Here is a 47,861-nt window from a genome sequence, read left to right on the forward strand (position 1 = left end):
CCGCCCACACGACGACCATCCGCCTCGCCACGCAGGTCCTGGTGCTCGGCTATCACCACCCCCTCGAGATCGCCAAGCGCTACGGCACGCTCGACGTCGTCAGCGGCGGCCGGCTCGTACTGGGGCTGGGCGTGGGCAGCCTGCGCGAGGAATTCGACCTGCTCGGCGCGCCTTTCGACGACCGGGGTGCCCGCGCCGACGACGCCCTCGCCGCACTGCGCGCGTCCCTGTCGCAATCCCGGCCCGAGTACCACGGCCCGTTCTACGACTTCGACGGCGTCGTCGTCGAACCGCACGCCGTCCAGCCGCGAGTCCCGCTGTGGATCGGGGGACGCACACTGCGGTCCCTGCGCCGCGCGACGACGCTCGGCGACGGCTGGGTGCCGTTCGGTCTGTCGCTCGACGAATTGTGCGCACTGCTCGCGCGGGTCGACGTCCCCGAGAATTTCGAGGTGGTCCTCAGCGCAGGCGCCCCGCTCGATCCGATCGGCTCCCCCGACACCGTGGCCCGCTCCCTCGAAAAACGTCGCGAGGCCGGCACCACCGTCGTCAGCGCCACCCTCGCGTCCACCAGCGCTACCCACTACTGCGAGCAACTGGAGGCCCTCCGGCAGCTGGGCGACACCCTCGGCCTCTCCTTCCGCACCACGACCGAAGACAGGATCCGCCCATGACCGGCACCGAAGAACTCCTCCGCACACTCGCCGAACGCGTCACCGCCCTCGAGGACAAACTCGCCATCCTCGAGCTGATGACCGCCTACGGCCCCGCCATCGACAGCGGGTCGGCCGACGCCGTCGCGCGTCTGTGGACCGAGGACGGCGTGTACGACGTGGACACCGGGGTAATGCGCGGGCATGCGGCCATCACGGCGATGGTGCAGTCGCAGGCGCATCAGGGCTGGATCGGCGGTGGCTGCGCGCACATGCTCGAGCCCGGGCACGTGCGCGTCGACGGCGACATCGCGGTGGCGACGTGCAAGTCGCAGTTGATCATTCACGATGACGCCGGGTTCCGGGTTCACCGGATCACCGCAAACCGGTGGGAGCTCGCCAAGATCGACGGCGAGTGGAAGGTGACCCGCCGCGTCAATCGGCTTCTCGACGGCCGTGAGGAGGCGCGCACCCTGCTGGCCGCGGGGGTGCGCCACTGAGCACGGCTTCGGCTGCACGGAAACGAGGCCCGCAGGTGCTGCGGGCCTCGTCCTCGTGCGGCAGGCGACGGTCAGGCGACCATCTCCGACGTGGCCACGGCCGTGTCGGCCGGGCGCTCGATCTTGCTGCGGGTGAGGAGAAGTCCCATCACCGCGGCCAGCAGTCCGGAGACCGCCAGCGTGAAGAAGGCGTAGACGAATCCCTTCTCGGAGTATTGCGCGGCGCGGCCCACCAGCACGACACCGGGGATCGCGACGATGGCGATCATCATCTGGCTGCCGATCGCACTGCCCAGCGAACCGGACAGGTTCAGCATCCCGCCGGCGATCCCCTGCGTCTGCGCGGGCACGGTGCGCATGATGAGGTTCGGCAACGTCGCCGACGCGGAACCGAGCCCGAGGCCGATCACCAACTGCCCGAACATCATCTGTGCGGTCGAGTCGTGGAGGGTGGCGAGCAGGACCGACCCGAGCGACAGGGCGGCGCCGCCGAACACCAGAACCGGCGCGGGGCCGATGCGCCGGGTGAAGTATCCGCCGACGGGACCGGCGATCATCGACATGATGCCGGTGGGGACGGTGTAGACGGCGACGGCGAGGGCGGTGACACCGAATCCGTAGCCGAGACCGAGCCCGGGATCGGTCATCACGAACATCGGGATGAGCATCGAATGGCTGACCAGGACGAACTGGACGAAACCGCTGGCCGCCAGGGTTTTCGCGACGGGGCCGTGCCGGAGCATCTGCAGGTCGACGAGCGGCTCCTTCGGCGTGCGTTCGTAGACCAGCCATCCGGCGAGAACGGCGAGACCGCCGCCCACGCACAGAAGTGTCTGCGGGTCCGTGTATCCCCAGGTGGCGGCCTTGCCGATGCCGAACAGCAGCACGAAGGCGCCGAGTCCGAGGATGACCGCACCGAGCACGTCGAGCTTCGACTTCGTGCGGAGGGTGGTCTCGGGCACGAAGACCGCGACCGCGATGCCGACGACCGCCACGTGGGCAAGTTGCGCCCAGAACACGCCGGTGTAGCCGAAGTGGTCGATGAGATAGCCGCCGATGATCGGGCCGAGGATGGTGCTCGCCCCCATACCCGTGGCGACGAATCCCACCGCCACGGGAATCATCGACGGCGGCAGGATGTCGCGGATCAGCCCGTAGGCGAGCACGAGGATCGCCATGCCGGCACCCTGGAGGCCGCGGCCCACGAGGAACAGTTCGAACGTGGGGGCCAGCGCTGCGAGGAGCGATCCGGCGCCGAATACCGCGGCCGACACGAGCATCATCCGCTTCTTGCCGTAGATGTCGCCGAGTTTGCCGACCAGCGGAGTCGAGGCGGCGAGCATAAGCGTGACGATCGTGATCACCCAGCCGACGTTCGCGGTGCCGAAGTGTTTCGCGATCTCCGGCAGCGCCGGGGTGACGAAGTTGTAGGCGAGTGGGATGACCTCGACCAGGAGGATGATCAGGGCCAGGAGGGCGAACGACTTCCCGCGTGAGAGCGGTGCGCGCTCCGCCTCACCTGGGGACAGGGGCATGTTATGCATATGTGGCTCCGGGGGATTCGAGTGGATCAGCACGCCCAACCTGGCATGGCGCCCAGTGACGCCGACCACAGTTCCCACTCACCGAGACCTGCCCGCAGCCGGTGCACGGTGACGCAAAGCGGCGACAATAGTAGAAAACATTCCTGCACAATATTTCGCCTACATAGTGACTGATCAGTAGTTCATGCGATACAACTAGAATGAAATCTAGTTTTCTCTTCGCGGATCAGGAGTTCCCATGACGGAATCACTCAGCCTCACCGGACGCACCGCCGTCGTCACCGGCGCCGGCGCAGGCCTCGGCCGGGCCGAAGCCCTCGCACTCGCCGCCGCCGGAGCCGCGGTCGTCGTCAACGACATGGGCGACGGTGCGCACGAAGTCGCCTCGGAGATCACTGCGGCCGGCGGCCGGGCCGTCGCCGTCACCGGTGACGTCTCCGACTGGGCGCTCGGCGCACGCCTCGTCGACGAGGCCGTCAGCGCGTTCGGATCGATGGACATCCTCGTCAACAACGCCGGAATCCTGCGCGACAAGATGATTTTCAACCTCACCGAATCCGACTGGGACGACGTCATCCGCGTCCACCTCAAGGGCCACGCCGCCACGTCCCGCGCCGCGGCCGTGCACTGGCGCGCGGCGAGCAAGGCCGCCGGCCGCCCGGTGTACGGGCGGGTCGTCAACACGTCGTCGGAGGCGTTCCTGTTCGGATCGGCGGGACAGCCGAACTACTCGGCCGCGAAGGCCGGAATCACAGCGCTCACACTGTCGACGGCACAAGGACTGTCCCGTTACGGGGTGCGGGCCAATGCGATCTGCCCGCGCGCCAGGACGGCCATGACCGCCGACGCGTTCGGCGAGAACCCGGGCGAGACGGGCCTCGACCCCCTGTCCCCCGAACGGGTCGCCACCCTCGTCCACTACCTGGCCTCCCCCGCCGCCGACGAGATCACCGGGCAGGTGTTCGTCGTCTACGGCAAGATGGTCGCACTCATGGAGGCACCGAAGGTCGAGAACCGCTTCGACGCAGCAGGTTCCGCGTTCTCAGCCGAGGAGCTCGACGGCCTCCTCACACCGTACTTCGCCGGTCGCGGACCGTACGAGAACTACGCGGCGTTCAGCGTCGCCGAACTGGAGAAGGCCGCGCTCGCGACCGGCGACCTCGCCGGTGCCTGAGCCGCGATCACAGAAGGAGCACACGATGAGGCTGCACGGTAAGACGGCGATCGTGACCGGCGGCGCCGGCGGCATCGGACGGGCCGTCACGACGGTGTTCGTCCGCGAGGGCGCGAACGTCCTGTTCGTCGATATCGACGACGAACGCGGCCGGGAACTCGAGCAGGAACTGGGACCGGCCACCCGTTTCCTGAACGCCGACATCTCCCGGCGCGAGTCCGCCGAGCAGATCCGGGACGCCGCGGTCGCAGCGTTCGGATCGGTGGACGTGCTGGTCAACAACGCCCACGCGTCGCGGCAGGCGTTGCTGATCGACCACACCCAGGAGATGTTCGACCTCTCGTTCCGGACCGGGTTCTATCCCGTGGTGCACCTGATGCAGGCCTGTTACGAGCAGTTGAAGGCGGCGAACGGTTCGGTGATCAACTTCGCGTCCGGGTCCGGACTCGACGGGATGCCGACCCAGACGTCGTACGCCGCCGCGAAAGAAGCGATTCGCGGGGTGAGCCGGGTGGCGGCCAACGAATGGGCGGCCGATCAGATCCGGGTCAACGTGATCTGCCCGTTCGCCGCGACCGAGGGCGTCCTCGCCTGGCAGGAACGGTTCCCCGACCGCGCCGCCGCGTCCGTCGCGAAGGTTCCGCTGCAGCGCATCGGCGACCCCGAGACCGACATTGCACCCGTCGCAGTGTTCCTCGCGTCCGACGATTCCCGATACATGACCGGCCAGACACTGATGGCGGACGGCGGCAGCATCAAGCTGCGCTGATCCGCCCGGACAGGAGAGAAGACGATGAACGAATTCCAGGGCCGAGTCGCCCTGATCACCGGCGGTGCCCGCGGCCAGGGACGCAGCCACGCGGTCGCACTGGCGGAACGCGGCGCAGACATCGTGCTGTGCGACCGCTGCGAGGACAGCCCGGCGGTGAACTACCCCCTCGCCACCGCCGCCGACCTCGACGAGACCGCCGAACTCGTGCGCGCCGCCGGCCGCCGATGCCTCACCACCAAGGCGGACACCGCCGACCGCGCCGCGATGGACGCACTCGTCGCGGAGGCGGAGTCCGAGTTCGGGCGAATCGACATCGCGGTCGCGAATGCCGGCGTCTCCGTGGCCGCCCCCGTGCAGTCGCTCACGCAGGAACAGTGGTCGGAGGCGATCGGTTCCAACCTCACCGGCGTCTTCAACACCGTAGGGGCGGTGGCACCCGGCATGATCCGGCGGGGATACGGCCGGATCGTCACCATCTCGTCGATGCTGGGCCGCGCCGGCAGCACCAACATGGCGGCGTACGCGGCGTCGAAGTGGGGCGTCATCGGACTCACCAAGAGCGCCGCGCTCGATCTCGCCCCGCACGGCATCACCGTGAATGCGATTGCGCCGGGCAATATCTCGACACCGATGATCCACAACGACGCCCTCTACCGGATGATGCGTCCCGATCTGGAGGCACCCGCCGCGGAGGATGTGGAACCGGTGTTCCGCAGCCTGCACGCCCAGCCCGTGCCGTGGCTGGACGCCGCCGAGATCACCCGCGTCGTGCTGTTCCTCGGCGCCGAGGCCAGCGCGCACATCAGCGGCATCGTCCTGCCCGTCGACGCGGGTACTGCCGCCCGCGGCCTGTGAGTACTTATTAACGTCGGGCGGTTAACAAGTACTCACGGGTGCAGGTTGATCAATACTTTGATTAGCTTGTATCGGCCGCTAACCTGGGTTCATGCCCGAGGAGACGACCGACCAGAGCGCTTTGGACTTCCTGTCCTTCATGGACTTCGCGGTGGGCAAAACCGTGGACGAGTTGCCCGAGGTCGATCCGGTGTCGATGCGACTGGTGCTCGCGCTGCACCGGGTGACGAGCGCCCTCGTCTACGACCTCGAGGCGACGGTCCACCGGCCGAGCGGGTGGAGCTGGCCGGGGTTCCGGGTGCTGTTCGTGTTGTGGCTCGCCGGACCGTGCGAGGCCAAGCGGGTGGCGTCGCTGTCCGGGATGAGCAGGTCTGCGGTGTCGGCCCTGGTGAACACGCTCGAGCGCGACGGGCTCGTGACCCGGCGACCGTCGGCCGGCGACCGCCGGGCGGTCGACCTCGAGCTGACGGACGCCGGGCGCGAGGCCATCGTCAGCACGTACACGGCGCACAACAAGCGCGAGCAGACGTGGACCGAGACGCTGACACCGTCGGAGCGGGTCGTCCTGATCGGGTTGCTGGAGAAGATGGCGTCGGGCACCGCCGCCCGCGAAGCCGTCAAACGCAGCTAGCCGTGGCGAGCAGGTGATGGCCGTGAGCAGCCCCGGGGAACAGCGTCTCGTCTCGTTCGACGAGTTCCGCGAGTCGGTGAGCGACGCGTTCGTCCCCCTCGAGATGACGTCGGCGGACCACGACGACTTCCGCGGCGTGGTGCGCGGCGCGACGGTCGGGGCGGTCCGGATCAGCGAGGTCACGGCCGCCCCGCACGTCATTCGGCGCACGCCGCGGACGATCCGCGCCGCCAACCCCGACTACTTCAAACTCGGATTGCAGGTGGGCGGCTGCTGCGTCCTCACCCAGGACGGCCGGGAAGCCGCGCTCACCCCGGGCGACTTCGCGATCTACGACACGACCCGTCCGTATCAGCTGTCGTTCGACGACCGGTTCCGGATGCTGGTCGTGATGTTCCCCCGGCATCTCCTGCGCGTGCCGTCCGACGGCATCGCCCAGCTCACCGCGCGCCGGGTGTCGGGCAGGCGGGGACTCGGCGCCGTCGTCACGCCCCTGTTGCGCGGGCTCGGCGAGCAGATCGCCGACGCCTCCCCCACCGTCGCGCTGCATCTCGGCGACGCCGTCCTCGACCTCGTCGCGGCGGCGTTCGCGGAGCAACTCCACCTCGCCGACGGGCTGATTCCGCGGTCGCGCGGGGACGAACTGCAAGCCCGGGTCACCGCGTTCATCGACGAGCGGCTCGCCGACCGGGAACTGGATCTGCAGTCGATTGCCGCCGCCCATCACATCTCGGTGCGGCACCTGCAGAAGATGTTCGAGGCCGAGGGCGACACGGTGAGCGGATGGATTCGGCGCCGCCGCCTCGAGCAGTGCCGTCGAGATCTCGCCGACCCCCGGTACCGCGAGCTGACCGTCTCGGCCATCGGTGCCCGCTGGGGTTTCGCCGACGCCGCCCACTTCTCCCGGCTGTTCAAGGCCACCCACGGATCGACGCCCGGTACCTATCGCGCCGCGGCCGCCCCGCTCACGGAGCCGGAGCCTCGGATTCGATGATCTCCGCGATCTCGTCGACGTGGACGGGTCTGCGCCAACTGTCCCAGCCGACGTGGATCTGCCGCGGATGAACGACCGCGTCCAGTACGGCGGATTGGTGAGTGTGCCCGTGCAGCAACCAGTCTCCCCCGTCCTGCAGGCGGTATTTCACGCCCCGGTCTTCCTCGGTGTGGTCGCCGGTGTACGGGAAATGGGACAGCAGCACCGTCCGGCCGGCGATCTTCCGTCGCGCAAACAGCTGCACCGACGCGAATGTGTCCAGGAAGACCCGCTGCCTGAGGTGGCTGTTGCGATTCGCCATCGGGTGGCACGAGTCGTGATTGCCGGGGATCAGATGCAGCTCGACGTTCCGTTTCCGCGCGAACTCGTGCAGCGCGCGGAGCGCCCAGTCCTCGGCGGCCTTACCTCCGACGGTGACGTCGCCGAGAATCCACAGTTGATCCCCGCTCCCGACGGCGGCACCCATCGCGTCGAGGATGGATTCGTCGTGTGCGTCGATCTCCGCGTCGAAGCCCCGGATCTCCACCAGCCGCGCGTGCCGAAGGTGCAGGTCGGACGTGAACCACACGGTCATGTCAGGAACCGCGACCGCAGCTCCGCGAAGAACGCTGCCGACAGACGTGTGAAGTCGTCGGCGCTCACCCGAATGGGATCGCCGATCTCGAGCTTCAGAACGGACTTGCCGGGAACGTATGCGAGGACGTTGATGCCGCGCAGGACGCCGCCGTTGTTCATCAGCGAGTCGGCAATGATCTCGACTTCGTTGAGCGGGTTCGCGTCCTTACCCGTCACCGCCCGCACCCGGTGGACGAAGTAGCGGTCCAGCGCGAGGATCATGTTGCCGAAGAACAGGGGCTCGAAGTCCTCCAGTGCGGCGAAGACCTTCTTGCCCGTGACCTCGCCCGCGATCGCTCCCGTCAGCGACGTGTACGCGGCGAGTTGCTCCGCGACGGACGCCTCGGCGTGATCGATCTCGTCCTGCGTGTAGTTCTTCCGTCCGAGCACTTCGCCGTCTCCTTCTATCACCGGGTGCCGGATCGACACGCTGAGAACTCCCAGACCAGCAGTGTTCCACCTTTCGCGTCCCAGCGGATCGGGGTTGGAGGTGCGATACTCCCGGGTGGCTCCTGGCTCGTATTCAAAACCGGCAACCGAGCAGTCCGGAAGGATGCACCGATGAAGGTCACGATCGCACGAACCGTAGGAATTGCCGCCGCAGTCACCGGCGTGGGTCTACTCGCCGCCCCCACGGCGTCCGCGGCACCCGAGGACATCACCGTCGCCATCACCGACGACGGGAATGCGGTGGTCATGGAGGTCCGATACGACGTCCCCGGGGCGGTGTTGTGCCTGATGAACGTCCTCCCCGCAGGGGGGACCACGCCCGCCGCCGTCGTGGGCCCGACCGTCGTGATGGGCGGCGACGACGGCGAACTCCGGGCTACCGTCGATCCCGGCGAGTACACGGTGCAATGGTCCTGCTCGAGCATTCCGTCTTTCGAGCAGTGGGGCACCGCTCCGCCGCTGACCAACGGCACCGAGGACCCCACCACGGTCACCGTCACCGACACGTCCGGGCCGGGCGGCGGAGGCTCGTCGGGCAGCCCGTTCGGGAGCTGACGGCCCCCGCATACGTGAGCGGCAAAGCGTGTTCGAGCACTCTTTCGCACTCACGTATGCGGGACCGGCGAACTTCCTGGGGCGGGGGCGTAACGAAACCGGTGCGAGTGGGGATTGACAGTACGGAATCCCGCAACGGACAGGAACCCTCCGCCATGGCTACCGTCACGCACATCGATATCGCTCGCGCCCGCCGCTCCCGTCGGGTTCTCTTCATCGGAAACCCCACCCGGTACAAAGAGGTGTCGCACTGGGCGATGGTCAAGCAGTGGATGGTCGTCCACGGACTCGAGCCCGTCCGGAAGCTGGACGGCCCCGCGCTCTGCGCGATCGTCACCGAGGACGTCCTCGACGGAGTCGGCTCGCCCCAGGACGCGCAGGCCATTCAGAATGCCCGTGAACAGGGCATCACGGTTATCAGCGTGCACGACAGCACCCAGATCTGGCAGGCCACGGCCCGCGTCCGCGCGTCCATCGCGCGCTCCGGGGGCGGCGCGCACTCGAGCCCGCACCACCAGGGAGCCTGAGAAAACCAGAGCCTGTCGTGGTCGATTGGGACGGCGAAGGCTACGCCGATGTCGGCGCACTGCAGCGCGCCGTCGCGGAGCAGTCGATCGCCGGGCTCGACCTCGCCGGCACTGAACGTGTGCTGGACGTGGGGTGCGGCGACGGATTCGTCACACTCCGGATCGCCGAGCGACTCCCCGGCGGTTCGGTGGTCGGAGTGGACGCCTCCCCGCGGATGATCGCGAAGGCCGTGTCCCGGGCGGTGCCGGACGGCGCCCGCGCCGAGTTCCGCATCGCGGACGCTCGCGACCTTCCGTTCGACGGCGAGTTCGACGTCGCGGTGTCGTTCAACGCGCTGCACTGGGTTCCCGACCTGCAGGTGGCGTTGGCCGCGATCGCCCGCAGCGTCGTGGACGGTGGCCGTGTGATCGTCCAGATGGTGTGCGCCGGTCGACGGACCAGCGTCGAAGACGTGATGATGGCCATCTCGGCACGCCCACAGTGGGCGGAGTTCTTCACCGACTTCACGGCGCCGTACGTCCACGTCGATCCCGCGACATTCCGCGGACTCGCGAAGACAGCAGGACTCGACACCACCGACCTCGTCGTGCGGGACGTCGAATGGGACTTCGGTTCCCGGGAAGAATTCGTGCGGTGGTGCACCGTCGGGTCCACCGACTGGACCGCGCACCTCGACGCCGCCGCCGTCCCCGAGTTCATGGACGACGTCGCACGCGAGTACGAGCAGACCTCCGGACGCCCGGGGTTGTTCCTGTTCACCCAGATGCGTGCGGAACTCGTCCGGACGTCCTGACAACCACGCGTCGGCTGTGGTGGGACCGTAGCTTCCTCGGTCAGGGACCGAGCCACGCGCCTATTCGAACCTTTCGTGAGGACTCTCAGCCTGTGCACTTCGGATTGATCTCGGCGAGGCCCGTTCCACTGAATTGGGCACCGGTCAAGTCGGCGCCACTCAGGTCTGCACCGCTAAGGTCCGCTTCGGTCAGATTCGCGTCGCGCAGATCCGCGCCACGAAGATCTGCGTTTTCGAAATCCGCCCCGCGCGCGTAGATTCCCGTGCACTTCGAATTACGAGAATCGCTCGACTCAGCATCCCGTTCTCGAGATCTGGCGTTCGATGACGCACTTCTCACCGCCAGACAGCGCGGTGACGACCTCCTAAAGCCCGGTGTCAACTATGGTGTTGAATGCGCAAATGCGGGGCGACTCCGTCCGAGCCCTCGATGTCCTGCGGTCCAGTAGTAGACCCCACAAGGGGTCGCCTACCCATTTGTTCCGGGCGGGCTTGCTCGAGATCAATACAGGCCTGCAGAGGCTGGCTGATCAGTGCAAACGTCGCATCGAGCCGCGCCAGTGTTTGTGTGGACGACTCGCCAGTTGCCGAACTCTCCCGGAAGCCGGCGAGATACGCCGCTTGCAAAGCGCCGCCGACAGCAGAGGGCACGACGTCGATTGCACGCAAGCCTGTTCTCGCGGCCACATAGCGACTGATTGCCTCCCCCCATGCTTGCCAGTGGGCAGCTTCACCGTCTTTCAACTCCGGCGTGGTGTCGAGTAGCTCGAACCGCCTCATCCAGGTGCCTTCGTCATCAGCTACCCCGCCGGTTGCTTCCATCACGGCCTGACGGATCGCTGCCATCACCGGAAGTTGGAGGTCTGCCGAGTTCAGGGCATCCTCCGTGGCGCGGATGTACTCGTCGAAGACCCACCAGACCAGCTCGGACTTGGACCCGTAATAGCGAAAATAGGTCGTCTTGCTGATGCCGCAAGCGACTGCGATCGCCTCGATGCTGGTACTCGAATAGCCGTCCCGCAGGAACAACTCGATTGCACGCTGCTCAATCTCGAGTCGTGAACTTCGACGGGGACGCCCTCGTGCATTGCCGCGGTTCGTCATGGTGATTCGAGCATACCGACCCGCGTCCAGGAATCAGTTGAGAGCTGGGTCACCAAATCTTTTCGGAACCTGGTACCGTTATTACTGTTCATACGACCATCAGCGCGCCGTGGGTAGGTCACCCAGGCGCCCGACGAAAGGAGTCGAACGCGCCAACGAAGTTGAAGAATGTTTCACTCGCAGGGCCACGCGGACCACGCTCGCGGGCGACCGAATGCATGGGCGGGCGCCCAGCGCGCAGTCAATGGGTCGATGCTTCACAAGCGGACGTGCACTACGTCGCGGATACGGAAGCGCGATCCGGGACGCCAACGCGCTGCGGCAACGATCAGGTTGCTCCTTCGAATCGACTCGCACCCTCTTCGCACTAGGCCCAAAGAGCTAAACATGCTGCGATCCTTGCACTTTCACTCGGCGCGATCCACATTCGACATTGAACATGTCAACAACGCTGCGCTGCAGCCACCTTCGACCGTTCGTCCTCGAAAATTTTCCATCCTTCGAGATGAGTTCGAATCGGGTCCACCTAACTACATCAGGCCCCTGACACTCAGTCGATACTTCGGATCCCTTTCCGCTCGAACGGAATACCTTCTGGCCGACGGCGTTGACAGCCACTCGTTCTCGCCCACAAACGACGGCGGTGCGGGCATCGTTTAGTCAATCTGCTTTCCCAACAATGCCTCTCGTTCCACCTCGTGCCACTACGGGGCACTCCGGTCACCGCCCTTTCATGCCTCATGCAGCGCCCGAACAGTATCGATCATCAACGGGCAGAGGCTAATTCCGACAAAGTCACGCCAATGTCTACGTTGATGTTGACACGTCGCAGAATCTTTGCGACGCTCATCACAGTGCACACGCCATCGCAAGAATCGAGGCCAAAGATGGACTCTCCGACCACCCGTGTTCAGCGGGCAACGTCCGAGCTATACGCGGGACGGCCAGTGGTCCTCACGGGCGCGAACCCGACCGACGACGCACACCTTCTGATTGCGGCCGAGAAGTCGACCGTGGAATCCGTCTCGTTCCTCGTGCGATACGGCTCAGGCCTCGTGTGCGCAGCGCTGACCGGCAGCGAGTGTGACCGCCTCGAACTCGCCCCCATGGTCGGCGCCGACAAGACGGATGCAGATACCGAATACACCGTGAGCATCGACGCCGTCGCACCCGGTACCGGCATTTCCGCAGCCGACAGGGCACGCACCCTGCGGTTACTGGCCGACAGCTCGAGCGCTGCCAACGCATTCACCAGACCAGGACATGTCCTTCCTGCCCGAACAGCCTCTGGGGGTGTGCTCGCCCGTCGAGGCCCGGCAGAAGCGGCCGTTGACCTGGCAGCTGCGGCAGGACTTCATCGAGCCGGCGCATTCACCGCACTCGCCTCCGAGGCCGATCCCATCTTGATCGCCGACACCGCCGAAGCCGAGCGTTTCGCCGACGCGCACGATGTCGCAATTGTCTCGATCGAGGAGCTCGTCGCATACCGGCGCACGACGGAACTACACTTGCAAACACAGTTCGCGGTCATACGGAATTCTGACTACGGACACGTTCACTGTGTCGGCTATCGCAGCGATGTTTCCGATGTCGAGTATGTGACGTATTCGATAGACTCCTCGTCGCCTGCCGCCAATCCCCTGGTGTGTTTCGAGCAAGAGGTTGATCCTGCACCCCACTTGTCGACAGGAGTCGCCACAGCAGCGCTGGCTGCAGTCGCCGAAAATGGCTACGGCACAGTGATTGTAGCGAGACGCAACGAAGGACGTGCGAGCACAGCAGACATCTGCGCCGATCTGGCCGAGATCGTGCGAGACTGCGGCTACCGCTCCCCCTTCTTGCATAACTTCCCCACACCGCAGCGCACCCTGTTGTCGGGCCGAGTCGGTGAAACACATTTTCAGACGGCATGGCCTGCACCAGCGTTGCCACCGAGGCTGACGCTCGCTCAATAGAAGAGGACCATATTTGCCTTTGGAGGCGCCGCACCAGACAGCACGGACCTTTCAATACCACACTGCAAATGCTCACACATCATGGCGAAATACTAGGAGAACAAACATGGAATGCGGAATCTTTCACACCCCCTACATGCGCCCGGGACGCAAGGACAAGGAAACCTTCGATTACTCACTGTTGCTTGCGGCTGCAGCCGACAAGTTCGGCTACCGCGACTTCATGGTCGGGGAGCACGGCATGCAGGCGTGGGAGAACATTCCCAATCCTGAGCTTTTGATCGTCGCTGCTGCGCAGATCACTGAGCGGATGCGTTTCGCCCCTATGGCGCACATCGTGCCGCTACACAACCCGTCAACCCTCGCCGTACAGGTCGGCTATACCTCGCAGTTGCTCGAAGACCGCTACTTCCTCGGCGTCGGTGCCGGCTCGTGGGAGAATGAGGCCGTCCTTCGGGGCCAGCCAGGCGACCTGTCCGAAGCCCATCCGCGACTGATGGAAGGGCTCGAGGTGATGGACAAGGTCTGGCGTCAGGAGCCGTTCGACTTCGAAGGCAAGTACTACAAGGCATCGCGGCTCGACGCCCAGATCGACCCGGGTAGCGTCGCATCGCACGGCTCGTTCAAAACCAGGGAAGGCGAGGAGTACCACCTGACCGCCGACCATTCCCCTCATGGTGGCGCAGATGGCCTCGAGATCGCAGTGACCGGTCTGAGTAAGAACTCACCGTCACATCGACTCGCCGGCGAACGCGGCTGGACCCCAATTTCCTTCTATGGCGGGTCGGAGCTGCTGAGGTCTCAGTGGAAGACGTACTCGGATGCGTGCCAATCCGTCGGTGCCACGGCGCAGGGATCCAAATTCAAGATCGCACGTGATGTGTACGTCGCCAGAACAGACGAAGAGGCGAAAGAAAAGGCAAAGAACGGGGCGATCGGGTATGCCTGGAAGAAGTATATGATGCCGGTGTACCAGAAGTACCGGATTCTGCAGGGATTCATCGACGACGCCGATCAAAAGATCGATATCAATGATGTCGACTTGGACTACCTTGCAGACCATGTCTGGCTCTGCGGAAGCCCCGAAACGGTTATCGCCAAGATCGAGAAGACCTTCGACCTGGCAGGTTTCAGATACGGCCAGATTGCCGTCAACACCCACGACGCCCTGGACGACCCCGCGCCCTGGGTGGAGTCTCTCCGCCTTTTCGCGACGGAAGTTGTTCCGCACATCCCCGTCGAGGGCGCTCACGAAACCGTGGCCGTCAGCTGACGACTGCTCGGCCCGCCCTACCCGCGCGATCGACTGCGAGAACGGGCCTCGAGGGAAGGGCGGCCTCGGGCGCAAGACGGAATCCATGATCGCACAACTCGGGAAATCGCGACCGCCGGTTTCCCGAGTTGTGTATATGTCTGCGCTGCAACGAGCACCGTGGTGATCACAGCCGGCCGCAAGCACATCGACTCCATCTACATGAGTGTGGATTTTATCAACAATGGGGTTGACACAAGCCTGACGGTTCCGGCAAGCTGCAGAGAGGCGACGCATATCACACCCAGGTGGGTCGACGGCAAAGTTGCATCCACATCCTCACAGTCACCGTGTGCGGACGCAGCGTTGACGATCAAAGGACGATTGGAAAGCACGCAATGAACTCGAAGGCTTCGTCGGTCTTGGACGACGACCGTGTGATCGATCCTCGACAGTTCCGCGACATCCTCGGTCACTTCCCTACAGGAGTGGTTGCGGTGACAGCAGCAGACATCGAGGGGCGCCCCGTCGGTATGGCAGTGGGATCGTTCACCTCGGTTTCGCTGAATCCACCTCTGGTGGGCTTTCTTCCGGACAAGTCGTCGTCCACATTTCCGAAAATTCGTGCCGCCAAGCGGTTCTGTGCGAACGTACTGAGAGCGGACCAACAGCATGTGTGCCGCAACCTGTCCCGCAAGGGCGACGACAAGTTCACCGACGTCGACTGGGCTCCGACACCCTCGGGAATGCCCCGAATTCTAGGCTCCCTGGCGTGGATCGACTGCGAGATAACCGACGTGCACGACGCGGGGGATCACCACATCGTCGTCGGCCGCGTGCACCACCTCGAACTCGACACTCCCGAGTCACCGCTCATCTTCTTCCAGGGCCGATACGGCGGCTTCGCCACTGCTGAACCGCTCGAATGAGGTCGTATCCTGTCGCCGATCATGGTGAGGTTGGGCTGCAAATACCGCATCGTTGATCAGCCGCCCACGCCCGCTCGCGGAACTCGAGACCTCACCATGCGCAGCGCGATGTTCCGAGCCGTTTCGGTCACGCTGCGCCGCCACTGCATCATTCTCCGCGAGAAAGCGAGCCCATCATGTCCACCGCCCGAGCGGCTGTCCTCGTCGGCCCCGATAATGTCGAGACCTGGGAAGTCAATGTTCCCGAGCCCGCACCGACAGGGGTGCTGGTCCGTGTTGTGGTCGGCGGAGTGTGCGGCAGCGACGCCCACATCGTTACCGGTGATGCCGGTGTGATGCCATTCCCGATCATCCTCGGCCATGAGGGCGTCGGCAGGATCGAAAAGCTCGGCGCCGACATCACCACGGATTACGCCGGCGTACCGGTTGAAGCGGGTGATGTGGTGTACTGGGCGCCGATCGCTCTGTGCCACAGATGTTATTCGTGCACGATCCTCGACAACACTCCGTGCGAGAATTCTCGGTTCTTCGAGAAGGCAGACCTACCCAACTGGGGCAGTTACGCAGACTTCGCCTGGCTGCCGCCCGGGATGGCCTTCTTTCGTGTACCCAATCATGTCGAACCGGAAGCCCTGGCCGCTTTGGGTTGCGCATTGCCGACAGCGCTGCGCGGGTTCGAGCAGGCAGGTGGGTTGCGGTACAACCAATCCGTGATCATTCAGGGCGCAGGCCCGGTGGGGCTGTCGGCGGTGTTGGTCGCATCATTGTCCGGGGCCGGCGAAATCATCGTGATCGACGGAAACGAAAAGCGTCTGGAGACTGCACGAGGCCTCGGCGCGACAGCGACAGTTTCTCTTACGGAGTCGTCCGCCGAGCAACGCATCGAAGACATCTATGCCCTGACCGGGCCGTCCGGGCCCGATGTAGTCGTCGAGGCGGCGGGAATCCTCGATGCCTTCCCCGAAGGTATCGACCTCGTCGGGCAACACGGCCGTTACATCGTCCTCGGGCTCTGGGGTGCGATGGGAACGATCCCCGTGTCGCCTCGACTGCTCACCACAAAGAATGTCCAGATCAATGGGGCAACATTCCCGAAACCCAAGCACTACTACAGCACCGTGCAGCTGGTCGCACGGTGTCAGGACACCGTGCCGTTGTCGAGCCTGGTCACCCACCGATTCTCCATCGACGATGCAGGCGCGGCGTTGGACGCGATCCGCACCGGAACGGTCATCAAGGCAGTCATCGACCCATCCCTCTGACGCTACGGTCGACACCTACCGAGCAGTCGATCGATCGACTCCGTCCGACGCATTACCCACCGAGGAGTAAAAATGCTGCCCACCGGAATTGCTACTGAGGGGCACCCGCGGGCAGCGCCACCACCGCGAGCCGAGGGCTCGATTCGGCGCACAACGAGCATCGATGTCCTCCATGTTCAAGACCCGCCCGATCACGTTCAGTTCACGTGCAGGGGACGCGATCTCCTCACTGGTCGAGACGGTCATGAAACGATTTCCGAAACATCGTTCACCATCACGATGTCGAAGCTCGACGGGATCGTCGATTCCGTAGTGGTGCCGCACTCGTCGCCGGAGGTCCATCGACTCGTGGGAACAGGTCTGCGTCGAGGATTCCGGAAAGCGGTTGCCGAATCCGCTGTAGCACAACCCGGCTCGATCACCGCTCAGCTCCTCGACGACCTTCCGGTCGCCCTGATCGTGTCCGGCTATTCCACTACAGTCACGGACGCCCAGGTTCGCGAGCAACCCAACCTCGACCGCATCGGCGTGTGCATGGGATGGCGCCGAGGCGGGACCGTCGATCTCGAGCTTGCTCAGTCTGGGACGATCCCGATTCCACACGGACCTGTAGTGCCGGCGCTCGAGGACCAGGACGCAGCAGCATCGCATCGGGTTCCGTCGTTAGACCACCACGCAGTTCGCCGGGTACGACGAACCGATGTCATCAGAGACATCCGAGGATGGAGGGTCGACGCGTCGTTCCGCGACAGCCACACCGACGGAACCGGGACAGAGACTGTGATTCACGAATACGACTTACGGGCGATAGTCGATTCCGCCACAGACGAAATAGTCGAAGCGATCGCCACGCCGAGGGTCTTGCCTTATCTCGAGTGTCCTGTGGCGGCCGCGGCGGCGCAGAACATCATCGGTATACCAGCATCCGACGCCCGGCGGACGATACCGTCGTTGATTTCAGGGACGGCGTCGTGCACGCATCTCAACGACTTGCTGCGGACCCTCGCCGACGTTCCCGCTCTGGGTAGACACTTGTCTTGATCGGTTCGCCCGCGACCCGATCAAGTTGACCCGGGCCCAATGGCAGCTCCTTGGCACAAGGCACTGGAGAGAACCGAGGCATCAACAGGACGCTGGAACCGAACTGACCTGGACGTGGTTGTGATCTGCCACCCAGATCTCGATGCAACATGTCGATGCGGTCAGGATCGTGAAGCCCGACCTCGCTGGTAAAGGGACTCCATTGTCGCGAGCAGACATTGCACACTCGATGCGTGAACACCTCAATGTCGACACCGGAGTAATTTCGCGGCGCAGACCGATCGGTCTGTATCGCGCATCGTTTGAGAAGCCCATCGCAACCCTCGAGAATCGATATCCTGAAGGAACAACCTTCTGAGGTGATTAGCGTGTTTGAGTCCTCTAGACCCGTACCGATCAGGTTCTGCGCTCGACGCTGTCCCGGACGGTGAGAGGACTCTCTCATGGCCGCTGATGATCCCTTCGAGACGGAGAGAGCAGTGACTCTGTCGGTGACGGAGGAGCTGATCGCGGCCGGCTTCGAAGATGCTCACGAAATCGGACGGGGTGGATTCGGTGTTGTCTATCGATGCCTGCAGCCGTCGCTGGACCGCACCGTGGCAGTCAAGATCCTCGAAGCCGACCTGGACGAGGAGAATCGGGCCCGGTTCTTCCGTGAACAACGAGCAATGGGCCGCCTGACCGGTCACCCGAACATTGTTACAGCTCTGCACGTCGGCGTCACGGGCACCGGCCGTCCCTACATCGTGATGCCATACCACCGGAAGGACTCCCTCGAGGCACGGATTCGCCGCAATGGCCCGCTACCGCTGGAGGACGCTCTCCGGGTAGGGGTAAAAATAGCAGCGGCGGTGGAGTCCGCGCACCGGGAGGGCATCCTGCACCGGGACGTGAAGCCTGCGAACATCCTGCTCACCAATTTCGACGAGCCGGCGCTGACCGATTTTGGCATTGCCCACGTTTCCGGCGGCTTCCAGACCGCCACGGGCACCGTGACCGGCTCGCCGGCCTTCACCGCACCCGAGGTTCTCAGCGGCGACCCCCCTACCGAATCCTCGGATGTCTACAGCCTCGGCGCCACCGTGTTCAGCGCCATCACCGGGCATGCGGCATTCGAGCGCCGCAGTGGTGAGCAGGTAATCGCCCAGTTTCTGCGGATCACCACCCAGCCGGTACCGGACCTACGCGAGCAGGGCATCCCAGACGAGGTCAGCGAGGTCATCGAGCGCGCGATGGCTGCAGACCCGGAAACCCGCCCCCCTACTGCCGCCGCATTCGGTGACGAACTGCGCCAAATTCAACACCTCTACGGGTTCCCTGTCGACGAGATGGCCTTGTCCGGCGACGCCGGCGCTGCAGCCCACGATCTGGACTTGGCGAGTACTGCCCCTCAACCTGCCGAGTCCAGGCCGGCTCGCCACACATCGTCACCCGCCGTGCGAGTGTCGGTGGGAGACTTGCCTCTCACGCTCACCAATTTCGTTGGTCGCCGTAACGAGCTGGCCGAGGCGAAGAGCATGCTGTCGGCGTCTCGTTTGGTGACGTTGACCGGCATCGGTGGTGTCGGCAAGACACGTCTCGCCCTACGGGTGGCCGCTGATGCCCGGAGAGGGTTTGCCGACGGGGTTCGGTGGGTCGAGCTGGGTGAGTTGCAGGATGAGTCGTTGGTCGTGGGTGTGGTAGCTGCCGCTCTCGGAGTGCGGGATCGGTCCACCCGCCGACTCGACGACGTCGTGGCGGCGTTCCTCACGCCGAAGCACCTGCTGCTCATTCTCGACAACTGCGAGCACGTAGTGGATGCGGCCGCCGCCCTGACTGAGAGGCTGCTGCACACCTGCCCAGAGCTGCGGGTTCTGACCACCAGCCGCGAAGCCCTCGCCCTCGGTGGCGAGGCGGTGCTCCGCGTGCCGCCACTGGCGGTCCCCGCCTCCGAACGGACGCCGATCCTGCGCGGGCTCCCTCAGTACGATGCGGTGACCTTGTTCGTGGATCGGGCCTCCACCGCGGTACCAGGGTTCGAACTCACCGAGGACAATCGCGGCGCGGTGTCGCTGATCTGCCAACAACTGGACGGCCTGCCCCTGTCGATCGAGTTGGCGGCGGCACGATTACGGGCGATGTCGCCCGAGCAGATCCTCGAGCGGCTCACCGACCGCTACACGCTGCTCACACGCGGCAGTCGCGGCGCACCAACACGCCAGCAAACGCTACGACTGTCCATCGACTGGAGTCACGACCTGTGCACGCCGCAGGAGCAGCAGCTGTGGGCCCGACTGTCGGTGTTCGCAGGCAGCTTCGAACTCGACGCGGCCGAGGACGTGTGCGCCACGGATCTCGCCGCGGGTGATCTGCTCGATGCGGTGACCTCGCTAGTCGACAAGTCGATCCTGATCCGAGAAGACGCAGGCACGGTGGTGCGGTTCCGGATGCTCGAGACATTGCGAGACTACGGCCGGGAAAAGTCCGAGCAGTCCGGGGAGCATCCCGAATTACGCCGCCGCCATCTGGATTGGTACCAGCAGTTGGTTTTACAGGCAGAGGCTGAGTGGATCAGCCCCCGCCAACGGGAGTGGATCGGACGACTCGAGCAGGAACAGGCGAATCTGCGTGGCGCGATGGAGTACTCCCTGTCAGAATGTCGGATATCCGACCCCGACGGTGACACGGCAGGACTGCGAATCGCCGCCTCCCTGTTCCAGTTTTGGCTCTCGCGCAGCCTACTCAGCGAGGGGCGGCATTGGCTGAGCCGCGCCCTTGCTTGTCTGCCGGAGCAGCCGACCGCCGCACGAGTCGACGCGCTGTACGCCGACAGCATCCTGGCCGAACTGCAGGGCGAAATCTCCGCCGGAGCAGCGCGCGTCGACGAGGCGCACGCCCTTGCCGAGCAAATGGCGGACCCCGTAGTCCACGCGCGCGTCGCCCACGCCGACGGACTCCTGGCCCTCTACAGCGGCGATGTACCCCGTGCCTGCACCCGCCTTGAGGAAGCCCTCGAGGTGTTCGGCGCCCGCAGCAACCTAGCAGATCAGGTATGGATCCGCTTGATGCTCGGTCTGGCGTACGAATTGCAGGGCGACGTTCCCCGTGCCATCGACTGCCAACAGCAAGTGCTCGACACTACCGAAGCCCATGGCGAATCAGTCCTACGGTCGTACTCGCTATGGGCCATGGCGGTGGCGGTCTTCCAGCAGGGCGAACCCGGTCGAGCAGATCGATTGCTGAAGCAGTGCATTCGCCTGACCCGACTTTTGGACGAACCTCTCACTGCCGCCGTGGCCCTCGAGACGCAGGCATGGATCGCCGCCGGCGAGGGCAACACGCAACGTGCAGCGGTCCTCCTGGCCGCAGCCGAGGCATTGGGCCGATCCGTCGGGAGTTCCCCGATGCTGTTCGACAACCTGCTCCCCCACCATGAGCACAGCGAACGGCAGATCCACGCGGCACTCGGCGCACAAGCGATTGAAGCGGCATACCGGAAGGGGACGACCATGAACTTCGAAGAAGCCGTCGCCTTTGCCCTGAGCGAACACACCCCGCCCGCGTCGCCGCGCGCCGACCACGACACGACAAGCTTGACAAAGCGCGAGCGTCAAGTCGCCGACCTAGTCTCCCAAGGCCTGACCAACAAGGCCATCGCCACTCAACTCGTAATATCCCTGCGAACCGCGCAAGGACACGTGGAAAACATCCTCACCAAACTCGGTTTCACGTCGAGGACTCAGATCGCGGCATGGGTTGTAGAGCGCGCCCAGAGTGAGCATGGATGAATTGGAACCCACAGCATGGCAGCGCCGTTCGCACTACCGCGGCGCCATGCGCAGGGCGCCGTCCATACGNANGGTCTCACCGTTGAGGTAGTCGTGTTCGACGATCATCTGGGCGAGTTGTGCGTANTCGGCGGGCTGTCCGAGGCGGGAGGGGAACGGGACGCCGGCTTCGAGGCCCTTGCGGTATTCGTCGGTGACGCCGGCGAGCATGGGGGTGTCGATGATGCCGGGGGCGATGGTGTTGACGCGGATGCCGAACTGGGCGAGGTCGCGGGCGGCGGGGACGGTCATGCCGTGCACGCCGCCCTTGGATGCGGAGTAGGCGATCTGGCCGATCTGGCCTTCGAAGGCGGCGACGGAGGCGGTGTTGATGACGACGCCGCGCTGGCCGGANTCGTCGACGGTGTCGGTCTTGGCGATGGCGTCGGCGGCGAGGCGCATGACGTTGAACGTGCCGAGCAGGTTGACGGTGATGACGGTGCGGAACAGTTCGAGGTCGTGGGGGCCCTTCTTGGACAGGATGCGTCCGGCCCAGCCGACGCCGGCGCAGTTGACGACGATGCGCAGCGGCACACCCGACTCGACGATCTTCTCGATCGCGGCCTGGACCTCGTCGCCGCTGGTGACGTCGGTGGCGAGGAGGGTGACACCGTCGGGGACGTTGTCGCCGGNGCGTTCGATGGACTGNNGCAGGTCGAGTCCGAACACGGTGGCTCCGGCGCCGGCGAGACGCTTGGCGGTGGCGGCACCGAGGCCCGAGGCCGCTCCGGTGACCAGTGCGGCGGTTCCCTGAATTTCCACAGTTCGCATCCTTCGTTTCCGGCGACCTCCGTTGGCCGCCTCATGCTGAAGCGCACCGCCTGTGCGGAGCACCCCTACTACCTTCTTATGCGGCGAGATGGGAGTGCAATCTCCGACTCGTCGGCGACCGCCCAGCCATTTCGACGAGCACGCACCCTCTCCTGAATGGCAGCCCGGACTCGCCGTACGACTCGCAACCCGCTACCGCAATCTAAACATCTACGTTGATGTTGACTCAATTCCGAAAAGTTGCGATCCTTGTCACAGAAGGAAATCCGCGCACTACTTCGACAGTGGCACAGTCTCCGATATTTCCTTCTACCGCCGGCAGCAACAGAATGGAGATCCACCGATATGGCTAGTTCGATGACGCGGGTACAACAGAGCCTCTCCGACCTCGCTGCCGGCCGGCCCATCGTGCTTGCGCCCGGCCCGACCGGTGATCGCGATGGATATCTACTCCTTGCCGCGGAGAAGGCATCGCCGGCTTCCGTCGCGTTCCTCGTCAAGCACAGCTCTGGCTTCATCTGCGCTGCCGTCACACGGCGCGAATGCACCCGTCTCGACCTCCCACCCATGGCGGGAACGGACCGTCAGCAATCCGGTGGCTGGTATACGGTGGCGGTCGACGCAATCGATGGCGTCAGCACCGGAATCTCGGCATCAGATCGAGCGCACACTCTCCGGCAGCTGGCCAGCCCCGCGAGTACGGCCCGCCAATTCACCCGACCAGGCCATATCGTTCCGCATCGCGTAGACGAAGGTGGTGTACTCGCCCATCCGGGCCCAGCCGAGGTGATCACCGATCTCAATCGGGCGGCAGGACTTCGGCAGGTGGGCGCATTCGCGGCGTTGGTCTCAGACAAGGACCCCACGCAGAATGCGCGCGCACACGAGTGCCGTCAGTTTGCCAAGACCCACCAACTGAACTGGGTGACCGCCGACGATCTCATTCTCTATCGTCGAGCCGTTGAACTGCATGTTCGTACCACCTTCACGGTGACCCACCCTGGACCGTACGGCGATCTCCGCACGTCCGGCTTCCACAGCGATGCCACCGGGTCCGACTATGTCGCCTACCGAATCGGAGAACCGCACACCATCGACACCCCGCTGGTGCATGTGTACCGAGAGTCCAACTACGCGCCCCACGCATCCCCTGTCGACCAGGGCCTGCAAGACATGTTCGCGTTCGTTGCCGGCCACGGTGGCGGCGCAATTCTTGTCGAGCGGAACATGAACGACATTGACTCCTTCACCCTCACGCCGGAGCAACGTGCTTGCAAGCGAGTCGGCAGAAATGCCGATATCGCTCAGATCCTTCGCGAACTGGGCATTACTGCGCCCCGCCTGCTCGCGTCACCAGCAGAGCTCCACGTCGCACTGTGCGATCTCGGGATCGCTGCCGTGCTGGATCCGGCCAGCGATCCTGCGGCGGCTCCCACAACGAGATCGCCAATCGGATCGACCTCGACGTCGATCAATTCCGTGCGCGGCGTTGTCGCACATGGTGATCAGCGAGGCCGCGAGTTGGGCTTCCCGACGGCCAATCTGGTGGTCGACGACGACGTCCACACGGGACTCATCGACGGAGTGTGGGCTGGTCGTTGCGCACTCCCCGACGGACGATCTGTGATGTCGGCCGTGTCGATCGGGCGACGATCCACGTTCTATGGGCGCGTGGGACCACGACTACTGGAGGCACACCTACTCGACTTCCAGGAAGATTTGTACGGTCGTGAGATCACCGTGCAGCTGGACCACTGGATCCGCGGCCAGGCCACCTTCGCGTCGAAAGAAGAGCTGATCGCGGCGCTCGACAGCGACGTGCGCAATGTCCGAGCGCTGACTCGAGCCGCTTGCTCGCCGGCACATCAATCCTCCGCCGCGCCAGACGAAAACGCCGTTCCCGGGTAAACATTGCTTGAATACAGAATGCATCTGAAGAATCGGAAATCGCACGTGCTCGCAGACACCAATGACCGTTTCGACCGCCAGATGCTGGAATTCGCGCTGCGCTGGCATCCTTACGGCGGAGGCTCGAGCAGGCTGATTTTCGAGGAATTCGGCATGGATGCACCAACCTACTTCAGCAAACTCGCACGGATACTCGATGCGGACCGGTCCATCACGTCCGAGAAGACGCGCGCAGCGATCAGAGGTGTGTGCGCGGTGCGTCTACATAGGTGAGCAAACCACCGCGAGCGCCGCACCACGCCGCCCTTCGTCGAGGAAACCGAGGTCGGCAGGGCGCTCGTCCTCCACGGCAGCGTGGAGTTGACGGCGAATGCGGGAATGCTGTGGGAGAGAACATCGCACACGAGTCTCTCCGACTTCCATTCCCCAACCTGGTCGCTGCGACGTTGCTGTCCCTCAACCGAACACGTCGGAACCTAGCGAGACGGCGCCAAAGTGCGACAGACTCGCCGCTGGACGGTATGGGCGATTGCCAACGTTGAACTGGAGATTGGCGCAAGTCCCACTACCGTGCGTCCATTTCGGTTGTCAGTTCCGCGAGACGAACCTGCAGTTGACGCTTGTTGATCTTGGTTGCGGACATCGGCCACTCATGGGGGCAAAGGAAGTACACAGCGCGGGGTATCTTGAAATTACTGATCCTTCCCTGACAGAACTCGATCAGGTCATCCGCTCGAAGGGTGTGACCCGCACGGATCTCGACAAATGCCACTGGAACCTCGTCGAGCCGCTCATCGGGGCGTCCGATGACAGCGGCGGTTTTCACGGCAGGATGCTCGCAGAGAAAAGCTTCGACCTCGATGGCGGCGACGTTCTCTCCACCTACTTTGAGCATGTCCTTGAGGCGTCCGTGGAAGACCAGACAGCCGGACTCCCTGCGGCTGTACAGGTCGCCGGTGTGGAGCCATCGGCCTGCGTCGAGTGCCTCGGCGGTCTTGACTGGATCCTTGTAGTAGCCATCGGTGACACAATAGCCACGCACCAGGATCTCCCCGGGCACGTCGGTGGGCTGCTCGGCGCCGGTATCAGGGTCGATGATGCGTACCTCGATCCCCGGTGCCGGCTTTCCCTGTGCTCCAGATCGGTCGGCGACGGTCTCCGACCGCTCGCTCAGGGCGTAGATGCCCGCGGTTTCCGTCATTCCGCAGGCTGCCACCAACTCGGCGGCCGGAAACATCCGCTGCACCTGCTCGATGAGAACGTGCGGCCCGATCAGAAACAAATAGCGCAAAGAGGCGAATTCCTCGGCATCGAACCTCGGATGATCCATCAGAGCCTGAATCGAGGCGGGGAACCACGGCCAGGCGGTCGTGGGGCGTTCGCGTGCAATCAGCTCGAGTGCCCGCCCGGGCTCGAAGTAGATGTCGGTCAGGTACGTACCGCCCGCCCCAATGGCTCCCAACAAGGGTGCGAGAGCCGCTATGTGGAAGAGCGGTCCAGCCGCCCAGCTGATATGACGCCCGTCGGTCGTCAGCCGCTTCGCGGCACGATCGACCGGACCACGAGTCAACGCCTCATGTGAGAGCATGCAGCCCTTGGGGTGTGCTGTGGTCCCGGATGTATAGAGGATCGCCGCGGTGTCACGGACGCGCACACGCAGCCGCTGTTGATGCACGTCATCGCAGGTCTGACGGCCGGCGAGATGGTCGAACTCTGATCGCCCGATGAAGCCGGCCTTGTCCTCGCCCCGCATGAGCACGGCGCCCCGCAACATTGGGGCCTCGGGGAGCGCGAGCCGTGACGTAGACGCCGCCCCCGACAATGACGGGATAGCGTCGTGGATCAGGTCCACGAAGTCGACGTACTCATCGGCCTCTGCCAGCGTGAGAAGCACTTTGAGATCGGCATGTTCGACGATGTACGCGAGCTCGGCTGCCTTGTGCCGGGCGTTGAGCGGAACCACGACACTGCCGATCAAGGCGGCGCCGAAGAAACCCTCCACGAATTCGATGCCATTCGGGGCGAGGAGTCCGACGTGGTCACCGGGCTGCACGCCGAGCGCGAGCAGGCCCCTGGCAACACCGGTGGCACGGTCGAGGACCTCTGCGTAGGTGTAGCGGTTGTCGGGAAAGACGATTAGGTCCTGATCGGGATGACGGTGGGCACCGCGGACCAAGAGGTCTCCGACGGGTGCGACCTCGCACCAATCGCCGTCGTACGTCATGGACCCTCACTCGTGGAACTAGTGTGGAGCTGTAGCAGCCAAAGCGGTGGTGGTACCGACGTTATGCGACGGAGCCAAATCTGTCAACGTTGAAGTTGATTGACGTCAACGTTGATAGCAGTTCGGGCGGGAAACGCGTACCATTCCATGAGTGCCCAGAACCACAGTGACTACCAGCAGCGGGATGAGTCGGCGCCGGCGTAGCGCGCAGAACGAAAGTAGTCCCAACTACCAGGCAAAACGCCGCGAGTTGTTGCGGGATGCCGCCATCGTGTTCCAGGAGAAGGGCTACGAAGCCGCGACGTTGAACGACATCGCGGAACGGTTCGGCACCGACCGCGCTTCCATCTACTACTACTTCGCCAGCAAGAAAGAGCTCTTTCAGGCGCTCTTCCACGATGTGGTCAGCGGCGTCCTCGATGAGAACATCACGGCTGCGGAGGCCGTGCTGGCACTCGATCTATCCACCGCGGAGAAACTCCGCCGCCTCGTCGAACTCCAGCTGCTGTCATACGAGAACAACTATCCGTACGTCTACCTCTACATCCAGGAAGACATGGCGAAGCTAGAGTTCCAGTCGACGCCGTGGGCCAAGGACATGCTCCGGAAAACCAGGCGGTTCGAGAAGATCGTCTCCGATTTACTCGACGACCTCGTCGCCGAGGGAACCTTCCGCGGTGACATCCCCACGCCACTGATGGCCAAGGCGTTGTTCGGGATGATCAACTGGACCCACCGGTGGTTGAAGCCGGGGCCGCGCAAGGTCAATGCCAAACAGACCATCGACGCCTTCTGCAGCCTCTTCTTCGAGGGTGCGTTGAACCCCGACGCTTAGGACATGTCTCCCAATAGTTTGAGCCATTCGACGATGCCGGCGAGGAGGAATCCTGCCCGGTAAGTCAGGGCAAGCTTGTCGTACCGGGTTGCCACCGCTCGCCACTGTTTTACCTTGTTGAAGGCCCTTTCCACCACGTTGCGGCCCTTGTACGACTCGGCATCGAAGTTCGGTGGCCGCCCGCCCGCGCTGCCCTTGTTCTTGCGGTTGGCCACCTGATCGGACTTCTCGGGAATGACCGCCTTGATGCCCTTGCTGCGTAGCAGTTCTCGATTGGCCTTGGATGTGTACGCCTTGTCGGCACGGACCTCGTCCGGGCGCGTGCGGGGTGCGCCGCCACCGATGCGCGGCACGCAGATGCCGTCGAGGAGTGGGCCGAACATCGGGCTGTCGCCGGCCTGGCCAGGACCCACCAGCACCGACAACGGACGTCCGTCGCCATCGCACGCCAGGTGAACTTTGCAGGTCAACCCGCCGCGGGACCGGCCGATGCCGTGATCGACCGGTTCGTCAAGCAGATTTGTGTAATTCGGCAGATCCCCCTGTGTCACGCGCGGCGTTGGCGCCGTGCTGGTGCACCCGCACCACGGTGGAATCCACCGACACCGCCCAATCCAGGTCGCCACCGGCATCGGCCATCGCGGCCAGGGCCATGAGTACCCGATCCCATGTTCCATCCCCGGCGTAGCGTCGATGCCGCTTCCACACCGTCTTCCAGGGGCCGAAATGCGCAGGTAGATCCCGCCACGGGAGCCCGGTACGCAGCCGGTAGAGCATCCCCTCCACCACGAGCCGGTTATTCTGGAACTTCCGCCCCCGCAGCCCATCCGAACTGGGTAACAGCATCGCAAGCAACGCCCACTGCTTCTCGGTCAACACTTGATATCGATCCGTCACCTCTGTCACAGCAAACATGCTGCCGCACAACATCCCAAATCATTGGGAGACACGCCCTAACCCATCCCACTCTTGATCTCGTCCGCCCTTCTGATTCTTCCCGAAAGTTTATGCGCGATGAACAGTGATTTTCGAACATGCAACTAGCCTGTCGGAGATGGCAATTGTAAACAAAGGATCGACCGCGTCCGCTACTTGAGCGCTCCGCCCGCGTCGACCGGGAGGGTAACTCCTGTCACGTAACGGCTCTCATCCGACGCCAGCCACATCACGGCGTTGGTTATATCGTCGCACTCGACGAACGGAACGGGAAGCATGTTGAGGAAGCTGAGACTGCGTTTCACATCATCTTCACTGGGATCGTCGATACCAGGGCAGAAAGCGCGAGATACTGCGTCATTCATAATCATCGGAGTATTTACATTCGTCGGATGGACCGAGTTGACCCGGATGCTGAAGGGTGCGAGTTGTTGTGCGTATGACCGCATCAGGCCGACCACGCCATGCTTCGATTCCGAGTATCCACCTCCCGCGGAAAGCGGTCGGATTCCGGCTAGTGAACTAGTGACGATTATCGAACCGCCACCGGAGTCTATAAGAGCTTGACGACTTGCCTCAACGGTGCAAAAAGCTCCAGTGAGGTTGACATCGACAACCATTCGAAAATTCGCGACCCGCGCCGCAATGTCCGGCACATCCTCCAGTGGTCCGAAAACTCCGGCGTTCACAGACACAATGTCCAGCCGCCCGAAACGGCGCACACCTTCATCGACCACGCTCACGAGTTCGGCGACGTCGCGCACATCGGCCTCCCTGGCCACTACTCGGCCACCGGCACGCTCGATTGCATGCACGGTGTCCGAGAGATCGGCGGCAGAGGGCATCGTGTAAGGAACGTTGTCGATCTGCTTGCATATATCCACGATGATAATATCGGCGCCTTCCTCCGCCATGCGAATTGCGTGGTTTCTACCCTGGCCGCGTGCAGCCCCGGTAATGAACGCAACTTTTCCATCGAGTTTTCCCACAAGACCCTCCAGAGTGACGAAGTAGATTATCTGTGCTCATAGGGATGCAGTCCGGACGGCCACCGCACGGTAGAGATACTCGGCTGAACCGCCTCTGCAGGTGGATTGTTTAGTGCAACAGGGATCGACGCAACAATTTGAGGTATCGCCGTCAAACCCGCACTGGCACAAACCAATTAGTTCACCGAGACCGCTCACGGACCCGGAGTGCGTTCAGTATTTCCTCGGTGTGCTCGCCCAGGTACGGCGCGGGAGGTACTAGAGGTAGTCCGGGGATCGAGTGGATGGGCACGCCTGGGACCGTCGGGGCACCGTCGTGGTCCGGGAGCCATCTCGCTCTCGCCACGAAGTGTTCATCGTCCAACAAGCGCGCTGCCTCATTGACCGGCGTGCAGGGAAATCCATATTCGCGGGCGAGTTCGACCCAGTACGCGGAGGATTCACTAGCAAAGATCGTCGACAATTCGGCGCGGACGTCGTCGCGGCCGTACAGCCAGTCGACCTCACGGTCAGTCGGAAACTCTTTGATGAGTTCAGGCCGTTGCACCGCAACGGTGAACCGTTCGAACAGTCTTCGTTCCATTGCCTGGAGCAGAATATGTCCATCGGTCGTCCGGTAATACTGGACCAGGCACGACGCGGCAAAGAGATCATCTACGGCGCCTGTGGCTGACAGTTCATCGTCCCGAAACGGGACATTCTCAGACGACAGCGCCCGCCCACGCAGCTTTGCCAGGTCCGTTGTGGCGCGGGCATAGGCCGCAGTATCAGCCTGCGCGACATCGAGATATGTTCCCGATCCCGTGTCGCGGGCGTGCAGAACGGCCGCCAAGGCAGCGATTCCGGCATGGAGCGCACCGGTGTAAACCCCAACACCGACATGCGCTGGACGCGGGATTCGCGGCCGGCCTTCATCGTCTATCTCTGGCGGGTTGACGCCGGCGTAGGCGTCGAAAGCCGGTCCGTGACTAGGCAGATCACGATACGGGCCGGTGTTCCCGAAACCGGACAAACACACGAAGACGATCGATGGGTTGACCTCGCGGAGGCGTTGGTAGCCGAGCTCTTTCCGGTCGAGGTATCCAGGGCGACGCCCCTCGATCACTACATCCGCGCTCGCTACCAGGTCGAGAAAGTCTCGCTTGCCCGACTGTTCGTCGAGGTCGAGCACGACGCTCTTCTTGCCTCGGTTCCACAGTTGGTGCATGTCGGACGCGTCCTGATTCGGTCTGCGCATCACCGACCGCACGTAGTCACCCGCGCCTGACTCGATCTTGATCACCTCCGCGCCCAGTTCGGCAAGATACCCACCGAGCGCACTCGGTGCAAGAATTGCGACCTCGATTACGCGGAGACCACCGAGGAGCGTATGAGGGGGTGGCACGATTGCACCTCCACCGTCGATCACCACACGTTCCCCGGTCATCTGGTTCCGTCCATTTGGAGGTGGGCTATCCCTGTGCCCAAGGGGTGACGCCGCTCTGTCGCTGCTCGTTTGACGACTTTCGCGGCCTCGAGTGCATCGACCTGCGCCGGCTCGTACCCGAGGGAGTAAAGGATCGAGTCCGTGTGTTCGCCGACTTCGCAGGGCAGCCCGTGTGCGCGTTCCGAACCCGTGACACGCACTCGCGGCTGCAGGCGCCAGTAGCTTCCGAAGGCTGGGTGTTCGGCACTTTCGAGCAGTCCGGAATGGACGAGGAACTCTTCAAGGGTTCTTTCGGCAGCCGATGCGATCGCGAGGTCGTGCTGTTGCCCGAGCGATTCCCACGTTGCTGCCGTGTTCGTTTTGAAGCGGTCTTCCAGGAGCCACTGGAGCATGCGATCGTTCTCCAGGCGTGTCGATGGGTCCTTGAACCTCCGGTCTTCGGACCACTCGTCGGCGCCGACTAGCGCGATGAGCGATGGCCAGTCAGCGTCGTCGACGGAGAGCATGATCCAGCCCTCCGCACATTCATAGAGTCTGCGAAAGGCGCTGTACCCGAGCTGGTCTTGCGTGAGCTGGGGCCGTGGGGGCTGGCCGATGTATGACTCCATGCGCGCCGAGTGCACCCAACCCGCGCTGACGAGCATGCTGGTTTCCAGGTACTGTCCAACGCCGTAGCGCTCACGCGCTAACAGCCCGAGGGCGAGGGCGACGCCCGTTGCCAGACCGGAGCAGGGGTCTGCGTACGAGTCGTTCACCGGTGGGTTTGACTTGCCGGCTTGCAGGATGCCGCCGCCGCATAGTGCATTCGGAGTTGAATGGAATGCCGCGCGGTGCGATTCCGGACCGTTGCTCCCATAGGATGCGCCGTAGAGGTAGACGAGGTCGGGGCGAATTTTGCATGCTTCGTCGTATCCGAACCCCAGTTTTTCGGGTACGCCTGGTCGAAAATTGTGGATGAGCGCGTCGCTTTGCTCGATCAGCTGGTGCAGTATCGCCCGGCCTTGGTCAGTCTTTAAGTCGAGCGCGATACTTTCTTTGCCGTTTGCGATATGCACGAATTCCAAACCGCTGCTCCTGAATGGGTCACCGTCGATCGGCTCGACCTTGATCACGCGAGCACCGAGTTCTGCGAGGAGTGTCGGGCCGAGTGGGGCTGCGAGGAAGGAGGCGACTTCCAAGATGGTGTACCCGTCGAGTGGCAGTCGGGTGGTGGGCTCGGCCGACTGCAACGATTCGGATCGCGGCTCCCAGCCCGTCCAGTCCCGGGCTGAGTTCAGCGACGGGGCGGGACCCGAAACGTGGGCAGGAGTGGCTGTGGCTTTCACCAACGGGCCGAGCTGCAGGATCGGGCCGAGCTCCGGGTCGTCGATGGTAATGAGCCGGTCGTTCTCTACCAACTGGGGGTGCCGCAAAAACTCGTCCTCGGTCAAGAAGGGGTCTGCCCCGATATCGAGATTGCGGAATATGTCCATCCACTCGGCTTGCGACTTCGTGCGCATCCGTTCGCGCACTCGCTGTTCCCACTCGTCGGCGTCCGCATGTGACTTGACCGCGAGAGGTAGTCCGCTCCATCTGTCCGTCTCGAGTTCGTCGCCGAGCCCGATGCAACTCATCCAGTTACGATAAAGGTGTGGCTGGCGGCAGCACATCTGAATGTATCGATTGTCCGACGTTTCGACGGCAAGAAAGCACAGGCGGATTCCGCGCATGAGGATCGGAATTGTGCCGTCGCCTCTTGACCGAACCGGGATGACGTCGTCGCCTCGCCGCTCGAAGGCTAAACGCATCGTCGCAGCCGATACTCCGTCGAGGAGACTGGTGGATACGGCCCGCCCGAGTCCTGTTCGTTCTCGCTGCAAAAGCGAAGAGACAATTCCCTGCAGCGCCAATGTTGCGCACCCGTATGTACTCGTGGGAGCCGCGAGGTAGATCGGGTGATCGATGTCTTCGTGCGCTCCGCTGAGCGGGTCGTTGGCCATCAGGCGTCCGACCTTTGCCATTACGATTTCGTCTTTGTGCCCGAACGACTCGAGTGTGGTCGCTTCACCGAAGCCGGTCAGACTGCAGTGCACGAGCCGCGGGTTTCGTGCTCGAGTCGAATCGGGATCGAGGCCCAGCTGCTCACTTCTCGAACTGAGCGACTCTATGAAAACATCCGCGTCGTCAACGAGCTCGGTGATTCGCCGTTGACCGGAGGCCGAGTCGAGGTTGGCAATTAGACTGCGTTTACCGCGGTTCCAGAAGTTGAACCCTGGACGTCCGCGCTCGCTGTCCCCGGATTCGGTTTCGATCTTCACAACATCGGCGCCGAAGTCCGCCAACACTGCGGACGTCATCGACAGCATCCCCTCGGTTAGATCCACGACTCGCAGACCTTCGAAAATGCTTTGCATACTTTTCCTCCTTAGAGATTCGCCGACGATGCCGTTGATGCTGACGGATCGATTAACCGTGCCTGGCGCGGCGACCGTTGCGGTTGGCCGGGTATCTGTAGTCCGGATCCCGGCTGCTGTCCCGCGGTGTGGACGGCAGTCGGGGATCGAACTCTCGATCGCTACTTGGTGAGCGCCGGGATGTCGATGCCGTAGAGCTCTGCTGCGTTATCCTGCAGGATCCGACGACGGCTGTAGTCATCGAGTCCACCAAGGACGCGGTCGAAGTGGCCTTTGGCATTGGGGTAGAGACACGTCGGGTGGGGAATGTCGGTCTCGACCAGGATGTTCTTGGCTCCGATATCTTCGACGAGCTTTTGTGGCGCCGAAGATTCGAACCAGAACATCACGTACAGGTGGTCACGGAAGTACTCGGTCGGACGACGCTTCTGCAGCGACATCTCGTCGTTTGTCGTAACCATCTCGTCGAGCTGGTACTCGAGCGCTTCGAGCAAGAACGGCACCCAGCCGATACCGCTTTCGGCTGAGACGACCTTCAGGTTGGGGTATCGATCGAACAGGTTGCTCATGCAGAGATTGGTGACGATTCGAACGTTGCTCATGTACATCTGGGTCGCCATCACTGCCATCCATCGCTGCGGCCCGAAGCTTCGCCAGCTCGGCGATGCAACCTTCTTGCCGGTTAGCGTCGTGGCGGTTGGAGTCGGAGACTTGCCGGCTCGTTGTTCGCGCATGGTCTTGCGGAGGTCGAGCACCTCTTCCTTGGTGCCGCCTGCTCCGATATGAAAGTTCGCCACTGTATTGGTGGAGTTGAACACGTCCCACATCGGGTCGAAGTACGGTTCCGGCAGTTCCGGGAGGTCCAGCAGTTCGGGTTTGTCGGACAACGTGAACCCGGTGATGCCTTGGTCGATCATGCGGGTCATCTCCTTGACCGTCAGATCCATGTCCCAAATCGGAAGCATCGCTTGCGGTAGAAGTCGGTTGTTCGATTCGTGCTGCACTTCGACGAGGAAGTCGTTGTACGTTTTGAGGATCAGACTGCGCTGATCGAGGTCCGGCACCGCGAATATGTGATTGGACGAGAACCCCACGCCGTTGGGGTAGAGAACCTGGGCGAGAACGCCTTGATCGTCGAGAACCTCTAGGCGTTCGCGAGTCGACCATGCTGACTGATGAATCTCCTCGAAGGGTTGGAGCGAGTTCGTTCCCAACACCTTCTTCGGTCCGTGTCCGATCGTGTTGCCGCCGATACTTGCCCACATCTCACCATCGATGTACCACGCAGTGAAACCGTCACGCGTTTCCATCTGCGGCATCTTCGATTTCATCGACGCCGGGACACGCGACGTCCACAAATCGGACGGTTCGGTGAGGTGTGCGTCGCAGTCGATGATCTTCACGTCATCGGTCGTCGACGTCAGAGTGTCGGTCATTGATAGTCCTCTCGTTTTGATCCGCTCGGCGATTCCGCTTTTGTGTCGGAGTTCGCTGCAGGTGCCGGATAGGCGACACCGGGAGCGGGCAACCATGTACAGGTTTTCGCATCCAACAATGTACGGGTATCGGCGTTCTGTCAAGGGGTGTTTGTTGCCGCCGTCACGGCGAACACGTGACGCTAGGTTCATACATGTACCTGGTTTAGTTGACTTCGCGCACGAAACGGGCCATAGTGCAGTGATTCAGACCAAATAGCGGTCCGGTAGACTCCTCTGGTCCCGCACAGACCCGGTAGGCGCAAAAGTCCCGTGAACGAGTTCATCGCCGGGCGCAAATTCGCGCTACCGCGAACAAGATCGACCCTGGCGAGGCGATACTGAAGACGGCCGGAGGCGATGTCGCCAGTGCCACACCCGGACTTGGTCGCCGACTCGAATCAGAGGTGAACTGACGTTGATGTGCGCCATCGAACACATCGAACTTCGTTGGGAGCGGGTGGACGGCAGTTGGGTGGCAGGCAGCGCCTACCTTCCGCCAGCCCCCCGCGCTGTGGTTGTCTGCTTTCCCGGAGGACGATTGGATCGGTCCTACTGGGATCTGCAGGTCAGTGGCGATGAGACCCGCTCATACAGCTTTTCGCACTTCGCTGCGATGGCCGGAGTAGCAGTCATCACGATTGATCATCTCGGAACAGGCGACAGCGCGAGGGAGGTTCTCGATCTGTCGCCCTCCGCCGTCGCACAGGCGAATGCAGAGGCAACGGCATCATTTGTCGACCAACTCGGATTAGCCGATGTGCCGGCGGCAGGGGTGGGCCATTCAATGGGGGCCGCTCTGCTTCTTCGGCAGCAAATGATTTCCCCATTCCCGCGATTGGCTCTTCTCGGCTACCCGTCTCGAGAGTTAGTTATGTGGCGCCCAGGAGGCAGCCGTTGGTTATTGACCGACAGCGACGCCGACTATTCGCGACATGATCTCGCTTACACGAATGTCGGTCCACGCCTCGAAGGTCCGCTTCTAACGGCCGTGCGCAATGCGACTACGCCGGTACCCGACGAGTTGGGCAGTTGGGTTAGCCGCCCGGGGGCGGTCGCCGAACAGATCCGAGCTTTGGACGTTCCGGTCTTTCTAGGGTTCGGGGAACGCGATGTTGTGCGTGACCCGTGGGAGGAGCCGAGTGCATATGTAAACGCTCCCCAGGTACAGCTCGAGATTCTCGAGGATTCGCACCACTGCCACAATTTGTCACCGGCGAGACGCAGTCTGTGGCAAGCATTGATTGTGTGGGTTTCGACTTAACGCAAGGTGAAAGATTTGTCGAATAGCGGCGAGTCAGCGTTGTTCCGCTATGCCGACACCTGGTTCAACCCGCGCAGGATCCAGGCCGTTCTCGCGGGTCTGTCACCGGACGAGTACGGACTCCCCCACCCCCAACCACGACCGCGCCGATCGTGAGGAGGCAGATATCGTCTAGAGCGTGTCTGCTATTTGCGGGCACGGTGATGGATGACGAGCGCAGCGAGGAGTACGCCACCGAGGTAGGTGGTGGCGTACTTGTCGTAGCGAGTGGCGATTCCACGCCATTGCTTGAGACGCCCGAAACCACGCTCGACGGTGTTGCGTTCGCGGTACCGGTCCTTATCGAATGCCGGCGGTCGACCCCCGTCCGGCCCCTTGGCCTTGCGACGAAAGGATCTGGTCACTGCGTTCGGGGATGGTGTGCGAGATTCTGTGTTTCCGCAGGTGCTTTCGGGTGCTCGGGTGCGAGTACGCCTTGTCGGCCAGCAGCCGGAACGCTTCGGTGTCGTGGGCACGGTGCGCTTCGAGCAGCGGCGCCAGTTGGGGGTTGTCGCCCGCATGACCGGGCGAGAGCAGAAGCGTCAACGGGCAACAGAACGTTCGGTGAGGGCGTGGATCTTGGTGCTCAGCCCGCCGCGGGAGCGGCCGAGTCCGTGGTCGGCGGGTTCGTTGGCCAGATTCTTGTCATTCGACCGAGCCCCCTGTGTGCGCATCGGTCAGGGCGCCGGCCGAGTGCTGGTGCGCGCGGACGATGGTCGAGTCGATCGACAGCAGACGTTCGAGCTGTCCTTCTCGTTCGGGTGCTGCCGCCCCCACCGCGGGAAACATCCGAACGGAGGTGCCGTCGTCCGACCAGCGGCGATGACGTTCCCAGATCGACTGCCACGGGCCGAATTGGTCGGGCAGATCGCGCCACGGTGACCCGGTTCGGAACCGCCAGGCGATCCCATCCAGGGTCAAACGATGGTCATTCCACCGACGCCCACGACGGCCCGACAGCGCAGGAAGGACGGGTTCGATCACAGTCCACAGGTCATCGGAAATCTCGTTGGCACGCAACACACGGACAGTCTCGAGCATTCAACCGCCAATATTTGGCAGACACGCTCTAAGCAGAGCACACCGGAGCCAGAGAGAAAAGTCTCCGGAGAAGCGGGAATGTCACTCGCTACCCATGCCAGTGCAGTCGACCTACCAGAGCAGGTCAGCGAACATTTTCCCATCCACGGGGGCGAGCGAGGCCCACCTGGATTGCCACGACGACCATCCGGGGTGCTGCGGTCGGTGCGCCCCCACCGCCACCAGGGCGGGAGTAGCCGCTCCAGTGAGGCCGGGTTATCTCGGTGGCAGGTCGAACAGGTTCAACTGCGGATTGGTATTCGACGACGTGGCCATCTCAATCTTCATCCTGCGGTCCTGCAGAGCGTGGAAACCGACCCGGCGATACTACCTGCCGCGTGAGTGACTGTGGCGCTACGAAATTGCGATGGTGAGTGGCAAATATCTACCGGACGGCTCCGAAGCGTCACAATTTCTTCCCGACTTTGACTCACCTTTCGGGGCAATTTGTCAAACCAGTCTGATTGGGCTCAGCCGGTGGTTCGTCGGGGGTAGTTGTTTATCGGCGAAGAGTCTGACCGAGGGGCTCGGCGCGAAACTAGGTGGTGTTCGCACGTCGAGTAGGTCCGATTGCCTCGTACAAGAGCATGTCCCGGTGACCCTCGTCGAGCGTTGTATCGAGCACTGAATCGGGATCGGTGTGAAGACCGCGAACATCCCATCGCGATCTGGATCGTCGCCGACAGCTATCAACAGCTCGCGAAAAGCAGCCTCGGCTCGGATCGTGTCGTAATCATTCTGGGCTACGCTCTGCGATGCGCCGGTAGGCGGTCTTTCGTTCAACCGGCCGACGCCGGTGTGCATGGACCTACCTCCTGGTTTGCGGTGGGGTCCGAGTCCTTGGGAGATGTCTCGCTTCGGAACTCAGTGGACCCGCAACGGGTGAGCGGAAACCACGAAACAATTCTCCTGCATGACCACAGAGATCGAGATCAGATGCGTGTGCAGCCGTGATCGACGGTGAACTGTGCGGCCGTAATGGTGCGCGAATCGTCGCTCGCCAGGAACAGAACAGCATTGGCAATGTCGTCCGGGGTGCTGCTCGAGGGTTCGTACAGGATTTGACTCATTGCGTTCATGTAGGAAGGGTTGTCGGCGAATACCTTTTTACCATCCTCACCGAAGGCACCCATCGGGGTGTCAACGGCCCATGGGTGCAACGAATTGACCCGAATACGGTACGGGCCAAGTTCCATGGCCGCGGATTTCACCAGCCCCGTGACGCCGTGCTTAGCGGCGGTGTAATGAGATTGACCGGGCAGGGCTTGAAGCCCTGCACTTGAGCTCGTAGCGATGATCGATCCGCCGTTACCTGCCTCGATCATGTGAGGGATGGCTGCGCGGAGGGTGTTAAACACACCCGTGAGGTTGATGTCGATCATATCCGTCCAACGTTCGATATCCATCTCCCACAACCGGCCCCAAGACACGACGCCCGCGTTTGCGACCACTATGTCTAGCCGGCCGAACTGTCGCACACCTTCGTCGACGATGTTCGTGAGGCCAGCGAGGTCACGAACATCGGTTTCCGATGCCAAGATACGCCGTCCGGTATTCTCGACCAGGCGGACCGTCTCAGCGAGATCGTCCGCCGTGGCCTCCGGGTAGTCCGTGTGGGTCGGCCTTTTACAGAGGTCCAGCGCGATTATGTCTGCGCCTTCCTTTGCCAGCTTCACCGCTTCGGCGCGACCTTGGCCACGCGCAGCTCCTGTCACGAACGCCACCCGTCCGCCAAGCTTTCCCATTTTGGGATCCTCTCGTATATATTTTGTGCAGCAGTTCAATTCATGAGCGCCTCTGCGCGCCGGTGACTGTGTATACCTCCGGCCCCGAGACTATGCTGCTGTCAGGCGGAGGGTGCGGACCTAGGTGGACGCCAAAACGCGGCCAGATGGGATTCCGCGAAGATCAGCCCGACCGCCGCAGTGATGACAAGGGCACGCGCCCCGCTCAGCGTGCGGTCAATTCCCAGAGCGTGGTCGACACTGACACGGCCGGGCCCCATCCCGGCAACGGCAACGGCTGCAGCGGCTACGGAGGCAACGTACTCCCAGCCCTCGTCGGTTATGAAGAAGCCGTTGGGCACGTGCACCGACCGCGCAGCTACTGCCATAGTGCCGACGACAGCCGCAGCGGCGACCGGCGTTGCAGCACCGGCTATCAGCAGAGCACCCGCCCCGACCTCAACTGCCGCACTCGCTTGCGCTTGGAGTTTGGGCCGTTCAAATCCTAGGGATCGGAACCAGCCCGCCGTTCCGTCGAGCGAGCGGGCATGCTTGGCACCATGCGCGACCATCGTGCCTCCGACAACGCCCCGCAACAACAATGCGGCCACCTCGAGGCCCGAGTTCCGGCGGCGGTCGGTAAAGCCCATAACGAAACTCCTTCAGTCCAGGTAGTTTGCTCAAAGTCGAGCGCAGCACAACGCATGCACGTCGTTTCGGCGCCAGGATCGTTCTGCTAGTTGTGAACTGGATCACCGGCAACCCTTACTTTGGAGCACTCCGACCCAATTGTCAAGTAAATCCTGTGCATGGAAAAGCTCTAGATATGCATGCCAAGGAGCGGATGGCGCCGTCAGCGTGCGTACACGTGGCCAGCGTGCGTACACGTGGCGAATATCATGTACAGGGATAGACTGGTGTGCCGGGACGGGGGTGCGCGATCACCAAGCCACGAACAGAGACTACTTCCGTTGCAATGTGGTCCGGACGGGTGGCCGCGTGCCGGCCACAGATCAGCCGACGCACTAAGTAATTCGGCGACGCCGACAAACCTGATGCGGGGACGGCGGGCTCCATGGCCGCGGGCTGTTTCCGCCTTGTCGATCCGTTGCCAGCTGCGATAGTCGATGTAGTTGGGCTCGCCTCGCGTCACCAAGTTGCCGAACGCTCGATCGGCGACGGGCTCGGCAAGACTGTCCGCCAAAAAATCCTGAACCAGGTTGTCGGACATCGTTGGTTCCGATGACTGCGGTCGGACCGCGCTTGGTCCAACCTGCGGTGTACACGCCGACCAAGGGCTGACCCGTGTCTGGGTCTATAACGTCGCCGGCCTCGTTTGGAATGATCCCGCGCTTAGCGTCGAAGGGGACGCCCGCACCGCGGTTCCCGCGGTATCCGAGCGATCACAGCACGAGACCAGTGGGAGTTCCGGGCCAACGCCGCGGCGGACTTGCGCCCGCGATTGCGGAGCAGGAGGACGAGCGGCGGTTGTGCTGGTTTTGCGGCTCCGGGCCGGGGAACTCCCTACGCGAGCTCCCCGAGCAGCGAAGGGCGCTAAGCCTTAGAAGGAGGGTGAAACGAGTATCTTCACCTCAGTCGTCCGCCCCTCTCCGAGAAGATGTTTGATTCCTGAGTCGAGCACGTCCGAGAGAGGAATTCGGCTACTGATAAGTGCGTCCGGTACTATTCGGCCGTCCACAACGGCATCGCGGACCTCGGCAAAGTCTTCGGCGGTGTAGGCGAAGCTACCGGTGAGCACCTTCTCCCTCATAAGGAAGGGCATCACGTCCAATGGGACGTCGCCATGGAAGTTTGCCAAGATCACTGCGCTGCCCGCAGCGCTGAGCGAATCGATCGCCGGTTGCAAGGTGTTCTTGCCTATGCCGGATGCGTCGAATGAGACATCCACACCGCGCCCACCTGTCGCTTCGCGGACTGCAGCGACGACCTCAGCCTCGCGCGGGTCGATAACCAGCTGGGCGCCGAAATCCCGGGCGAGTTGTTTGCGCGCCTCACTGAGTTCGCTGACAATGATTTTCGAAACGCCCTGGGCTCTGAGGGCAAGCACCACGCTCAAGCCGATCGGTCCGGCGCCAACGACGAACGCGGTGCCGTCTGTTGGAATCTTCGCCAACTTGACCGCGTGCCAGGCCACGGCAAGAGGTTCGATCAATGCGGCTGCTTGCGCACTGAAGTCCTGAGGGAGTACATAAGCATGGTCAGCGGGCACCACGACACTTTCGCTGAAACCTCCTCCCCCACCGTTGATCCCGATAAATGCGTAGTTGTCGCACATGTTCGGATGCCCCGCCCGGCAGGTGGGGCATGTTCCATCGGCGAAATTCGGACGAACTGCCACCAGGTCACCTACTTGCACGGATGTGACATCCTCAGCAATTTCACTGACGTACCCAGAGAACTCGTGCCCGAGGGCGTGAGGACCACTCTCCTGCATGATTGGGTTCTGATAGTCAAGCGGGACTGGTGCTGTCTCGAACAACGCCAGATCTGACCCGCAGATACCGGCCCACGCAACCTTGACTTTCACCGCTCCTTGACGCAGTTCCGGTTCAGGGATCTCCTCCAACCGGGCGTCATGCTCACTGTGTAAGCGCAGAGTAAGCATTCTCTGTCACAACCTTTCTCGATATCGACGCTCATCAAACGCGATGTGAATACACATTGCGTCAAATTCGCGCATTCAGGGGAACTGTTCGGGACGTGGTTCTCAGACTGCACTGCGCGGCCTCGTGTTGGCGCGGGTCGCTCGGCCGTGCTGGTTCGTCCTGTGGGTTGTCAGTCTGCGGGAATTGGACCCGTCCGTCGAACAAGCAGGCCAAGCGGGAAGACCCGCCCTTGGCTGACCGAACCGAACAGAGCGAGTATCTACTCCGAGGAATCGCAAATTCAGGGCTTCACATTCACCTTCTGCACCCCAACGCCCCAGGCCGTTAAGCCAGCACATGCAGGGTCCGTCCTTCGCCTCCTCAATCCATATAACAGCAGACCAATATGCCTGTCAGCTGCGAGCTTATGCAGTACAAAATACTTCTAAGACCGGCTGTAAACAGAGCCCTATTTGATCACCGGATTGACCACTGCTCGCGCCGGACGCGCTATCAACTTGACCGTGTCCCGTGGCCATCTGTGCGACCTGCCAGTTTCGTGCGCCTTGATAAGGCGTGTGCCCAGCGGCGGCGCCACAACAGCGGCGGCTCATGGTTCGCTCGTTCCAGGCCTTCTCGGCTTGTTGTTCGGCGCGGCGTCAAGCCACGCAACAGGTACGTGATTCAGCGTCGACATTGAGGTCGAGACCGGCCGCGTCGTCCCGCAACGGTCCGACGGTTTCAGTGCACAATTTGAATTCCTGGGTCACCACCGCAGCCGCCGCGCTTCCGGTGGTGGATGGATCTGCCGGGGCTGTGCCTGCATCAATGCATCCAGTGCCTCGGACAGCACTCCGCTTTGCTGGCTCTGGCAGTCTGATACGGCCCCGGTCGGGCGGCTCGAGTTGGAGCCAGCCGACCCCTTATCCAGTGAGGGGTGTGACGGCTCGAAGTGGTTCTGGCCCAATTTCCGTTTGCGCCGTGAGGCGGTGGCCGGCCGCGCCGGAGCTCGACTGGCGACAGCACTGGGCGTGCATGTCGGACGCAGCACTGCCCGCCGTCGTTGCCAGTGGTCGTCTCGGCCGCCCGGGCCGCCGCCCCTTCGCTGGCCGGCGTGAACCCACATTACCCTGCTACGGATTGTCCGTGCGCTTCCGGACCCGCCGGCGGCAACAGTGGAGGTCCTTGGTGTCGACGACTTCGCCCTGCGCCGGCGGCACCGATATGGGACCGTCGTTATCGACATGGCCACACACCGACCCGTCGACGTCGTCGCCGGCCGGAAGGCCGATACCTTCGTCGACTGGCTGACGGCTCACCCGGGCACGACCGTGGTGTGCCGCAATCGCGCCGGCGCGTACGCCGAAGGGGCGCGCACCGGAGCCCCCGACGCGATCAAGGTCGCCGACCGCTGGCACCTATGGCACAGCCTGGCCGAAGCAGTAGCGAAAAGCGTTGCCGCCTAAGAGGGGTGTCTCGGCACGCCTGCCGCGGGCGATTCCGAACGCATCGTCGAACTGACCGCCGCGGAGGACCTCCGGCGGGCCGCCGAACAGGCGCACACCGCACGCCGCGAGGATTGCACCCTCGTCGCCCGCACCAAGAGACGCTACGAGGCGGTCGCAGCGCTCAGGGCCCAGGGCAAGGAATCAAACCGATCCAGCGGGAGCCCGGACTCGCCAAGGAAACCGCGCGACGGTACTGCCGCGCCGATAGCAGTCGACGAACTGCTGGCCACACCGCGGGCGGGCGGGCCGGCGCACCGTGTTGGACGAGCTTACCGAGCACCTGCACGCGCGATGGAACGACGGATACACAACACTCACCCTCTATTAGAAGATTCGGGCCTTCGGCTATTGCGGCAGCTACTCCACCGTCCGCAACTACCTCCGTCCATTCCGTCAGATCGGTGCCGCGCCACCGGCCAGACCGAAGATCCCGAAAGCTCGGAACATCACCTTGTGGATGCTGCACCATCCCGACAACCTCACTGACGGCGAGCAACTCGGACTCAAACAAGTCCTGGCCAGTTGCTCCCACCTCGAGACCACCGCCGCGCACGTCACCGCGTTCGCCGAGATGCTCACCGGCCGCCGCGGCGACCGTCTGGCCTCCTGGATGGCGGTCGTCGCGTTGGACGATCTGCCACAGCTGCACCGATTCGTCCGGGGAATCGAACGCGATTACGCCGGGGTTCGTAAACTGATCGCATCTGTCACACGCGCCGAGGCGGTCCTAACAGGACTCAGGACGGGTCGCCGGCGACGCCTGCACGCACGGGGACGGTGGTCTCGGCGGCTTCGGAGGCGTCCTCCGCCGAAGTTCGTCGCGCCAGGTAAACAACTGGGATTACGAGGACGCTGAGCACGACCAAGTACCACAGTGCCGCCCGGTAACTGCTCTCGGTCAGCACAGCTGCTCCGCCGGGGCCCGCCACCGCGCCACCGGCGAGAAGGACCGAGATCAGCTGGAGCCCGCCGGCCTGCCCAACCTGCTTCACGACCTGCTGCATTCCCGTCGCTTCGCTGATTCGCGACCCACGACAATTACCGACGACGATCGCCTACCCGTATGAACGCTCGTCATCGCACAATCACACCCGACATTCCGACAAACACGCGCACTCTATTCTCCTTCGTGTCAGTTTTGACATTTCCCAACACGCCAGAAACCCTCTGCAGCGTATTTTCCGAAGCGCCTGAGATTGATTCACACTGTGCAGAATTGTCTGGCTACCAGTGATTTTCTAAATGTAGGCGAGGTCACATCGGTCGAGTGGTTCAAGTAATAATTGGGGCCATGTTGTCGCGCGTTCCTCGCTGAAACCGGGGTGAGATGGGCGTGTTTCACCGTCGCGCGCCTCGTGGGGATCCCGCACCCGGCTCGGAAGAGTTCACGGGACGGGTGAAGTCGTTGAAGTCCCGGCCTGGTAACCAGTATCGCGGGAGCGCCCTCGGGACTGCCTCTGTCCGTGCTCGCTCGACGGGCACCCAATCTCGGCCAATACCACCGGATCGCGATCCGCCGGGGCCCGATGAAGACGCTGGTCTCCATGGAACACGCAATGCTCGTCGCCGCCTGGAACATGGTCCGAAGCGGTGACTTCTACCCCAAAGCCGGTGCCGACGATTTCATCGCCCGCAAGTCCGCCAAGGCCAAGGCGCGCGCGGTCGGCCAGCTCTGACCACTCACACCCACTACCCGACCCCGCATCACCGTTTCCAAATTTCATCATTCCCAACGAGATCGGCGGGTCACCCGCACTAGTCCTCACCGCTTGTGGCTACCTCCAATATCGGCGCCACAGCGGTCCCGGGGCAAGTAAGACGGAGCACGACCCAGAGCCGACGCTCGGTTCGCGTCCCTGCCCTGGCCGTGCCCCTCTTGTTCCGTCAGACGACGAGCTGAACCTTGATGTGCTTCCTCGCCCGGGCCGCTTCGAAGGCGGTCGTGATGTCGTAGAGCGGATACTCTGCGTCGAGCAGATGGTCGACGGGGATCGTCCCATCGCTGATCAACTTGATCGCTTCGTGGAAATGCGGCAGCCCCTTGATTCGCTGTGCGCCCTTGACGATCTCTATCGAGATCGGCCCCTTCCAGAACGCGTCTCCAAACGGAAACGGGGACGGCTCATACGACTCCGGGTAACCGAAGAACCCGATTCGGCCGTCCTCCCGCACCGCCTCGACCGACTGGGCCCGGGTCTCGTCGTATCCTGCCGCCTCCACCACGAGATCCGCGCCCAGCCCTCCGGTCAACTTTCTGGTCATCTCGACGACTGACTCCGCCGGCGCGAGAACCACCTCGGTCGCTCCGAGTTCACGCGCGACATCCAGGCGTGCCGGCTCCAGGTCGGAGACGATGACGGTCTCGAAGCCCCAAAGCTTGAGCAACTGTAGGAAGTTCAGACCGATCGAGCCCGCACCGATCAACGTTGCCACCTTCCCGGCCTCCCTGTCCCGCGGCCAGAACCGGTCCATCCCGTACAGGCACACGCCCAGCTGCTGGGCCATGATCATCCGGGCGAACGACTGATCCTCGGGCAGGGTCAATAACCAGTCCTCGGAAACGAGGGTGTACTCGGCGAAGGAGCCCACGTTGAGGATGAGCACGCGGTCCCCTACCTTGAACCGCTCGGACCGTGTCTCGACGACGGTCCCGACACCCTCATGGCCTGGACCGCCGGGCTCCGGCTTGGACTGATTGACCAAAAAGCCCAGACCGTCGTACACGGCGTGCAGGTCACTACCGCAGATCGCCCCGCGGTCCACCTTGACAAGTACGTCGCGCTCTCGAACCTCCGGGATCGGGTGCTCCTCGATCACCAGCTCGCCGGGACCGACCAGCATCGCGACCGATCGCATCGCAGGTGCGCTCACTTCTGCGTCCTTCCGTGCCGGCTGTGCCGTAACTCGTCATCGATGTGATCCGGACCTGACCCAACTTTGTCAACTGTCGGCACTGATAGATCTCCTTCTTTGCGGTGTATCGACTGGGATCGGCAGGTGCATTTCGCATTAGATGTGCGCTCGGTGCATATAAGGCAACCGCCGTCGAGATGCTGTGGTGCGGCGTTTACCCACTTCCGAGGTCTGCCTTGGCAGAAGGGAAATGTAAGTCGATATCGCGGCCTAGTGCCCTAATGCGCAAGGGTGGTTTCCACGCGGCGACTTCATAGTTCGATAGGCAGGGTTGTCATTGTTGCACCGTCCAGTGTGACTTGCATCATGCGAATGGATGAACTCTGACTGTCGTGATCCTCGTCTGTCAAGACGATAAGCGACTGGAGTTGAGTTCGGAGTTATTGGGGCCCTATTAGGTCACTCCCCCGCGAACAGCGGGGAGGCGGCGCTGATGTGGGAGATCGACACCGATCTCCTCCAGGTCTTTCTGTCTGGCCGGCCACCGATCCACCTGTTCAAGAAGAGAAAACGTCATGACGGCCATAGTCCCCGTCACCAACATTCACCGCGCGCACGCCGCCAACATTCTCAACGTCGCCGACCAGCTGCTTTTCGCTCAGAAGCGAGCCGTCACTCACATCGAGGTGGAAATTTTTGAAGACATCGATAACCTCCTCGGCACCGTCTCCCCCGGTCCTTACGCCTACACCCTGACCGCGGAAGCAAGAGACCACTGTGAGTTCAGACAACTACTCATTGAGACCAGGGAAGACTGTGCGGTTGTCACACCCTGCAGTATTCGGTCGGTCTGCCAATCGCTGGGGTGGCCTGTCGACGGCCACGGTGCCGTCGTGCATCGTATCCGGCCCCCTGGCGATATCATGTTCTCGGCACGATGCTGCGCCTCCGTGATGGTTGTGAATTCTTCACCCGCCCAGTAGTTGTCGCCGACATACTGCACGGCGCGTTCGAAGCGGGGTACGAATTTCACCTGGTCGATCTGTCCCGGTTCGCATAGATCGACGAGTAGATCGGCAACGGCGACGACGTAACGTGAGGACGGCGAGCCTCACATTCAGACCCGTGTCGCATTGTCGATCCTTAGCTGTGCCAACGTGATGTGGCTGGTGCGGCCACACCAAGTCGGACGTGGCACGACTGCGACCTTAGCGGTGAGTTTGTTCTGTAATCCACGCCGCGATCTGGGCCCGCGAGGTGAAGCCGAGTTTGGTGAGGACGTGTTCGACGTGTCCTTGCGCCGTCCGCTGTGATATCACCAGACGGTCCGCGATTTTCCGGTTCGTCAAGCCCTCCGCAACTAGTTCGGCGACCTGACGCTCCCGTTTAGTCAGATTGGTTGGCGCATCGGCCAATGACTTCGGTCTCGAAGTAGTGCCGAGGGCATAAGCGATGGCTGAGTCAAGGTCGAGAACCCGACCCTTCCGTAGTCCATCCTCGAATACCTTCAATCCCAAAGCACGTCGAACTGCCCGAATACAGTCCTCATGGTGCACGGCCCGATTGGGGAACATAACAGGCACGCAGCCGACCGAACGGGCCAGCTCATCTGCAGCTCCCATGAGGACGGCGGCGCGGCGAACGTCGTCTTGTGCGGTGATCCATGCCAGGAGCTCCAGGCAAGCCGCTGCGGTCATGCGATCAGAGAGCTGCTGAGACAGCTCGAGGCACTGCCCCAGAAGGGACGTTGCCCGCACACAGTCCCCTTGGATCCACACGGCCACGGCCATCGAGCACAGTGCCTGTGATCGATACACGACCTCCCCGCACGACTCAGTTATCGCCCGCACCTGCTCGTAGCATTTCAAAGCTTGGGCTGGGTCACCGCGCAGTTCGTAGGCCACGCCGAGACTGTCCAACGCAACGACCTGGAGAGCCGAAGTGTCTCGAGTTCGAAATGCCTCGACTGCATCCTCCAGGATTGGGCATGCCTGGAGTAGATCGTTGCTGAAGAGCGCGAGGATCCCCGCTGCGAGATTGATGAGATCTTGCGCGAGCGGATCCTGCAAATGTGGACCCAATCTGTGCCCCTCCGCCACCAGATCAGCTCCCTTTTCGAGGTCGCCTTGCACCACGGCCAACACGCTGTCAGCGAACAAGCCTTTAGCCCGGCCCAGTGTCGGTGTTCCAGCATCGACGGACAGCAAGCGGTCGAGCCACCGGCGACCTTCGCCCACAGAGCCTCGTGACAGCCAGTAGGGGTACAACGCCGCGGCGATCGTCAGTCCGGCTTCGGGATTGTCCGATACGCAGAACTCCATCGCCTCACGCAAGTTCGCTTGCTCCCGATCGAACTTGGCAATCCATTCGAGTTGCCGGGAGCTGATCCACTCCGCCTCGCCGGAGAGTGCAAGCCG

At 62.9% G+C, this 47,861-nt stretch carries 41 protein-coding genes and 2 pseudogenes (1 of these 43 only partly in view); 23 read left to right on the plus strand and 20 right to left on the minus strand.

The window, feature by feature from the left end; all coding sequences use genetic code 11:
- Nucleotides 1–674: the 3' portion of an LLM class F420-dependent oxidoreductase gene (locus CA951_RS29510; RefSeq protein ID WP_087560218.1), read on the plus strand. Its footprint begins 223 nt before the window's first position; 674 of the gene's 897 nt are visible here — the last part of the coding sequence; its start codon lies off the left edge, out of view; the stop codon is at nucleotides 672–674.
- Nucleotides 671–1,153, plus strand: coding sequence for a nuclear transport factor 2 family protein (locus CA951_RS29515; protein ID WP_087560219.1), 483 nt, complete (start codon nucleotides 671–673; stop codon nucleotides 1,151–1,153). Before CA951_RS29510 ends, CA951_RS29515 begins: the two co-directional genes overlap by 4 nt.
- A 71-nt stretch (nucleotides 1,154–1,224) precedes the next feature.
- Here the strand turns inward: CA951_RS29515 and CA951_RS29520 are convergent, their stop codons facing one another.
- On the minus strand, nucleotides 1,225–2,688 hold the full coding sequence (locus CA951_RS29520) for an MFS transporter (RefSeq protein WP_087560220.1): 1,464 nt from the start codon (nucleotides 2,686–2,688) through the stop codon (nucleotides 1,225–1,227).
- A 247-nt stretch (nucleotides 2,689–2,935) separates the two neighbouring features.
- Between CA951_RS29520 and CA951_RS29525 the strand changes: the two genes are divergently transcribed.
- From CA951_RS29525 to CA951_RS29545, 5 genes are all read left to right on the plus strand, one after another.
- The gene (locus CA951_RS29525) at nucleotides 2,936–3,871 is read left to right on the plus strand and encodes a 3-oxoacyl-ACP reductase (protein ID WP_087560221.1); all 936 of its coding nucleotides are present in this window, start codon (nucleotides 2,936–2,938) and stop codon (nucleotides 3,869–3,871) included.
- A 25-nt stretch (nucleotides 3,872–3,896) separates the two neighbouring features.
- Complete coding sequence (locus tag CA951_RS29530; protein ID WP_087560222.1) at nucleotides 3,897–4,640, plus strand: SDR family NAD(P)-dependent oxidoreductase; 744 nt, start codon at nucleotides 3,897–3,899, stop codon at nucleotides 4,638–4,640.
- 24 nt (nucleotides 4,641–4,664) lie between these two features.
- On the plus strand, nucleotides 4,665–5,498 hold the full coding sequence (locus CA951_RS29535) for a mycofactocin-coupled SDR family oxidoreductase (protein ID WP_087560223.1): 834 nt from the start codon (nucleotides 4,665–4,667) through the stop codon (nucleotides 5,496–5,498).
- 91 nt (nucleotides 5,499–5,589) lie between these two features.
- A complete protein-coding gene (locus CA951_RS29540) occupies nucleotides 5,590–6,129 on the plus strand; it encodes a MarR family winged helix-turn-helix transcriptional regulator (RefSeq protein WP_087560224.1) in 540 nt (179 codons plus the stop codon).
- Nucleotides 6,130–6,145: 16 nt separating this feature from the next.
- Nucleotides 6,146–7,123 carry a helix-turn-helix domain-containing protein gene (locus CA951_RS29545; RefSeq protein ID WP_087560225.1) on the plus strand — a complete coding sequence of 326 codons (978 nt, stop codon included), beginning with the start codon at nucleotides 6,146–6,148 and terminating at the stop codon, nucleotides 7,121–7,123.
- Here the strand turns inward: CA951_RS29545 and CA951_RS29550 are convergent.
- Both CA951_RS29550 and CA951_RS29555 read right to left on the minus strand, forming a co-directional pair.
- Nucleotides 7,095–7,697 carry a metallophosphoesterase gene (locus CA951_RS29550; protein ID WP_087560226.1) on the minus strand — a complete coding sequence of 201 codons (603 nt, stop codon included), beginning with the start codon at nucleotides 7,695–7,697 and terminating at the stop codon, nucleotides 7,095–7,097. The genes CA951_RS29545 and CA951_RS29550 overlap by 29 nt on opposite strands.
- Nucleotides 7,694–8,128: a hypothetical protein gene (locus tag CA951_RS29555; protein ID WP_087560263.1), complete on the minus strand. Its 435-nt coding sequence runs from the start codon at nucleotides 8,126–8,128 to the stop codon at nucleotides 7,694–7,696. Before CA951_RS29555 ends, CA951_RS29550 begins: the two co-directional genes overlap by 4 nt.
- A 171-nt stretch (nucleotides 8,129–8,299) precedes the next feature.
- Here CA951_RS29555 and CA951_RS29560 point away from each other — a divergent pair, with 171 nt between their 5' ends.
- The 3 genes from CA951_RS29560 (at nucleotide 8,300) to CA951_RS29570 (ending at nucleotide 10,064) form a co-directional block, all read left to right on the plus strand.
- On the plus strand, nucleotides 8,300–8,743 hold the full coding sequence (locus tag CA951_RS29560; protein WP_087560227.1) for a hypothetical protein: 444 nt from the start codon (nucleotides 8,300–8,302) through the stop codon (nucleotides 8,741–8,743).
- A gap of 155 nt (nucleotides 8,744–8,898) precedes the next feature.
- The gene (locus CA951_RS29565) at nucleotides 8,899–9,270 is read left to right on the plus strand and encodes a hypothetical protein (RefSeq protein WP_087560264.1); all 372 of its coding nucleotides are present in this window, start codon (nucleotides 8,899–8,901) and stop codon (nucleotides 9,268–9,270) included.
- A 17-nt stretch (nucleotides 9,271–9,287) separates the two neighbouring features.
- Complete coding sequence (locus tag CA951_RS29570) at nucleotides 9,288–10,064, plus strand: trans-aconitate 2-methyltransferase (protein ID WP_087560228.1); 777 nt, start codon at nucleotides 9,288–9,290, stop codon at nucleotides 10,062–10,064.
- Between the two features lie 85 nt (nucleotides 10,065–10,149).
- Here the strand turns inward: CA951_RS29570 and CA951_RS29575 are convergent, their stop codons facing one another.
- On the minus strand, nucleotides 10,150–10,404 hold the full coding sequence (locus CA951_RS29575) for a pentapeptide repeat-containing protein (RefSeq protein WP_256974138.1): 255 nt from the start codon (nucleotides 10,402–10,404) through the stop codon (nucleotides 10,150–10,152).
- A gap of 38 nt (nucleotides 10,405–10,442) precedes the next feature.
- Nucleotides 10,443–11,168, minus strand: coding sequence for a TetR family transcriptional regulator (locus CA951_RS29580; RefSeq protein WP_087560230.1), 726 nt, complete (start codon nucleotides 11,166–11,168; stop codon nucleotides 10,443–10,445).
- Between the two features lie 887 nt (nucleotides 11,169–12,055).
- Between CA951_RS29580 and CA951_RS29585 the strand changes: the two genes are divergently transcribed.
- From CA951_RS29585 to CA951_RS29610, 6 genes are all read left to right on the plus strand, one after another.
- On the plus strand, nucleotides 12,056–13,123 hold the full coding sequence (locus CA951_RS29585) for a 3,4-dihydroxy-2-butanone-4-phosphate synthase (protein ID WP_087560231.1): 1,068 nt from the start codon (nucleotides 12,056–12,058) through the stop codon (nucleotides 13,121–13,123).
- 106 nt (nucleotides 13,124–13,229) lie between these two features.
- Nucleotides 13,230–14,396 carry an LLM class flavin-dependent oxidoreductase gene (locus CA951_RS29590; RefSeq protein WP_087560232.1) on the plus strand — a complete coding sequence of 389 codons (1,167 nt, stop codon included), beginning with the start codon at nucleotides 13,230–13,232 and terminating at the stop codon, nucleotides 14,394–14,396.
- 377 nt (nucleotides 14,397–14,773) lie between these two features.
- Nucleotides 14,774–15,304, plus strand: a complete 531-nt coding sequence (locus CA951_RS29595) for a flavin reductase family protein (protein WP_087560233.1) — start codon at nucleotides 14,774–14,776, stop codon at nucleotides 15,302–15,304.
- Between the two features lie 176 nt (nucleotides 15,305–15,480).
- The gene (locus tag CA951_RS29600) at nucleotides 15,481–16,566 is read left to right on the plus strand and encodes a zinc-binding dehydrogenase (protein WP_087560234.1); all 1,086 of its coding nucleotides are present in this window, start codon (nucleotides 15,481–15,483) and stop codon (nucleotides 16,564–16,566) included.
- A 279-nt stretch (nucleotides 16,567–16,845) separates the two neighbouring features.
- Entirely contained in the window at nucleotides 16,846–17,607 is a 762-nt protein-coding gene (locus CA951_RS29605; RefSeq protein WP_179220345.1) for a DUF2889 domain-containing protein, read from the plus strand.
- Between the two features lie 443 nt (nucleotides 17,608–18,050).
- Nucleotides 18,051–21,374: a protein kinase gene (locus tag CA951_RS29610; RefSeq protein ID WP_087560236.1), complete on the plus strand. Its 3,324-nt coding sequence runs from the start codon at nucleotides 18,051–18,053 to the stop codon at nucleotides 21,372–21,374.
- A gap of 33 nt (nucleotides 21,375–21,407) precedes the next feature.
- Here the strand turns inward: CA951_RS29610 and CA951_RS29615 are convergent, their stop codons facing one another.
- Nucleotides 21,408–22,175 carry an SDR family NAD(P)-dependent oxidoreductase gene (locus tag CA951_RS29615; RefSeq protein WP_087560237.1) on the minus strand — a complete coding sequence of 256 codons (768 nt, stop codon included), beginning with the start codon at nucleotides 22,173–22,175 and terminating at the stop codon, nucleotides 21,408–21,410.
- Nucleotides 22,176–22,541: 366 nt separating this feature from the next.
- Here CA951_RS29615 and CA951_RS29620 point away from each other — a divergent pair, with 366 nt between their 5' ends.
- A complete protein-coding gene (locus CA951_RS29620) occupies nucleotides 22,542–24,092 on the plus strand; it encodes a 3,4-dihydroxy-2-butanone-4-phosphate synthase (protein WP_179220346.1) in 1,551 nt (516 codons plus the stop codon).
- 45 nt (nucleotides 24,093–24,137) lie between these two features.
- On the plus strand, nucleotides 24,138–24,365 hold the full coding sequence (locus CA951_RS29625) for a DUF3263 domain-containing protein (RefSeq protein ID WP_179220347.1): 228 nt from the start codon (nucleotides 24,138–24,140) through the stop codon (nucleotides 24,363–24,365).
- A 292-nt stretch (nucleotides 24,366–24,657) separates the two neighbouring features.
- Here CA951_RS29625 and CA951_RS29630 read toward each other — a convergent pair whose 3' ends face one another.
- A complete protein-coding gene (locus tag CA951_RS29630) occupies nucleotides 24,658–26,316 on the minus strand; it encodes a class I adenylate-forming enzyme family protein (RefSeq protein ID WP_087560240.1) in 1,659 nt (552 codons plus the stop codon).
- A 151-nt stretch (nucleotides 26,317–26,467) separates the two neighbouring features.
- Between CA951_RS29630 and CA951_RS29635 the strand changes: the two genes are divergently transcribed.
- The gene (locus CA951_RS29635; protein WP_256974139.1) at nucleotides 26,468–27,151 is read left to right on the plus strand and encodes a TetR/AcrR family transcriptional regulator; all 684 of its coding nucleotides are present in this window, start codon (nucleotides 26,468–26,470) and stop codon (nucleotides 27,149–27,151) included.
- Here the strand turns inward: CA951_RS29635 and CA951_RS29640 are convergent.
- The 5 genes from CA951_RS29640 to CA951_RS29660 form a co-directional block, all read right to left on the minus strand.
- A protein-coding gene (locus CA951_RS29640; protein WP_256973187.1) for an IS5 family transposase occupies nucleotides 27,148–28,066 on the minus strand; the annotation gives its coding sequence in 2 pieces (ribosomal slippage) (nucleotides 27,148–27,705 and nucleotides 27,707–28,066; 918 coding nt in all). The two genes, CA951_RS29635 and CA951_RS29640, sit on opposite strands and share 4 nt — an antisense overlap.
- Nucleotides 28,067–28,239: 173 nt before the next feature.
- The gene (locus CA951_RS29645) at nucleotides 28,240–29,076 is read right to left on the minus strand and encodes a mycofactocin-coupled SDR family oxidoreductase (RefSeq protein ID WP_087560242.1); all 837 of its coding nucleotides are present in this window, start codon (nucleotides 29,074–29,076) and stop codon (nucleotides 28,240–28,242) included.
- 181 nt (nucleotides 29,077–29,257) lie between these two features.
- A complete protein-coding gene (locus CA951_RS29650) occupies nucleotides 29,258–30,502 on the minus strand; it encodes a CaiB/BaiF CoA-transferase family protein (RefSeq protein WP_087560243.1) in 1,245 nt (414 codons plus the stop codon).
- Nucleotides 30,499–32,895 carry a CoA transferase gene (locus CA951_RS29655; RefSeq protein ID WP_087560244.1) on the minus strand — a complete coding sequence of 799 codons (2,397 nt, stop codon included), beginning with the start codon at nucleotides 32,893–32,895 and terminating at the stop codon, nucleotides 30,499–30,501. Before CA951_RS29655 ends, CA951_RS29650 begins: the two co-directional genes overlap by 4 nt.
- A 161-nt stretch (nucleotides 32,896–33,056) precedes the next feature.
- Nucleotides 33,057–34,331, minus strand: coding sequence for an amidohydrolase family protein (locus CA951_RS29660; RefSeq protein ID WP_179220348.1), 1,275 nt, complete (start codon nucleotides 34,329–34,331; stop codon nucleotides 33,057–33,059).
- Nucleotides 34,332–34,791: 460 nt separating this feature from the next.
- Between CA951_RS29660 and CA951_RS45225 the strand changes: the two genes are divergently transcribed.
- Nucleotides 34,792–35,634, plus strand: coding sequence for an alpha/beta hydrolase (locus CA951_RS45225; RefSeq protein WP_087560246.1), 843 nt, complete (start codon nucleotides 34,792–34,794; stop codon nucleotides 35,632–35,634).
- Nucleotides 35,635–35,819: 185 nt separating this feature from the next.
- Here the strand turns inward: CA951_RS45225 and CA951_RS29670 are convergent.
- From CA951_RS29670 to CA951_RS29690, 5 genes and pseudogenes are all read right to left on the minus strand, one after another.
- A pseudogene (locus CA951_RS29670) lies at nucleotides 35,820–36,696 on the minus strand (IS5 family transposase).
- A gap of 590 nt (nucleotides 36,697–37,286) precedes the next feature.
- Nucleotides 37,287–37,557: pseudogene (locus CA951_RS44540) on the minus strand (GTP cyclohydrolase I); the annotation flags it as partial.
- Between the two features lie 128 nt (nucleotides 37,558–37,685).
- Nucleotides 37,686–38,498, minus strand: coding sequence for a mycofactocin-coupled SDR family oxidoreductase (locus CA951_RS29680; RefSeq protein ID WP_087560247.1), 813 nt, complete (start codon nucleotides 38,496–38,498; stop codon nucleotides 37,686–37,688).
- A gap of 101 nt (nucleotides 38,499–38,599) precedes the next feature.
- The gene (locus CA951_RS29685) at nucleotides 38,600–39,127 is read right to left on the minus strand and encodes a DoxX family protein (RefSeq protein WP_087560248.1); all 528 of its coding nucleotides are present in this window, start codon (nucleotides 39,125–39,127) and stop codon (nucleotides 38,600–38,602) included.
- Between the two features lie 911 nt (nucleotides 39,128–40,038).
- Nucleotides 40,039–41,103, minus strand: coding sequence for a 2,3-butanediol dehydrogenase (locus tag CA951_RS29690; protein ID WP_087560249.1), 1,065 nt, complete (start codon nucleotides 41,101–41,103; stop codon nucleotides 40,039–40,041).
- Nucleotides 41,104–42,327: 1,224 nt separating this feature from the next.
- Between CA951_RS29690 and CA951_RS29695 the strand changes: the two genes are divergently transcribed.
- A complete protein-coding gene (locus CA951_RS29695) occupies nucleotides 42,328–42,549 on the plus strand; it encodes a transposase (protein ID WP_373414530.1) in 222 nt (73 codons plus the stop codon).
- A gap of 779 nt (nucleotides 42,550–43,328) precedes the next feature.
- Here the strand turns inward: CA951_RS29695 and CA951_RS29700 are convergent.
- Nucleotides 43,329–43,583 carry a hypothetical protein gene (locus CA951_RS29700; RefSeq protein WP_179220350.1) on the minus strand — a complete coding sequence of 85 codons (255 nt, stop codon included), beginning with the start codon at nucleotides 43,581–43,583 and terminating at the stop codon, nucleotides 43,329–43,331.
- Between the two features lie 552 nt (nucleotides 43,584–44,135).
- Here CA951_RS29700 and CA951_RS44545 point away from each other — a divergent pair.
- Nucleotides 44,136–44,267 (plus strand): hypothetical protein, encoded by a 132-nt coding sequence (locus CA951_RS44545; RefSeq protein ID WP_256974140.1) that lies wholly within the window; start codon nucleotides 44,136–44,138, stop codon nucleotides 44,265–44,267.
- A 208-nt stretch (nucleotides 44,268–44,475) separates the two neighbouring features.
- Here CA951_RS44545 and CA951_RS29705 read toward each other — a convergent pair whose 3' ends face one another.
- Nucleotides 44,476–45,432 (minus strand): zinc-binding dehydrogenase, encoded by a 957-nt coding sequence (locus CA951_RS29705; RefSeq protein WP_256974141.1) that lies wholly within the window; start codon nucleotides 45,430–45,432, stop codon nucleotides 44,476–44,478.
- Between the two features lie 587 nt (nucleotides 45,433–46,019).
- On the opposite strand from CA951_RS29705, the gene CA951_RS29710 reads away from it, so the two are divergent.
- A complete protein-coding gene (locus CA951_RS29710) occupies nucleotides 46,020–46,427 on the plus strand; it encodes a hypothetical protein (protein ID WP_087560252.1) in 408 nt (135 codons plus the stop codon).
- Between the two features lie 225 nt (nucleotides 46,428–46,652).
- Here the strand turns inward: CA951_RS29710 and CA951_RS29715 are convergent.
- Nucleotides 46,653–47,861: LuxR family transcriptional regulator (locus CA951_RS29715; protein ID WP_143543109.1), on the minus strand; the 1,209-nt coding region annotated here is incomplete at its 5' end.

The organism is Rhodococcus sp. NCIMB 12038 (assembly GCF_002165735.1).
Classification (GTDB): Bacteria; Actinomycetota; Actinomycetes; order Mycobacteriales; family Mycobacteriaceae; genus Rhodococcus_F.

Excerpts from the sequence above, each read along its gene's own strand:
- CA951_RS29685 (WP_087560248.1), bottom strand. The coding sequence starts at position 39,127 with ATGGGCTTTACCGACCGCCGCCGGAACTCGGGCCTCGAGGTGGCCGCA.
- CA951_RS29660 (WP_179220348.1), bottom strand. The coding sequence starts at position 34,331 with ATGACCGACACTCTGACGTCGACGACCGATGACGTGAAGATCATCGAC.
- CA951_RS29655 (WP_087560244.1), bottom strand. The coding sequence starts at position 32,895 with ATGCAAAGCATTTTCGAAGGTCTGCGAGTCGTGGATCTAACCGAGGGG.
- CA951_RS29605 (WP_179220345.1), top strand. The coding sequence starts at position 16,846 with ATGTCGAAGCTCGACGGGATCGTCGATTCCGTAGTGGTGCCGCACTCG.
- CA951_RS29530 (WP_087560222.1), top strand. The coding sequence starts at position 3,897 with ATGAGGCTGCACGGTAAGACGGCGATCGTGACCGGCGGCGCCGGCGGC.
- CA951_RS45225 (WP_087560246.1), top strand. The coding sequence starts at position 34,792 with ATGTGCGCCATCGAACACATCGAACTTCGTTGGGAGCGGGTGGACGGC.
- CA951_RS29525 (WP_087560221.1), top strand. The coding sequence starts at position 2,936 with ATGACGGAATCACTCAGCCTCACCGGACGCACCGCCGTCGTCACCGGC.
- CA951_RS29705 (WP_256974141.1), bottom strand. The coding sequence starts at position 45,432 with ATGCTGGTCGGTCCCGGCGAGCTGGTGATCGAGGAGCACCCGATCCCG.
- CA951_RS29545 (WP_087560225.1), top strand. The coding sequence starts at position 6,146 with ATGGCCGTGAGCAGCCCCGGGGAACAGCGTCTCGTCTCGTTCGACGAG.
- CA951_RS29560 (WP_087560227.1), top strand. The coding sequence starts at position 8,300 with ATGAAGGTCACGATCGCACGAACCGTAGGAATTGCCGCCGCAGTCACC.
- CA951_RS29630 (WP_087560240.1), bottom strand. The coding sequence starts at position 26,316 with ATGACGTACGACGGCGATTGGTGCGAGGTCGCACCCGTCGGAGACCTC.
- CA951_RS29620 (WP_179220346.1), top strand. The coding sequence starts at position 22,542 with ATGACGCGGGTACAACAGAGCCTCTCCGACCTCGCTGCCGGCCGGCCC.
- CA951_RS29585 (WP_087560231.1), top strand. The coding sequence starts at position 12,056 with ATGGACTCTCCGACCACCCGTGTTCAGCGGGCAACGTCCGAGCTATAC.
- CA951_RS29650 (WP_087560243.1), bottom strand. The coding sequence starts at position 30,502 with ATGACCGGGGAACGTGTGGTGATCGACGGTGGAGGTGCAATCGTGCCA.
- CA951_RS29695 (WP_373414530.1), top strand. The coding sequence starts at position 42,328 with ATGGCCACACACCGACCCGTCGACGTCGTCGCCGGCCGGAAGGCCGAT.
- CA951_RS29595 (WP_087560233.1), top strand. The coding sequence starts at position 14,774 with ATGAACTCGAAGGCTTCGTCGGTCTTGGACGACGACCGTGTGATCGAT.
- CA951_RS29680 (WP_087560247.1), bottom strand. The coding sequence starts at position 38,498 with ATGGGAAAGCTTGGCGGACGGGTGGCGTTCGTGACAGGAGCTGCGCGT.
- CA951_RS29600 (WP_087560234.1), top strand. The coding sequence starts at position 15,481 with ATGTCCACCGCCCGAGCGGCTGTCCTCGTCGGCCCCGATAATGTCGAG.
- CA951_RS29540 (WP_087560224.1), top strand. The coding sequence starts at position 5,590 with ATGCCCGAGGAGACGACCGACCAGAGCGCTTTGGACTTCCTGTCCTTC.
- CA951_RS29710 (WP_087560252.1), top strand. The coding sequence starts at position 46,020 with ATGACGGCCATAGTCCCCGTCACCAACATTCACCGCGCGCACGCCGCC.
- CA951_RS29610 (WP_087560236.1), top strand. The coding sequence starts at position 18,051 with ATGGCCGCTGATGATCCCTTCGAGACGGAGAGAGCAGTGACTCTGTCG.
- CA951_RS29590 (WP_087560232.1), top strand. The coding sequence starts at position 13,230 with ATGGAATGCGGAATCTTTCACACCCCCTACATGCGCCCGGGACGCAAG.
- CA951_RS29520 (WP_087560220.1), bottom strand. The coding sequence starts at position 2,688 with ATGCCCCTGTCCCCAGGTGAGGCGGAGCGCGCACCGCTCTCACGCGGG.
- CA951_RS29580 (WP_087560230.1), bottom strand. The coding sequence starts at position 11,168 with ATGACGAACCGCGGCAATGCACGAGGGCGTCCCCGTCGAAGTTCACGA.
- CA951_RS29535 (WP_087560223.1), top strand. The coding sequence starts at position 4,665 with ATGAACGAATTCCAGGGCCGAGTCGCCCTGATCACCGGCGGTGCCCGC.
- CA951_RS44545 (WP_256974140.1), top strand. The coding sequence starts at position 44,136 with ATGGAACACGCAATGCTCGTCGCCGCCTGGAACATGGTCCGAAGCGGT.
- CA951_RS29550 (WP_087560226.1), bottom strand. The coding sequence starts at position 7,697 with ATGACCGTGTGGTTCACGTCCGACCTGCACCTTCGGCACGCGCGGCTG.
- CA951_RS29515 (WP_087560219.1), top strand. The coding sequence starts at position 671 with ATGACCGGCACCGAAGAACTCCTCCGCACACTCGCCGAACGCGTCACC.
- CA951_RS29690 (WP_087560249.1), bottom strand. The coding sequence starts at position 41,103 with ATGCTTACTCTGCGCTTACACAGTGAGCATGACGCCCGGTTGGAGGAG.
- CA951_RS29565 (WP_087560264.1), top strand. The coding sequence starts at position 8,899 with ATGGCTACCGTCACGCACATCGATATCGCTCGCGCCCGCCGCTCCCGT.